The sequence below is a fragment of the Bradyrhizobium sp. LVM 105 genome (genome assembly GCF_003957705.1).
In the GTDB taxonomy this organism is placed as follows: domain Bacteria; phylum Pseudomonadota; class Alphaproteobacteria; order Rhizobiales; family Xanthobacteraceae; genus Bradyrhizobium; species Bradyrhizobium frederickii.
The window spans coordinates 170,811-226,128 of record NZ_QZMV01000011.1; the positions used below are offsets into that span (position 1 = coordinate 170,811).

54 protein-coding genes and 1 pseudogene (2 of these 55 only partly in view) are annotated in these 55,318 nt (G+C 64.8%); 23 read left to right on the forward strand and 32 right to left on the reverse strand.

Annotation, left to right across the window (positions count from 1 at the left end; translation table 11 throughout):
- From D6B98_RS27055 to D6B98_RS27085, 6 genes are all read right to left on the reverse strand, one after another.
- On the reverse strand, positions 1-407 hold the 5' end (the start) of the coding sequence (locus D6B98_RS27055; protein ID WP_126260043.1) for a dicarboxylate/amino acid:cation symporter. It extends 964 nt beyond the left edge of the window; 407 of the gene's 1,371 nt are visible here — the first part of the coding sequence; the start codon lies at positions 405-407; its stop codon lies off the left edge, out of view.
- A gap of 28 nt (positions 408-435) precedes the next feature.
- Complete coding sequence (locus D6B98_RS27060) at positions 436-1,410, reverse strand: TAXI family TRAP transporter solute-binding subunit (protein WP_126260045.1); 975 nt, start codon at positions 1,408-1,410, stop codon at positions 436-438.
- Between the two features lie 24 nt (positions 1,411-1,434).
- Positions 1,435-3,180 carry a dihydrolipoyl dehydrogenase gene (gene lpdA, locus D6B98_RS27065; protein WP_126260047.1) on the reverse strand — a complete coding sequence of 582 codons (1,746 nt, stop codon included), beginning with the start codon at positions 3,178-3,180 and terminating at the stop codon, positions 1,435-1,437.
- Between the two features lie 16 nt (positions 3,181-3,196).
- On the reverse strand, positions 3,197-4,762 hold the full coding sequence (locus tag D6B98_RS27070) for a dihydrolipoyllysine-residue acetyltransferase (RefSeq protein ID WP_126260049.1): 1,566 nt from the start codon (positions 4,760-4,762) through the stop codon (positions 3,197-3,199).
- Positions 4,763-4,786: 24 nt separating this feature from the next.
- A complete protein-coding gene (aceE, locus tag D6B98_RS27075) occupies positions 4,787-7,474 on the reverse strand; it encodes a pyruvate dehydrogenase (acetyl-transferring), homodimeric type (protein WP_126260053.1) in 2,688 nt (895 codons plus the stop codon).
- Between the two features lie 867 nt (positions 7,475-8,341).
- Positions 8,342-9,025 (reverse strand): TetR/AcrR family transcriptional regulator, encoded by a 684-nt coding sequence (locus D6B98_RS27085; protein WP_126260054.1) that lies wholly within the window; start codon positions 9,023-9,025, stop codon positions 8,342-8,344.
- Positions 9,026-9,140: 115 nt separating this feature from the next.
- Here D6B98_RS27085 and D6B98_RS27090 point away from each other — a divergent pair, with 115 nt between their 5' ends.
- From D6B98_RS27090 to D6B98_RS27110, 5 genes are all read left to right on the forward strand, one after another.
- The gene (locus D6B98_RS27090; RefSeq protein WP_126260153.1) at positions 9,141-10,037 is read left to right on the forward strand and encodes an NAD(P)/FAD-dependent oxidoreductase; all 897 of its coding nucleotides are present in this window, start codon (positions 9,141-9,143) and stop codon (positions 10,035-10,037) included.
- A 21-nt stretch (positions 10,038-10,058) separates the two neighbouring features.
- Complete coding sequence (locus D6B98_RS27095) at positions 10,059-10,532, forward strand: methyltransferase family protein (protein WP_126260056.1); 474 nt, start codon at positions 10,059-10,061, stop codon at positions 10,530-10,532.
- A gap of 144 nt (positions 10,533-10,676) precedes the next feature.
- On the forward strand, positions 10,677-11,135 hold the full coding sequence (locus D6B98_RS27100) for a nuclear transport factor 2 family protein (RefSeq protein WP_126260058.1): 459 nt from the start codon (positions 10,677-10,679) through the stop codon (positions 11,133-11,135).
- A gap of 311 nt (positions 11,136-11,446) precedes the next feature.
- Positions 11,447-11,815, forward strand: coding sequence for a rhodanese-like domain-containing protein (locus D6B98_RS27105; RefSeq protein WP_126260060.1), 369 nt, complete (start codon positions 11,447-11,449; stop codon positions 11,813-11,815).
- 134 nt (positions 11,816-11,949) lie between these two features.
- Complete coding sequence (locus tag D6B98_RS27110; RefSeq protein ID WP_126260154.1) at positions 11,950-12,132, forward strand: hypothetical protein; 183 nt, start codon at positions 11,950-11,952, stop codon at positions 12,130-12,132.
- 18 nt (positions 12,133-12,150) lie between these two features.
- Here the strand turns inward: D6B98_RS27110 and D6B98_RS27115 are convergent, their stop codons facing one another.
- A complete protein-coding gene (locus D6B98_RS27115) occupies positions 12,151-12,363 on the reverse strand; it encodes a hypothetical protein (protein WP_126260062.1) in 213 nt (70 codons plus the stop codon).
- A gap of 452 nt (positions 12,364-12,815) precedes the next feature.
- On the opposite strand from D6B98_RS27115, the gene D6B98_RS27120 reads away from it, so the two are divergent.
- Positions 12,816-13,088, forward strand: coding sequence for a hypothetical protein (locus tag D6B98_RS27120; protein WP_245481474.1), 273 nt, complete (start codon positions 12,816-12,818; stop codon positions 13,086-13,088).
- Positions 13,089-13,112: 24 nt separating this feature from the next.
- Here D6B98_RS27120 and D6B98_RS40980 read toward each other — a convergent pair whose 3' ends face one another.
- From D6B98_RS40980 to D6B98_RS27130, 3 genes are all read right to left on the reverse strand, one after another.
- Positions 13,113-14,684, reverse strand: a complete 1,572-nt coding sequence (locus D6B98_RS40980) for a putative bifunctional diguanylate cyclase/phosphodiesterase (protein WP_245481475.1) — start codon at positions 14,682-14,684, stop codon at positions 13,113-13,115.
- A complete protein-coding gene (locus tag D6B98_RS40985) occupies positions 14,642-16,165 on the reverse strand; it encodes a PAS domain-containing protein (RefSeq protein ID WP_245481476.1) in 1,524 nt (507 codons plus the stop codon). Before D6B98_RS40985 ends, D6B98_RS40980 begins: the two co-directional genes overlap by 43 nt.
- 279 nt (positions 16,166-16,444) lie before the next feature.
- On the reverse strand, positions 16,445-16,996 hold the full coding sequence (locus D6B98_RS27130; RefSeq protein ID WP_126260066.1) for a TetR/AcrR family transcriptional regulator: 552 nt from the start codon (positions 16,994-16,996) through the stop codon (positions 16,445-16,447).
- A gap of 119 nt (positions 16,997-17,115) precedes the next feature.
- Between D6B98_RS27130 and D6B98_RS27135 the strand changes: the two genes are divergently transcribed.
- Entirely contained in the window at positions 17,116-17,967 is an 852-nt protein-coding gene (locus tag D6B98_RS27135) for an oxidoreductase (protein WP_126260068.1), read from the forward strand.
- 69 nt (positions 17,968-18,036) lie between these two features.
- Positions 18,037-19,038, forward strand: a complete 1,002-nt coding sequence (locus tag D6B98_RS27140) for an NADP-dependent oxidoreductase (RefSeq protein ID WP_126260070.1) — start codon at positions 18,037-18,039, stop codon at positions 19,036-19,038.
- A 12-nt stretch (positions 19,039-19,050) separates the two neighbouring features.
- Here D6B98_RS27140 and D6B98_RS27145 read toward each other — a convergent pair whose 3' ends face one another.
- The 6 genes from D6B98_RS27145 to D6B98_RS27170 all read right to left on the reverse strand — a co-directional run bounded on the left by D6B98_RS27145 (position 19,051) and on the right by D6B98_RS27170 (position 25,704).
- A complete protein-coding gene (locus tag D6B98_RS27145; RefSeq protein WP_126260072.1) occupies positions 19,051-19,848 on the reverse strand; it encodes an adenylate/guanylate cyclase domain-containing protein in 798 nt (265 codons plus the stop codon).
- Positions 19,849-19,980: 132 nt separating this feature from the next.
- Positions 19,981-21,171 (reverse strand): adenylate/guanylate cyclase domain-containing protein, encoded by a 1,191-nt coding sequence (locus D6B98_RS27150; protein ID WP_126260074.1) that lies wholly within the window; start codon positions 21,169-21,171, stop codon positions 19,981-19,983.
- 115 nt (positions 21,172-21,286) lie between these two features.
- Complete coding sequence (locus tag D6B98_RS27155; RefSeq protein ID WP_126260076.1) at positions 21,287-21,871, reverse strand: HutD/Ves family protein; 585 nt, start codon at positions 21,869-21,871, stop codon at positions 21,287-21,289.
- Positions 21,868-22,800: an alpha/beta fold hydrolase gene (locus D6B98_RS27160; protein ID WP_126260078.1), complete on the reverse strand. Its 933-nt coding sequence runs from the start codon at positions 22,798-22,800 to the stop codon at positions 21,868-21,870. The genes D6B98_RS27155 and D6B98_RS27160 overlap by 4 nt, the downstream gene beginning before the upstream one ends.
- Positions 22,797-23,366: a DUF2087 domain-containing protein gene (locus D6B98_RS27165; protein ID WP_126260081.1), complete on the reverse strand. Its 570-nt coding sequence runs from the start codon at positions 23,364-23,366 to the stop codon at positions 22,797-22,799. Before D6B98_RS27165 ends, D6B98_RS27160 begins: the two co-directional genes overlap by 4 nt.
- A 241-nt stretch (positions 23,367-23,607) precedes the next feature.
- Positions 23,608-25,704: an adenylate/guanylate cyclase domain-containing protein gene (locus tag D6B98_RS27170; protein ID WP_126260083.1), complete on the reverse strand. Its 2,097-nt coding sequence runs from the start codon at positions 25,702-25,704 to the stop codon at positions 23,608-23,610.
- Positions 25,705-26,014: 310 nt separating this feature from the next.
- On the opposite strand from D6B98_RS27170, the gene D6B98_RS27175 reads away from it, so the two are divergent.
- The 4 genes from D6B98_RS27175 to D6B98_RS27190 are packed head-to-tail and all read left to right on the forward strand — an operon-like array spanning position 26,015 to position 28,559.
- Positions 26,015-26,320 (forward strand): BufA1 family periplasmic bufferin-type metallophore, encoded by a 306-nt coding sequence (locus D6B98_RS27175; protein WP_126260085.1) that lies wholly within the window; start codon positions 26,015-26,017, stop codon positions 26,318-26,320.
- 43 nt (positions 26,321-26,363) lie between these two features.
- Positions 26,364-27,281, forward strand: a complete 918-nt coding sequence (gene bufB, locus D6B98_RS27180; RefSeq protein ID WP_126260087.1) for an MNIO family bufferin maturase — start codon at positions 26,364-26,366, stop codon at positions 27,279-27,281.
- Positions 27,271-28,050 (forward strand): HvfC/BufC N-terminal domain-containing protein, encoded by a 780-nt coding sequence (locus tag D6B98_RS27185; protein WP_126260089.1) that lies wholly within the window; start codon positions 27,271-27,273, stop codon positions 28,048-28,050. The genes bufB and D6B98_RS27185 overlap by 11 nt, the downstream gene beginning before the upstream one ends.
- Positions 28,050-28,559, forward strand: coding sequence for a DoxX family protein (locus D6B98_RS27190; protein WP_126260091.1), 510 nt, complete (start codon positions 28,050-28,052; stop codon positions 28,557-28,559). The genes D6B98_RS27185 and D6B98_RS27190 overlap by 1 nt, the downstream gene beginning before the upstream one ends.
- Before the next feature lie 189 nt (positions 28,560-28,748).
- On the opposite strand, the gene D6B98_RS27195 is transcribed toward D6B98_RS27190, so the two are convergent.
- Genes D6B98_RS27195 through D6B98_RS27205 form a run of 3 tightly spaced genes read right to left on the reverse strand, consistent with a single transcriptional unit; the run spans position 28,749 to position 30,827 of the window.
- Complete coding sequence (locus D6B98_RS27195) at positions 28,749-29,594, reverse strand: SDR family NAD(P)-dependent oxidoreductase (RefSeq protein WP_126260093.1); 846 nt, start codon at positions 29,592-29,594, stop codon at positions 28,749-28,751.
- Positions 29,595-29,605: 11 nt separating this feature from the next.
- The gene (locus D6B98_RS27200) at positions 29,606-30,157 is read right to left on the reverse strand and encodes a carboxymuconolactone decarboxylase family protein (RefSeq protein ID WP_126260095.1); all 552 of its coding nucleotides are present in this window, start codon (positions 30,155-30,157) and stop codon (positions 29,606-29,608) included.
- The gene (locus D6B98_RS27205; protein WP_126260097.1) at positions 30,135-30,827 is read right to left on the reverse strand and encodes a TetR/AcrR family transcriptional regulator; all 693 of its coding nucleotides are present in this window, start codon (positions 30,825-30,827) and stop codon (positions 30,135-30,137) included. The genes D6B98_RS27200 and D6B98_RS27205 overlap by 23 nt, the downstream gene beginning before the upstream one ends.
- 203 nt (positions 30,828-31,030) lie before the next feature.
- Here D6B98_RS27205 and D6B98_RS27210 point away from each other — a divergent pair, with 203 nt between their 5' ends.
- From D6B98_RS27210 to D6B98_RS27220, 3 genes are all read left to right on the forward strand, one after another.
- Positions 31,031-31,996 carry a Bug family tripartite tricarboxylate transporter substrate binding protein gene (locus D6B98_RS27210; RefSeq protein WP_126260155.1) on the forward strand — a complete coding sequence of 322 codons (966 nt, stop codon included), beginning with the start codon at positions 31,031-31,033 and terminating at the stop codon, positions 31,994-31,996.
- A 109-nt stretch (positions 31,997-32,105) separates the two neighbouring features.
- On the forward strand, positions 32,106-32,645 hold the full coding sequence (locus D6B98_RS27215; protein WP_126260099.1) for a VOC family protein: 540 nt from the start codon (positions 32,106-32,108) through the stop codon (positions 32,643-32,645).
- Positions 32,646-32,738: 93 nt separating this feature from the next.
- Positions 32,739-33,551 carry a class I SAM-dependent methyltransferase gene (locus D6B98_RS27220; protein ID WP_126260100.1) on the forward strand — a complete coding sequence of 271 codons (813 nt, stop codon included), beginning with the start codon at positions 32,739-32,741 and terminating at the stop codon, positions 33,549-33,551.
- Between the two features lie 28 nt (positions 33,552-33,579).
- Here D6B98_RS27220 and D6B98_RS27225 read toward each other — a convergent pair whose 3' ends face one another.
- On the reverse strand, positions 33,580-35,124 hold the full coding sequence (locus tag D6B98_RS27225) for a L,D-transpeptidase (RefSeq protein ID WP_126260101.1): 1,545 nt from the start codon (positions 35,122-35,124) through the stop codon (positions 33,580-33,582).
- A gap of 382 nt (positions 35,125-35,506) precedes the next feature.
- Entirely contained in the window at positions 35,507-36,541 is a 1,035-nt protein-coding gene (locus D6B98_RS27230) for a fatty acid desaturase (RefSeq protein ID WP_126260102.1), read from the reverse strand.
- An 806-nt stretch (positions 36,542-37,347) separates the two neighbouring features.
- Between D6B98_RS27230 and D6B98_RS27235 the strand changes: the two are divergent.
- A pseudogene (locus tag D6B98_RS27235) lies at positions 37,348-37,650 on the forward strand (helix-turn-helix domain-containing protein); the annotation flags it as partial.
- Between the two features lie 57 nt (positions 37,651-37,707).
- Positions 37,708-37,935 (forward strand): hypothetical protein, encoded by a 228-nt coding sequence (locus tag D6B98_RS27240; RefSeq protein ID WP_126260103.1) that lies wholly within the window; start codon positions 37,708-37,710, stop codon positions 37,933-37,935.
- Positions 37,936-38,014: 79 nt separating this feature from the next.
- Here D6B98_RS27240 and D6B98_RS40565 read toward each other — a convergent pair whose 3' ends face one another.
- Complete coding sequence (locus tag D6B98_RS40565) at positions 38,015-38,356, reverse strand: hypothetical protein (protein ID WP_126260104.1); 342 nt, start codon at positions 38,354-38,356, stop codon at positions 38,015-38,017.
- 212 nt (positions 38,357-38,568) lie between these two features.
- Positions 38,569-40,005 carry an oligosaccharide flippase family protein gene (locus D6B98_RS27250; protein ID WP_126260105.1) on the reverse strand — a complete coding sequence of 479 codons (1,437 nt, stop codon included), beginning with the start codon at positions 40,003-40,005 and terminating at the stop codon, positions 38,569-38,571.
- A 314-nt stretch (positions 40,006-40,319) separates the two neighbouring features.
- On the opposite strand from D6B98_RS27250, the gene D6B98_RS27255 reads away from it, so the two are divergent.
- Positions 40,320-41,387 (forward strand): endo-1,4-beta-xylanase, encoded by a 1,068-nt coding sequence (locus D6B98_RS27255; RefSeq protein WP_126260106.1) that lies wholly within the window; start codon positions 40,320-40,322, stop codon positions 41,385-41,387.
- A gap of 51 nt (positions 41,388-41,438) precedes the next feature.
- Here D6B98_RS27255 and D6B98_RS27260 read toward each other — a convergent pair whose 3' ends face one another.
- Positions 41,439-42,389, reverse strand: coding sequence for a DUF6492 family protein (locus D6B98_RS27260; protein WP_126260107.1), 951 nt, complete (start codon positions 42,387-42,389; stop codon positions 41,439-41,441).
- A 588-nt stretch (positions 42,390-42,977) separates the two neighbouring features.
- Here D6B98_RS27260 and D6B98_RS27265 point away from each other — a divergent pair.
- The gene (locus D6B98_RS27265) at positions 42,978-43,709 is read left to right on the forward strand and encodes a 4'-phosphopantetheinyl transferase family protein (RefSeq protein WP_126260108.1); all 732 of its coding nucleotides are present in this window, start codon (positions 42,978-42,980) and stop codon (positions 43,707-43,709) included.
- Positions 43,710-43,874: 165 nt separating this feature from the next.
- On the opposite strand, the gene D6B98_RS27270 is transcribed toward D6B98_RS27265, so the two are convergent.
- The 3 genes from D6B98_RS27270 to D6B98_RS27280 form a co-directional block, all read right to left on the reverse strand.
- The gene (locus tag D6B98_RS27270) at positions 43,875-44,900 is read right to left on the reverse strand and encodes a histone deacetylase family protein (protein ID WP_126260109.1); all 1,026 of its coding nucleotides are present in this window, start codon (positions 44,898-44,900) and stop codon (positions 43,875-43,877) included.
- A gap of 295 nt (positions 44,901-45,195) precedes the next feature.
- Entirely contained in the window at positions 45,196-46,137 is a 942-nt protein-coding gene (locus D6B98_RS27275; RefSeq protein ID WP_126260110.1) for an SMP-30/gluconolactonase/LRE family protein, read from the reverse strand.
- On the reverse strand, positions 46,094-48,130 hold the full coding sequence (locus D6B98_RS27280; RefSeq protein ID WP_502699934.1) for a PQQ-dependent sugar dehydrogenase: 2,037 nt from the start codon (positions 48,128-48,130) through the stop codon (positions 46,094-46,096). Before D6B98_RS27280 ends, D6B98_RS27275 begins: the two co-directional genes overlap by 44 nt.
- Before the next feature lie 267 nt (positions 48,131-48,397).
- On the opposite strand from D6B98_RS27280, the gene D6B98_RS27285 reads away from it, so the two are divergent.
- Together D6B98_RS27285 and D6B98_RS40140 are read left to right on the forward strand one after the other, a co-directional pair.
- Complete coding sequence (locus D6B98_RS27285) at positions 48,398-48,631, forward strand: DUF6894 family protein (RefSeq protein ID WP_094973683.1); 234 nt, start codon at positions 48,398-48,400, stop codon at positions 48,629-48,631.
- Positions 48,632-48,640: 9 nt separating this feature from the next.
- Complete coding sequence (locus D6B98_RS40140) at positions 48,641-48,817, forward strand: hypothetical protein (protein WP_164718883.1); 177 nt, start codon at positions 48,641-48,643, stop codon at positions 48,815-48,817.
- A gap of 143 nt (positions 48,818-48,960) precedes the next feature.
- Here D6B98_RS40140 and D6B98_RS27295 read toward each other — a convergent pair whose 3' ends face one another.
- Positions 48,961-49,734, reverse strand: coding sequence for an enoyl-CoA hydratase-related protein (locus tag D6B98_RS27295; RefSeq protein ID WP_126260113.1), 774 nt, complete (start codon positions 49,732-49,734; stop codon positions 48,961-48,963).
- 107 nt (positions 49,735-49,841) lie between these two features.
- Between D6B98_RS27295 and D6B98_RS27300 the strand changes: the two genes are divergently transcribed.
- On the forward strand, positions 49,842-51,431 hold the full coding sequence (locus D6B98_RS27300; protein WP_164718884.1) for a gamma-glutamyltransferase family protein: 1,590 nt from the start codon (positions 49,842-49,844) through the stop codon (positions 51,429-51,431).
- 159 nt (positions 51,432-51,590) lie between these two features.
- Positions 51,591-51,815 (forward strand): hypothetical protein, encoded by a 225-nt coding sequence (locus D6B98_RS40145; RefSeq protein ID WP_245481478.1) that lies wholly within the window; start codon positions 51,591-51,593, stop codon positions 51,813-51,815.
- A gap of 54 nt (positions 51,816-51,869) precedes the next feature.
- Here D6B98_RS40145 and D6B98_RS27310 read toward each other — a convergent pair whose 3' ends face one another.
- The 4 genes in view from D6B98_RS27310 to D6B98_RS27325 are tightly spaced (at most 31 nt apart) and all read right to left on the reverse strand, a layout consistent with a single transcriptional unit that may run on beyond the window.
- Positions 51,870-53,153: an NAD(P)/FAD-dependent oxidoreductase gene (locus D6B98_RS27310; RefSeq protein ID WP_126260116.1), complete on the reverse strand. Its 1,284-nt coding sequence runs from the start codon at positions 53,151-53,153 to the stop codon at positions 51,870-51,872.
- Positions 53,154-53,165: 12 nt separating this feature from the next.
- Complete coding sequence (locus D6B98_RS27315) at positions 53,166-53,897, reverse strand: amino acid ABC transporter ATP-binding protein (protein ID WP_126260117.1); 732 nt, start codon at positions 53,895-53,897, stop codon at positions 53,166-53,168.
- Entirely contained in the window at positions 53,894-54,547 is a 654-nt protein-coding gene (locus tag D6B98_RS27320; RefSeq protein WP_126260118.1) for an amino acid ABC transporter permease, read from the reverse strand. Before D6B98_RS27320 ends, D6B98_RS27315 begins: the two co-directional genes overlap by 4 nt.
- Before the next feature lie 31 nt (positions 54,548-54,578).
- A protein-coding gene (locus tag D6B98_RS27325; protein WP_126260119.1) for an ABC transporter substrate-binding protein crosses the window boundary here: on the reverse strand, positions 54,579-55,318 show its 3' portion. 19 nt of this gene lie beyond the right edge of the window; 740 of the gene's 759 nt are visible here — the last part of the coding sequence; its start codon lies beyond the right edge, outside the window; its stop codon occupies positions 54,579-54,581.

Sequence of the window (55,318 nt, forward strand, 5' to 3'; positions counted from 1 at the left end):
TTCGCCTTTGCGGTAAAGGCCGCGATGGATTTCGTGTCAACGGTCGACGGATCGACGTTCATGCCGACGCCAGGCTTCCACAAATTGATTACTAAGAGTCCGATGATCAGGGCAGCCGTCGTTAGTACTTCGAAATAGATCAATGCCTTCAAACCAACGCGTCCGACCTTCTTCATGTCGCGCATGCTGGCAATGCCGTGCACAACCGTGAAGAAGATGATCGGGGCAATGATCATCTTGATGCACTTGATGAACGCGTCGCCGAGCGGCTTCATCTGCTCGCCGAGCTGAGGATGAAAATGGCCCAGCAGTATGCCGGCTGTGATTGCAGCCAAGACCTGCACATAGAGGTGCTGATACCACTTTACGGATCGGTGACCGTCTGTCGTTGCCGTTACTGTTGCCATGTCTTGTGTTCCTTCTAGAAGCTGTTTCTCAGTCCGAATGCGCAACACCGGGCGTAACCCTGCTGCGATACCAACTGACGGCGCCGCCATGTAAGGGAATGAAGTTGTTGCGCGTGATGTTCGAGGGGATTGTTTCCGCCGCCGCCGGGTGAAATTCGATCAGACGCTCGTTGTTGGCGAACACCGTGTCGACGATTGCTGTGACCAGATCGTCCGGCAGATCCTTGCGCGCAACGGCAAAATTGAACAGGCCGACGGTGTCGTAGCGGCGCCGCAGGGTGGGATACGTACCAGCGGCGACGACGGATGCGGAGAGTTCCGGCATGGCGAGGCGCAGTGTTGCGATCTCCTGCCGCGTGAGCGGGATGTAACGCACCTTCGCCTTTCGCTCGATATCGATGAGGAATGGAGCCGGTACGCCGGCGCCGACGGCGAGAGCATCGATGCTTCGCGCTACCGACTTCTCCGCCAGCACCGTCCAATCGCCGGAAACCAGGGTCGCCTCGATCTTCAGCGCCTTGAGGAATTCGGGAAAGTAGGCGGCGGTGGTACCGCCCTCGGGCCCGACGCCGATACGTTTGCCGGCGAAATCGGCAAGAGATTGAACTGGCGAGTCACCGAGCACCTGAAACTGAAACGGGGTATCATACATCGCAAACATGACGCGCATGTTCCGGTGTGGCCGCCCGCCCGTCCAGGCAGCGCTGGCGTTCCACGCTTGCAACGCCACGCCTTGTGTGACGAAGGCCAGCTGAATTTCACCGCTCTCGAGCAGCTTGATATTGTCCATCGGGCCGCCAGTCGGCCGCGCCACCACCGGAATGCCGAGTTCTCGCGTAAGCAGGCGAGCCAGCCCTTCGCCATAGACGTAGTAAGTGCCGCCTTCCGACGCGGTGCCGAGACTGAGCACCTGGGGCCAATGCGCCTCCGCCGCAGCCGCCAACCTAGACGGCAGCAGAACAAATGCGAGAAGCATCAGAATTCGCCACGCTCCTGAAACCATGACGGTCTCCCTTGTTCTTCAGCGTCACTTCTTCTGCGGCGGAAGATCCGTGCAGTGGCCCTCGAATACCTCGGCCGCCATCCCGATCGACTCGCCAAGCGTCGGATGCGGGTGAATCGTCTTGCCGATATCGGCAGGCTCGCAGCCCATTTCGATCGCAAGGCAGATCTCGCTGATGAGATCGCCGGCATGCGTGCCGACGATGCCGCCGCCGATGACGCGGTGCGTCGTCGTGTCGAACAGGAGCTTGGTGAAACCCTCGTCGCGGCCGTTGGCGATGGCGCGGCCGGAGGCCGCCCAGGGAAATACCGACTTGCCGAACTTGGTCCCCTCGGCCTTGCACTGATCCTCGGTCTTGCCGGCCCAGGCAACTTCGGGGTCGGTGTAGGCAACGGATGGAATCTGCCGAGCGTCGAAGTATGACTTTTCGCCATGCGCGGCTTCCGCCGCTACATGGCCTTCATGCACGGCCTTGTGCGCCAGCATCGGCTGGCCGACGATGTCTCCGATCGCGAAGATGTGCGGCACGTTGGTGCGCATCTGCTTGTCGACGTCGATGAAACCTCGCTCGCTCACCGCGATTCCGGCCTTTTCGGCGCCGATCTTCTTGCCATTCGGGCTGCGGCCGACCGACACCAGAACGAGGTCGTAGACCTGCGGCCCGGCAGGCGCCTGCTCGCCCTCGAAGCTCACCTCGATCCCGGCCTCGGTTGCTTTCGCGCCCGCCGTCCTGGTCTTCAGCATGACTTTCTCGAAGCGGCCCGCGTTCGCCTTCGCCCAGACCTTGACCAAATCGCGGTCGGCTCCCTGCATCAGACCGTCGAGCATCTCGACGACATCGATTCGCGCCCCCAGCGTCGAATAGACCGTCGCCATTTCGAGCCCGATGATGCCCCCCCCGATCACCAGCATGCGCTTGGGGATCGACTTCAGCTGCAGCGCGCCGGTTGAATCGACGATGCGCGAGTCCTCGGGCAGAAATGGCAGCTTCACGGCCTGGCTGCCGGCGGCGATAACGGCGTTGGCGAACTTGACTGTTTTCTTGCCGCCCGCCGCGACGACTTCGAGATGGTGCTGATCGAGAAAGGCGCCGACGCCGGTCAGAACTTCGACCTTGCGAGCCTTCGCCATGCCGGCAAGGCCGCCCGTCAGTTTCCTGATCACACCGTCCTTGAACGCGCGCAGCTTGCCAAGCTCGATCTGCGGCGGTCCGAAGGAAATGCCATGATCGGGAAGATGCCCGACCTCGTCGATCACTGACGCCGTATGCAGCAGCGCCTTGCTCGGAATACAGCCGACATTGAGACACACGCCGCCGAGCGTATCGTAACGCTCGACCAGCACCGTCTTCATGCCGAGATCGGCCGCGCGGAAGGCCGCCGAGTAACCGCCGGGACCGGCGCCCAGCACCACCATATCGCATTCGATATCAGCCTTGCCGGCATAGGATGCCGCGGCAGGCGCCACTGCCGGCGGCGCGGCCGCAGCCGGCTGCGATGCGGACGCGGACGCGAGCGCAGCAGCCCCCGCGGTGGCTTCCAGCATGAGAATGGTCGATCCTTCGCTTACCTTGTCGTCGACCTTGACCCGGATCTCCTTGACGACTCCGGCATGCGAGGACGGAATCTCCATCGACGCCTTGTCGGACTCGACCATGATAAGACTGGTGTCGACCGCGACGGTCTCGCCAGGCTTCACCATGACCTCGATCACGGCAACGTCCTTGAAATCACCGATGTCAGGAACTTTCACTTCGATCTGCTGAGTCATGCTGCTTCCCCCGATCTCAGAACAGCACGCGCCGCAAATCGGCGAGCACGTTAGCGAAATGGACATTGAAGCGGGCAGCCGCCGCGCCGTCGATGACACGGTGATCCCAAGAGAGCGACAGTGGCAGCGTCAGCCGCCAGTTGCCCGACTTGCCGTCTGACGAGTGCTGCTTCCAGTACCCCTTGCAGACGCCCATGATCGCAACTTCGGGCGCATTGATGATCGGCGTGAAGTAGATGCCGCCGATGCCGCCGAGCGAGGAGATCGAGAAGGTGCCGCCCTGCATCTGGTCGGGCTTGATCTTGCCCTCGCGGGCGAGCTTGGCGAGTGCATTCATCTCCTTGGCGATCTCCGGCACCGATTTCTTGTCGGCATCGCGGATCACCGGCACCATCAAGCCGTTCGGCGTGTCCGCGGCAAAGCCGATGTGCCAGTAGTTCTTGTAGACGAGCGTATCGCCATCGAGGCTGGCATTGAACTCCGGGAACTTCTGCAGCGTCGCGACGGCAGCCTTCACCATGAACGGCAGCAGCGAGAGCTTGACGCCGCTCTTCTCCAGCTCCTTGTTCATCTTGCCCCGGAACTGCTCGAGATCGGTGATGTCAGCCTCGTCGTGGGTCGTTACGTGCGGGATGACGACCCAGTTGCGATGAAGATTGGCGGCGGAAATCTTCTTGATGCGGCCGATCTCCTTGCGCTCGACCGGGCCATACTTGGCGAAATCGACCTTGGGCCAGGGCAGAAGGTCAATGCCGCCGACGCCGCCTCCACTTGCGGCCGCGGCCTGCGGCTTGGCTGGCGCCGCCCCGCCCTTGATGAAAGCCGCGACGTCCTCGCGCAGGATGCGGCCATGCTTGCCGGTGCCCTTGATCTTGCCGAGATCGGCACCCATTTCGCGCGCCAGCTTGCGCACGGCAGGACCGGCATAAGCGAGCGCAAAGGCTGCTTCGTCAGAGGCACCGGCCACCGCCGGTCCAGCGGCGGTGGCCGGCGAGGACACAGGCATCGGCGTGGGAGGCCCGCCGGCCTGCGCAGACGAATCCCCGGTGACAAGCGACAGGATGATCGAACCTTCGCTGACCTTGTCGCCGGTTTTCAGCTTGATTTCGCGCACCGTGCCCGAGAGCGGCGCTGGCACTTCCATCGTCGCCTTGTCCGATTCCAGCGCGATCAGGGGATCCTCCGCCTTCACACTGTCCCCGGGTTTCACAAAGATCTCGATGACCGGGACGTCCTTGAAGTCGCCGATGTCCGGGACGCGAACCTCGGCAACGCCCGCAGGCGCACTGACGGGTGACGGTGGCGCGCTGACAACAGGGCGCGCTTCGGCCTGTTCGGCGCCGGCAGCATCGAACTGCACGATCACAACGCCTTCGCTCACCTTGTCCCCGAGCTTGACGACCACCGACTCCACCACGCCGTCCCGCGGCGACGGCACCTCCATGGTCGCCTTGTCGGACTCCAGCGCGACCAGCGGATCCTCGGCCTTCACCTTGTCGCCCGGCTTGACGAATACCTCGATGACCGGGACGTCCTTGAAGTCACCGATGTCGGGAACCCTGATGTCGATCAGACCACTCATCGCTCTGTCCTCGGCTCCGCTGGCTCACACGGTCCAGGGCGCAGCACGCCCGGCGTCGATCTTGTATTTGGCGATGGCTTCGGCCACGACTGCCGGCTTGATCGCTCCGTCGTCGGCGAGCGCCTTGAGCGCAGCGAGGGCGACGTAGTGCCGGTCGACCTCGAAGAATTTTCGCAGCTTCACGCGATAATCGCTGCGGCCAAAGCCGTCCGTGCCGAGCACGACGTATCGACGCCCGGCCGCCTGCACATATTCCCGGATCTGATCGGAGTAGTTGCGCATGTAGTCGGTGGAGGCCACGACCGGCCCGGAGTGTCCCTCGAGCTGCGTTTCCACCCAGCTCTTGCGGCGCGGCTCGGTTGGATGCAGTAGGTTCCAGCGCTCCGACGCCATGCCGTCACGGCGCAGTTCGTTGAAGCTGGTCGCGCTCCAGACGTCGGCGGTGACGCCGAAATCCGCCTTGAGCAAATCGGCGGCCGCGACCACCTCGCGCAGGATCGTTCCCGAGCCGACAAGCTGGACGCGAAGGCCCTTCTTCAGCGTCTCGCCTCCGCTCTTCAGGAGATAGAGCCCCTTGAGGATTCCCTCCTCCGCCCCCTTGCCGGCATCGGCGAGCGAGGGATGCGGATAGTTCTCGTTCATCAGCGTGATGTAATAGTAGACATCCTCCTGCGCCTCGTACATGCGGCGCATGCCCTCGCGGACGATCGTCACGACCTCATAGGCAAAGGTCGGATCGTAGGAGATGCAGTTCGGGATCGTGCCGGCGAGGACGTGGCTGTGGCCGTCCTCGTGCTGCAGCCCTTCGCCGTTGAGCGTGGTACGCCCGGCGGTACCGCCGAGCAGGAACCCGCGGGCCCGCATGTCGCCGGCGAGCCAGGCGAGATCGCCGACGCGCTGTAGACCGAACATCGAATAGTAGATATAGAACGGAATCATCGGCACGTTGTTCGTGCTGTAGGACGTCGCGGCGACGATCCAGCTCGACATGGCGCCGCCTTCGTTGATGCCTTCCTGCAGAACCTGCCCGCTCTTGTCCTCGCGGTAGTACATCAGCTGATCGGCGTCCTGCGGCCGGTAGAGCTGGCCGACCGACGAATAGATGCCGAGCTGGCGGAACATGCCTTCCATTCCGAAGGTGCGTGATTCATCGGGAACGATCGGCACGATGTGCTTGCCAATCGCCTTGTCGCGAACGAGGGTGCCGAGCATCTGCACGAACGCCATCGTGGTCGAAATTTCGCGGTCGCCGGTAGCATCGAGCAACCGCTGGAATGTCGACAAGGGTGGAATTTGCAAGGACGCGGACTTGCGTCGGCGCTGCGGCAGGCTGCCGCCGAGCTTCTCGCGCTGTGCGCGGAAATATTTCATCTCGGGGCTGTCCTCCGGCAGACGGAGGAAAGGAACCTTCGCCAATTCCTCGTCGGCGACCGGCACCTGGAAGCGGTCGCGAAATCCGCGTAGCGCGTCCTGCGTCATCTTCTTGGCCTGATGCGCGATCATCTGGCCTTCGCCGGATTCGCCCATGCCGTACCCCTTGACGGTCTTGGGCAGGATCACGGTCGGCTGGCCTTTGTGGTTCACCGCCGCTGCATAGGCCGCAAAGACCTTTTCCGGATCGTGGCCGCCGCGCGCGAGCTTCCAGATCTCATCGTCGCTCATGTCGGCGACGAGTTGCTTCAATTCGTCGTACTTGCCGAAGAAGTGCTCGCGAATATAGGCGCCGCTCTTGCTCTTGAAATCCTGGTACTCGCCGTCAACGCACTCCTCCATGCGCTTTAGCAGCAAGCCGCTCTTGTCCTTCTCGAGCAGGCGATCCCAGCCCGAGCCCCACAGCACTTTGATGACGTTCCAGCCGGCACCGCGGAAAACGCTTTCCAGCTCCTGAACGATCTTGCCGTTGCCGCGGACGGGCCCATCGAGCCGCTGCAGGTTGCAGTTGATGACAAAGATCAGATTGTCGAGGTTTTCCCGACCGGCGAGCGAAATCGCGCCGAGCGACTCTGGTTCGTCCGTCTCGCCATCGCCCATGAAAGCCCAGACCTTGCGGTTGGACGTTTCAGCGAGCTTGTGGTTCTCAAGATATTTCAGAAACCGCGCCTGATAGATCGCCAACAGAGGCCCAAGTCCCATCGACACGGTCGGGAATTGCCAGAAGTCTGGCATCAGCCACGGGTGCGGATAGCTCGACAAGCCCTTGCCGCCGGTCTCCTGCCTGAAGCCGAGAAGCTGCTCCTCGCTGAGGCGCCCCTCGAGAAAGGCACGCGCGTAGATGCCGGGCGAACAGTGCCCCTGCACGAAGATCAGATCGCCGCCATGGGTGTCCGTCGGTGCGTGCCAGAAATGACCGAAGCCGATGTCGTAGAGCGTGGCGGCGGACTGGAAGCTCGCGATGTGGCCCCCGAGTTCCGAACTCTCCTTGTTGGCGCGCAGCACGATTGCCAGCGCATTCCAGCGGATGATTGAGCGCAGTCTGTGTTCGATGGCGCGGTCGCCCGGCAGGGCCGGCTGCTGTTCCACCGGGATCGTGTTGCAATAAGGCGTCGTCAATGTCTGCTGAATGCCAAGGCCGCCGCTGCGCGCGGCGCCGATCACCGCATTGACGACGTACTCGGCCCGCTCGTTGCCGCGGTGGCTGCGGACTGCCCACAAGGCATCGAGCCACTCCCGGGTTTCCTGCGGATCCAGATCATGCGCTTCCGCCACTGTCATTATTCTCTCCCTTGCATGCCAAGCCGAACTCAGGCGTCATTGGTCATCGCGCTCCGCCGTCGGGCGGAGCACGCCATGCCACGCAGGCGATATCGCCTGTCGCTCTAGGTGAAAGATTGAGTGCTGGCTGGCATCTGGACGTCCCCTCGTGTTGCTTGTTTAATCTTTTGCGGATTACTTAAGCAGCATTCGTGCCAGACCTCGGAAGGTCGGTCGCTCGAGCACATATCGTTCATTTTACTCAGGTTTGTCGGGCACCTCATCGCGGCCGCCGGCATGTTGCGTCCGACTTTGTCCGGAGCTTCAGAAAACTGTCCGGAGGTTCCGCCCGAAAGATCGGATCGGCCAACATGCGGCGCCCCAACCCGAGTCGCGCGTTGTTGACATTCCGCTTCGAAGAGAAAGGTCCAAAGCGCCATGCCGCCGGCGCAAGGATGTAGAGTCGAAGTGACATCCGAGCTGACTAACTTCGCCCGGATAGCGAATGTCCGCGACCGACGCGCTCTTGCATTTTCATCGCGTGCGTCAGCGCGAGCGCGCTTCTGCAGTTTCACGACGATGAATTCTCTGCGCCGTCATGTTCGTCTCTCGCACATCACGAGGTTGACCAAATGACCGTCATGCTCAATCCCTCGACAACGATCCGCGCGCGAAGATGCTGACCGGCGCGCCGCGTCACCCCGAGAAGGTAAACCGCCCCCGACACGCCGACGCGGCTGGGCGCGCGGGAATCATCGTGCGGACTGGTATCGCAACCGATAGTTCAACAAGCGTATTTTTCCGCGATCTTGTCGCCAATCGAAGCTCTTCAGCCTCCATGATTCTCAAACCGGTCTCGGTCGTTTTGACAACATCGGTCACGCACGTTCAAATTTTGTCTTTTGACCTTTGGGCAGGCAAACATCCGCCCGCGTGGTCGCCTCCACCGTGCCCGGCGATGAACATGGCGACGGCCGATCGGCAATAGGATTCGATTTCCTTGTCGTCCTCTGCTCTCGCCTGATCGAAGCGCGCGATCATCACGAGATCGGATCCTTTGAAAAGCGCGGCAAACAAGCGGGCGGACCGGTGAGGATCCGGCACGTTCAGAAGCGACTTCGCGTGCAACTGACGCAACAGGGCCTCGATCTGGCCGATGACATGGGCGGGACCGGCCTCGAAATGGAGCTTGCTTAGCGTCGTTTGATTGGTCTTGTCGGCCATGACCATGGCTTCGACACCGCGGACGTCCGGTCTGAGCAGCGTGCGAAGCAGCAATGATCCCACCGCCATGAGCTGATCTTCGACCGAACCGTCGTCGCCTTCAAGAAGGACCTGTGGTGCAAACAAAAGCTGGCAGCCGGCCGCGATGGCCGCGCCGAACAGCGCCTCCTTGTTCTCGAAGTGCCTGTAGATGCTGAGCTTGGATATCTTCGCGCGCCGGGCGACCTGGTCCAATGTCGTCGCTTGAAAACCCAATTCCACAAAGAGTTCACGCGCGGCGTCGACGATCGTTTGGCCAAGCGCCTCGTTGGCGGGCCGGCCGCGCCGGCCCTGGCTGTTTTTGGTCACGACAATTCCAGTACTTGACAGTATCCTAATTGTTGAATTACGATACCACGAAGTATCTGAAATGTGCAAGCCAATGGGTAGGTTTCAACCTGTCCTCCAAGCGGAGCCCATCACCATGGATGACGTCATCATCATCGGCGGCAGCTTTGCCGGTCTCGCCGGCGCCCTGCAACTCGGCCGTGCCCGCCGCAAGGTCACCGTTCTCGATACCGGCCTGCCGCGCAACCGCTTCGCCGGCCACTCGCATGGCCTGCTCGGCCACGATCACAAGCCGCCGCTGGACATCCTGGCCGAGGCGCGGCAGCAGCTGGCGCGTTATCCCACGATCAAGCTGGTCAGTGCCCGGGCCGAAAGTGTCTCCGGCGCCATCGACGATTTCTCCGTCCTCACTTCCGATGGCGACAGCTTTGGGGCGCGCCGTCTGATCCTGAGCTATGGCATCACCGATCAGATGCCTGATGTTCCGGGCTTTGCCGAAGGCTGGGGCACGTCCATCGTGCCTTGCCCCTATTGCGATGGCTTTGAAGTCGCCGGCCAGCATTGGGGCCTCGTCTGGTCCGGCCCGCAATCGCACAATCAGGTCAGGCTGTTCCGCGATTGGACCGACACGTTGACGCTCTTCGCCGATGGTCACGACATTCCGCCCGATATCCGGGCCGATCTGGCGCGACGCAACATACCTGTCGTCGATGGCCGGATCACTGGGATCGCCCAACGCGGGGCCCATAACGCCACCGTCAGGCTCGATACCGGCCCCGATGTCGCGGTCGACATCCTGTTCGCGCATCCGCGCAACAAGCCGTCCGCAAGCCTGCATGAATCACTGGGCCTCGCCACGGTCAAAACACCCCTCGGCATCATCCTCAAGGTCGACGAGCGCCGCGAAACCAGCATGCCCGGCATCTACGCCGCCGGCGACCTCGCCAATCCCATCACGCCGCCATCGGTCACCCTGGCATCGTCGCACGGCGCGATGGCGGGTATCTTCGCCCAGCAGTCGATGGTGGCTTGAAAGCACAGATTGGAGATGAGCATGGCCGTCGAACCGGACAGCGCGGGTGTGCGCTTCCCTCCGCCCTTCGTCTATCTGGGAGCGCTGCTGTTGGGGCTGGCGGCGGAGCGGTTCGTCCCCCTGCGCTCTTTCGGCATCGACTGGCGGTTGCTGGTCGCGACGGGCGCGCTGCTGTTCGTCGCCGGCGCGGCGATGATGCTTGCGGCGGCGGGGCTGTTCCGGCGGCTGGGCACCAACGTTCCGCCGTCGCAGCCAACGACCCTCATCGCAACGACCGGCCCTTATCGGTGGACCCGCAATCCCATGTATCTCGGCATGGCGCTTATCTATGCCGGCCTTGCGATCGGCTTCGACGGGCCGATCGCCTTCGCCTTGCTCCCGTTGGTGCTGATCGTAATCCAGACGCAGGTGATCGCCCGCGAGGAGCGCTATCTCGAAGCGAAGTTCGGCGACGACTACCGCCGCTACAAGGCCGAGGTTCGCCGATGGCTCTGACTATTGCGCCGCTGCCGTCTGCGTGGCCGCCCGTCAGCCAGCTTTCCCAACAGATCGCGTCGTTACCCGGAGCAGCTTTTCAGTATCTGGAAAGTATCCATCCGTCTTGCAGAGCCGTCGGCTATCCAACAACGGGGTGCATCAATGGTCTACAGTCTAATTGTCAAAAAAGAGATCCGCAGGAGCTTCGATCATGTCAACAACCAGCGTTGGGATGATGCTGCAAAGGGCCTAACGCCAAACGCGTATCACTGGGTTGCCGGAGATCATGCGTTGGGGGGTGAGCGACATGGAAAGCAATCGGTGAAGCAGTGGTTCGAGCGCATGGGCCGTGTTTTCCCGAAGTTGCACATAGACATTGAGCAGGTCGAGGTGACGGGTTGGCCATGGAGTACCACAGTGTTCGTCAAGTGGCGGGCCAACGCGAGGCTACTTGACGGCCAAAGCTCGTATGTGAACAGGGGCGTCCACGTCTTCAAGTTGCGATGGGGCAAGGTTTATTCGATTGAGGAATACTTCGACTCGCAGGCTGCAGAACGAAGCCTCGCTATCCAAGCTCGTGCCGGTTTGGATGAAGCTGCGGCTGGACCAATCGTGAGCTAACGCGGATCATTCGTGTGATGCCGCCATCAGCTTATCAGGTCGCCGACTGGAATGGCCAAAGCGGGGAGCGCTGGGTTTGCGTCGCTGGCGCGCACCCGTTTCGCACCAGAACGACTTCGCCGAAACACAGCAAACACGATCGAAATCGAACGAAAATGCAGCAAAATCAATAAATCCGAACCGCTGATTTTTGTGCACTATCGCCGTGATCCCTGCCGATCATTTCGCTCGCCACGCTCTCCTCCAACAGGACGAGGCGAGGCGCGCCCAATGTGCTATCCTCCGCCCGGAACCAGCACCGGAGACAACCCATGCCGACCAGCGTCAAGCAAATGCTCGAAGCCGCCAACGCGGCAGTGCCCAAGATCTCGTCGGACGAGGCCGCCGAGATGATCCGAAGCGGTAACACGCTGGTCGTTGATGTTCGCGACGCGCCGGAGGTCGCCGCCAGCGGCAAGATCGCAGGCGCCGTGAATGTCTCGCGCGGGATGCTGGAGTTTCGCGCGGATCCGGAGCTGCCCTCCCACGACAAGGCGTTCGACAAGGGCAAGACCGTCATTCTTTACTGCGCGTCCGGCGGCCGGTCGGCGCTGGCCGGCAAGTTGCTGAAGGATCTGGGCTACGACAAGGTCTACAACCTCGGCGGCTTCAAGGACTGGACGGGCGCCGTCGAGAAATAGCGAAGCAAGAGACACAGTTCCGGATCGTTGGGGCGGCCCGCTTCGGCCTGCCGATCGGCGCTTCATCCCGGTTGCAACAATCAGCCCTCGTTCGTGTTGTCTCAGATGACACAGCGAGGCGCGCCATGACCAAGATGACCGGCAAGGAAACCGAACTGACACCTGACGACTTCCCGCTCGAAGCCGACAAGGACAAGCTCAGGACTCACAAGGGCGAGCCGGTGGCCTCGGCCGAGTCGGACAAGATCGCCGATGAACTGGCCGAACGGCTCAACGAGCAGGCGCACCGGGAGGAGCAGGACCGCTGGTCGGCGTGAAGCGCCGGCGCGGTTGGATCAGGCGGAACGCGGCGTGGAGCCGGGCTGCGCGCCTGGCTCATTCAGCAGCCTGCCGGTGGTGCTGTTGACGAAATGCAACGACATGCAGGCCGGACACCTCACGGGCACATAGCTGTCCGCCGGCCCGGCCCCTTCGGGCCGTTCGTCGTCGAACCGATGCTGGACGTTCGTGCCGGTGCGCGGGCACCTGAAGAGGATCTGGCGCTGCATGCTTCTGTCATGCTCCGAAATCCCCGCCGGCGAAATTGCGGACGATCCCTTACGGGCCTTTCCCAGGTTTGCGATGGGTCAAGGCGAACCGCCTGCCCGCCGCTATGCTGTGTCTGGCATCGGGCGCGCTATCCGGTGCCGAACGAAGCGGAGCCCGGACTCCTAGGCACTCCGGGCGCCGCTTCGAAGACAGGGTGCAAGCGACCGCGCTCAGGGAGCCGGCTCCGCAAGGAGAGGCTTCGCCGGCAGGTTCGATGGAACGAAGGCCGGTACCGCGGGTTGGATGGCCCAGCCGTTGGAGGCCCAGCCCTGGACAGACCATGCAATCGGCCTCGGTGCCCCCTTGGAAACTCTCCTCGGAAGCCGGGGCTGATTGATTTCGCCCGGCCGGCCAAACCCGCCGCCGGCGACAGGCCACCATCGGGACCGCCTCGACCAGGAGAGCAGCCATGATGTCCGCCAACCTCGACGATCTCTCTGCGGCCGTGCGCTATGCGCTCGAGACGACGCGCGCGACCACGGTCTGCCCTTTCCACGGCGAGGTGATCATCCGCGTCGGCGACGACGCCGCCGAGAGCCATGCTTACGAACGCGCCAAGCGAATCCTGAAGAGCGACGGGATGCCGTTCGAGGCAGACGCCCTCAGGGACGAAATCGGCCAACAACTCGCGGGCGCCGCGGACGGTCGATGCCCGAAATGCGATCGGGCCGAGCCAGCCGGCTAAAGCGCGCCGCGCTGCCTCCGCCGTTCAGGAAGCCGCTCGCCTGGAGGCGCTCTTGCTTGGCCGGGAGGACACGAGGCTCCGCGGCCGCCCGATCAGATATCCCTGCATCTCGTCGCAGCCTTCCTGCATCAGCAGCGACATCTGTTTCTCCGTCTCGATGCCTTCGGCAAGGACCGGCACCCCGAGCCCGTGGGCGAGGCCGATCACGGCCCGGACGATGGCGAGCGAGCGATCGCTCTGGCCGAGCGAGGCGACAAAGGAGCGGTCGATCTTGATGCGGTCCAGTGGAAACGCTTCGAGATATGACAGCGACGAGTACCCCGTTCCGAAATCGTCGAGGGCGATCAGGATGCCGAGCGCCTTGAGCGACTGCATTGTCCGCTTGGCGCGCGGCATGTCCTCGATCAGGACGCCTTCGGTGATCTCGAGCTCGAGGCGCGCGGCCGGAAGCCCGCTGTCGCGCAGCGACCGGCGGACCTGCCGGTCGAGGTTTTCCCGGCGGAACTGGGCCGCCGAGACGTTGACGGCCACCCGCAGCGGCTGATCCCATGACGCCGCTTCCCTGCACGCCTCCTTCAGGACCCAATCATCGATCTGCGCGATGGAGCCGCTTCGCTCCGCGATCGGAATGAACTCGCCCGGCGGGATGATCCCGCGCACCGGATGCCGCCAGCGCACCAGTGCCTCGTAGGCCATCACCGTGCCATCGCGATACTGCTGCGGCTGGTACTCCAGATAGAGTTCGCCCCGCTCCACCGCGGCCAGCAAATCGTGCTCCAGCTCACGGCGATCGCGCAATTGCTGGTCCATCGCGCTGGTGAACAGACGAATGGCTCCCCTGCCCTCATGCTTGGCGCGATAGAGGGCAGCATCCGCGTTCGCCAGCAGTGCAACGGAATCGCCGGCATCTCTCGGATACAGCGCGACGCCGACGCAGAGATCGATCTTCAGGGCATGGCCGTCGACCTCGATCGGCTGCTCGAACTGGGCCCGCATCCTGGTGGCGAGCAGCTCCGCGGTTGCCGGCAGCGGCGCTTGATCGATGATGCCGATGAATTCGTCGCCGCCGACGCGCGCCACGTAGGATCCTTGCGAAACCTCCTGCAGGCGTCTTGCGGCCTCGCGCAGCACGGCGTCGCCGACGGCGTGACCGAAGCGGTCGTTGATCGCCTTGAAATGGTCGAGATCGATGCAGAGCACGGCGAAGGCGCTACCGGTGATCTCGGCGCGATCGATCGCGGCGGAGAGATGCTGGCCCAAGGCGGCCCTGTTGGGCAGCTCCGTGAGCGCGTCGTGACCGGCGAGATAGCTCACCCTCTGCTGTGCCCTGTTCCGTTCCGTCACGTCGAAGCCGACGCAGACATGGGCGGACCGCCCGTCATAGACCAGCGGCCGGGATTCGATCACGACCTCGATCACCTCGCCGTCGGCCGTCCTGTGCAACTCGCAGTCGCATTCGGCTGCCGCCTGTTGCTCCGCATAGGCGAGCTGATGCTCGGACATGGCGAGGAGATCCTGGCGGGAATAGCCGTAATGCCTGCACATCGCACCATTTACGGCGATGAGCCGACGCGTCTTCGCATCGACCACCCACATCGGAAGCGGGTTCTCTTCAAAGAGGAGGCGGAAGGAGGCTTCGCGGCGCTTGAGGTCGGTGATGTCGATCCGGACCCCGATGCTTCCTCCGTCGCTGGTGTGTCTTTCCTCGACGCGAACCCAGCGGTCACCCGCCAGATGCTGCTCGTGCGAGTGTTGGGGCAGCGCAGCGCATGGTGGGCGAGGCGCTCGGTGAGCCACTCCTCCTCCCGCCCCGCGGCGTCCGGATATTGTCCCCCGGCCAATCCGGTTCGAAGAATGGTTTCGAACGGCGTGCCGGCGGCAAGTGCGTCCCGGCTGGCCGCGTAGAACTCGGCGTATTGACGATTCCAGAGAACGAGATGGTCGTGCTTGTCGAAGACGGCAAGTCCTTCGGGAACCACGTCGAGCGCTTCGGTCAGATGGGTGTGCGCGGCGCGCGCGGCAGCTTCGGCCTGCTCGGCCGCGCTCTTGGCTTCCGCCAGCGCCCTCTCGGTGCGATGGCGCTCCGTGATGTCCTCGTGGGTTGCGACCCAGCCCTTATCCCCCATCGGGCGATGCCGGATCCGCACGATCCGCCCGTTGGTGAGCTCCACGGTCGTATCCGAGTTCTCGGCGCTCACCGGAGCGCTGTTGCGCCAGGCCAGATAATCCTGCTTCGACATCTTTGGGGCGCTGCCGGCCGAATAGCGGAGATCGACGATCTCGTTCAGCTTCATGCCCGGCCGGACCAGTTTCGGGTCGAGATCGTAGACCTCGAGATACTGCCGGTTGCAGACGATCAGGCGCTGATCGGCATCGAAGAAGCAGAGCCCCTGGGACATGTTGTTGAGCGCCCTGTCGAAGCGCTCCGCGAACGCGGTCGCGGTCTGCTCTGCGGCCCGGGCGCGATCGCCTTCCTCGGACAGCCGTCCGTGGGTCTCGACCAGCTTCACGAAGGAGCGGAAATTGGTGTTGATCATCCGGGCGAGCAGGACGAGCAGCGCCAGCAAATTGATCCCGACCGAGACCAGCATCCCATCGCCGGACAGCAGCAGGAGCGTCGCGATCGGTGCGCCGGCAATCAGCATCGTCAGCCGCGACGACGGCGGGAAGCTGCCGAGGCAGTAGGCAGTCCCGACGCAGCCCATGAAGAGCAGCAGGGAGACCGACACACGCAGACCGGGATCGACCACCATGAACAGCGCCAGGATCCAGATCACGAAGCTGGAGCTGAGCAACGCAGTGGCGAGACGCACCCTTACGAGCTCTCGGTAGGCCTCCTCGGCGGTGAAATCGACCTTCTTCAGCCGGAGCCACTGGGCCAGCCGAAACAGACAGGCCGCCAGGAGAGCGGCCGGCAAGGCAAATCGCAGCCATGCCGAGACCGTGCTCGGAAGAAGCAGCCCAACGCTGATACTGTTGACCAGAAGCGCGGCATAGAGAACCGGCACCTGCTTGCGGAGCACGCGGAACTGCTCGACGAGCAACGAGCGGCCGAGCGGATCGGTCGTATCGCCCACGGAGAAAGAAGCACGAAGTCGCGCGAAGAAGCCCATCAATGTCGCCCCAACCATGCGAAGGCTAGGGCAGAGACGCGAAGGACCCGTAAAGGCGCTTGGTGTCTTCGACCTTAACGCCGCTGCTGCAATTATCGGAGGAATGGGAATCGCCGCAGTTCCCAACCGGGAACAGGCCGAGCTTGGTCCTGATCATTGCTCTGGCACTCGCCATCGGCCGGTGTGGGCGGCGATGCAGCGCGGCCGCTGTTCGAAGTTACGTCTCTCTGGGTCGAGCGCTATTCACTTCAATATTGCGTTCCGCGTCGCGCGAAGAATGTCGTCCGACAGCTTGGGATCGTTCACCGCGCGGGCGAGCACGAGAGCGCCGACCAGGGCGGCGGTCGCTACGATCGCCTGGTCGTCGCGCTGCCGCGGCTTCAAACCGGACGGCAGGCGGCTGCTCAGCAGCGCGATCACGCCCCGCAAGCCGGCGGTGAAACGCTCCTTCACGCCGCTGCTTTGGCGTGACACCTCACACGCCAGCGCCGCAAAGGGGCAACCGCTGGCCGGAGCGTCGCGATGCGCCGGCGAGAGGTATTCCGACACGTAGTCGTCAAGGGCGAAGCCCTCGGACAATTCCTTCCCCTTGGCGCTGATCGCATGGGCGACCGCTTCCTCGACCAGCCGCTCCTTGGAGCCGAACTGACTGTACAGGCTGCCGTGAGTCATCCCGGCCGCCTCGGCGAGAGCGTCGACACCGACGCCGGCGATGCCGCGCTCCCGCATCAAGCGGGAGGCGGCATTGAGAATGCGCTCGCGGTTCTGGGCGGCCTGTTCCTTCGAAACGCGCATCAGACTGGTCCTCGGGCACCGGGCCCTTGACAATTATCATTACGGTCGTCATGTATATCATTAGTTACGATCGTAATCAAAACATTTCACAGCCCGTGGCCGCGTCGGAGACCCAGCCCATGAACAAGATGAAACCCCAGGTCGCGCTCGTGACCGGCGCCTCGTCCGGGATCGGCGAAGCCACGGCGGCGCGGCTCGCGCAGGCCGGCTACAAGGTCTACGGCACCAGCAGACGGGGGGCACAGATCCGCAACCAAGCGTTCGAGATGCTGGCCCTCGACGTCACCCGCGACGAGTCGGTGGAAGCCGCCGTCAGCGAGCTGATGCGGCGCGAGGGCGGCATCCACCTGCTGGTGAACAATGCCGGTTTCGGCGTCGCTCCTGCCGGCGCGGAAGAGAGCTCGATCGAGCAGGCCCGTGCGATCTTCGAGACGAACTTCTTCGGACTGGTCCGGATGACGCGCGCCGTCGTGCCGCACATGCGCCAGCAGGGCCATGGCCGAATCGTCAACATCGGCTCGGTGCTTGGTTTTCTGCCGATGCCTTATGGCGCGCTCTATGCCGCGACCAAGCACGCGGTGGCCGGCTATTCGGAATCGCTCGACCATGAGCTGCGCACGAGGGGTATCCGGGTCTCGGTCGTCGAGCCCGCCTACACCAAGACGCCGTTCGATGCGAACTTCATGGAGCCCGACGCCAAGCTCGACGCCTATCACGAGGCGCGCTCCGGCGTGACCAGGCGGGTGAACGAGGTGATGGCGACGGCCGAACAGCCCGGCGTCGTGGCCGAGACCGTGCTGGAGGCGGCGAGCGCCGCGCGGCCAAAACTCCGATATTCCGCCGGCAAGCTGGCGAAGCGCCTGCGATTGCTTCGCCGATTTGCGCCTGCGAGCCTGGTGGATGCCGGGCTTCGAAAAGACCTGCGGCTCGATATGCCGGCAGCAGCGCCCCGCACCGCCCGCGCCTTCTGACGGCGACAACCGGCATGGGCAGCCTGCTGCTCCTGCGACCGCGAAGAACCTTTGGGCCGAGAGGAAAACATGAAAGCTCTGATCTTCAAGCGTTACGGCAGGCCCGATCAGGTGGAGCTGGCCGACATCGCCCGGCCGAAGCCCGCACCAAACGAAATTCTGGTCGAGGTTCACGCCGCGGGCCTGAACCCGATCGACAACATGATCCCGAAGGGAACGTTCAAGCCCATCCTCAAGTTCGATCTGCCGGCCACGCTCGGCAGTGACCTGGCAGGCGTGGTCGTCGAGGTGGGAAACCGCGTGACCCGCTTCAAGCCGGGTGACGCCGTCTTCGCCAGCATCTTCGACCTCGGCACCGGCGCACTCGCCGAGTTCGCGCGCGTGCCGGAGAATGCCGCAGCGCTCAAGCCGGCAAACCTCGACTTCGTGCAGGCGGCCTCGATCCCGATGGTCGGCCTGACGTCCTGGCAGGCGCTCAAGGAGAGGATCGGCCTCACGCCGGGGCAGAAGGTGTTCATCCCCGCGGGCGCCGGCGGCATTGGTACTTTTGCGATCCAGCTCGCGAAACATCTCGGAGCGAAAGTCGGGACGACGACCAGCACCGGAAATGTCGACCTGGTGCGCAGCCTCGGAGCTGACGAGGTGATCGACTACAAGACACAGCAATTCGAGGACGTGCTGCGCGGTTACGACGCCGTGCTTGGGACGGTCAGGGGCGATGCGATCGAGAGGTCGCTTCGAATTCTGAAGCCGGGCAGCAGGATTGCCTCGCTCGTTGGTCCGCCGGACGCCGCGTTCGCGCGCGGACGGGGCATGAACATCTTCATGGTGCTGCTGTTCGGCTTGCTGAGCTGGAAGATCATTCGCAGGGCCCGCTTGGCTGGCGCGACATATTCGTTCCTGTTCGTGCATCCCGACGGCGGGCAGCTCGCCGAGATCGGCGCGCTTCTCGCAGCCGAGCGCATCCGGCCGGTGATCGACAAGGTGTTTCCGTTCGACCAGGCAAAACAGGCGCTTGCCTATCTCGAACAGGGACGAGCCAAGGGAAAGGTCGTGGTGCAGATGAGGTGACGGCGGCGGCCCTCACCCCTCGACCCGCCACAGCCTCCACCGTTCCGGCACGCCCTTGAGCCGGTGCACGCCGTGATCCTTCAGGCTGATCGCAGACTGCGTCTTCATCAGCTCCCTGATCGCGCTCGACACCAGCACCTCGCCGGGGCGCGCCTTCGCCGCGACGCGGGTGCAGATGTGAAAGGCAAGGCCGACCATCTCGCCGCCGCTGATGGTGTATTCGCCGGCGTGCAAGCCGATCCGGATCTCGAGGCCCAGCGTGCGCATGGCCTTCTGAATAGCGGTCGCGCACGCGATGCCGGCGTCCGGTTTCCTGAACGTGGCCAGCACGCCGTCGCCCGTCGTCACGACTTCCTTGCCGCCGCACGTCTTCAGCTCCTTGCGGACAGCGGCGTAATAGTGGCCCATGATCTTGGTCCAGCGCGCATCGCCGAGCTTGGCGGCTTTTGCGGTGGAGCCGACGATGTCGACGATCAGGATCGTGGCCAGCGCTTGCTTGAGCTCGGCGCTGCGTTCGGCTGATCGGCGCCGGGGCGCGATCGGCCCAGTCAGCGGTTCGTAGCGATGATTGCGGCGCCGGGCGATCGCGGCCTTTGTGTAATCCTGGGCGCGCTGCGCCGTGCCGCAGCGTATGGTCTTCTCCTGCGGCACCCGCGCCCAGTAGACCCTTCGCCCATCGCCGGCGCCATGAACCTCCACGGCGCCCCACTTCAGGAAGACCGCCGAACCAACCCGCCGGACACACCACGCCTTCGACGTGTACCCGGATACGTTCGACTGATGGACTCCGATGCGAAGAAATTTGGGCATGTGTGCAGCTGATCACAGGACCATGGGCTGGCCGCGGCGAAGCGTAGTTGCACATTCCCGCGTTTGCAACAGACGGGCCTCGGTTCGGAAGCTCGCCTTCGGCCGCGGCTTCCATCGCCCGGCAATGCCGCCTCAGCCGTGATACGCAAACAGCTCGATCGGATCGCTGAAGCCGCGCACCTCGTGCTTGCCGACGTGCTCCAGCTCGAACTTCGGCTGCACCAGCTCGGCAAAGTCGCGCGACAGCAGCACCTTCCGTCCCAATTGCTTGGTCAGCGCTTCGAGGCGCGAGGCCATGTTGACGGCGGGGCCGATCACCGTGAAGTCGAGCCGGCTGGCCGATCCGATATTGCCGTACATGACGTCGCCGACATGGACGCCGATGCCGTAGTTCAGCGGCGCGCGGCCGGTCGCGTTGTTCCGCTCGTTCAGGGCGGCCATGGCCAGACGGGCTTCGGTGACGGCATGGAGCAGGTTTGCGCAGGCGTTGGGATCTTGAAGCGGAAAAATGGCGAGCAGGCCGTCGCCGATGAATTTCAGGATCTCGCCGCAGTGCCGCGCGATCGGCTCCGACATTGCGTCGAAATAATCGTTGAGCAGATCAATAACGTCGTCGCGCGGCCAGTTGTCGGAAATCTTGGTGAAATCCCTGAGATCGCAGATCATGATCGCGGCGCGCACCGTCGTGCCGGTGCCGCGCCGGGTGGCGCCGGCCAGGATGAGCTCGCCGGCATGGGAGCCGACATAGGTCTCCAGCAGGGTGCGCGCCAGGCGGTTCTTGATACGGATCTCGCTGACCAGCGCCAGCACCGGCAGGAGCTTCTTGAGGGCGGCGATATGCGCATCGTCGAACCCGCCGGTACGGTCGGTCGCGAAGGTGACGATGTGGCGCTTGCCGAGCGTGTGGTAGAGCGGCCAGGCGATGTAGTCGGTGAGTCCCTTGGCGCGCATCTCGTCATAGAGGGCGTGCTTGCGGCCGAGCGAGGGATCCTGCTCGAGCCTCTCGCGCAGCTCGGTGGCGCCGTCATGGATCTCGTGGGCGGCGCTGCCGATATATTCGGACCGCTCGCGAACTTCATAGTCGACCAGCGCAATCTCAGCCTCGCGGCTCCCGTCGGACCACATCATGCGGGCCCCGAGCCACTGCGGATGATTGATCAACACGTGGAGCGTCGCCCGCTTGACGGGAATGCCGGCCTGCTGGAGGCGGATGCACATCTGCGCGAAAATGTCGTCGATGAAGCGCTCGTCGCGCGTGCCGTTGGTCAGCCAGTCGACGACACCGTCGGCTTGCGTGGGGGCATTGTCGGTCGGTGCGTTCATATCCTGCCCCTTACAGCTGTGGCCTGCATCAGGGCAGATATCGTGCCCCGGCTTCGCCGCGTCAACCTGGCCAGTTGCATGGATTGTGCGCACCGGGCTGTCGGGCCGATGCCGCCTAGCCAAGAAGCCGGACCGAGCCCAGCACCGCCAGCCCCGACACCAGCGCGAGCTGCGAGACCGCGGCGAGCTCCACCTTCAGCGTGTCTTCGTGCGAAAGTGAAAATTCCTCACCATCGAGGCGAATGCGGCAATCGCCGCGCGCGGCATAGACCAGATGCGTGCCGGCGGCGAGCCGCCTCTCGCCGGGCTCCATGAGAGCCACGAGCTCGATCTCCGCTGCACCGCGCCGGGCCATCAGGTTCACGACCTCGACCGGGCCTTCTTCGAGCGCGGTCACGATCTCCATCTCGCCGGTGAAGCGCACCGTCGTAAAAGGTTCACGCTCGTCGAACTCCTGCGTCGGCGACTTCAGCACCAGCCCGCGCCCATTGACGACCATCTGCAGCCGGTCGATGCCGGGCATATGCGAGAACGGGCCGGGTGCCACGATCGGCGTGCTGGCAAAGCGCCACAGCAGGCTGCTCCAATCCCTCGCCGCCGCGTCGGCGCGCCAGGCGCCCGCAATGTCGGTGAAGGTGCCGCCGCCGTTCTTCCAGGGCGAGCGGGTGTAGTCTTCGGGTCTAAGCAATATCGTCTTCATGGGAGAGTCTCGGTGCGATGAAGGGACGGAGCGTGTTCGCGCGCGTCGAGCAGCGATTCAGCCTCCTTGCGCACCAAGTCCAGATGCGTGAACAGCGAGACGTGGCCGCCGTCGGGCAGCGCCAGCAGCTTCGCCTGCGGAATGGCCCGGCAGACGTTCTCGGCATGCGCGAACGGTACGACATTGTCCGCGCGGCCGTGCACGACCAGAGTGGGCGCCGAGATCGATCCCGCGGGCAACTGCTCCAGCGCGGCAAACTGCGCGATGTCGTTGACGGTCCCCGGCAGCCGGGCGGACAGATGCTCGAACACACTCGACTGCAAGGCGCGCAACAGCGGACCGGCCTCGGGATGGCGAAGGGTGCGTTCGCGCATGGCCTCATCGGGAATGGCGCGGCGGGCACCGGCCTGCGGATTCCGTTCGGCCCGCCACTTCAGCAAGTGAGGCAGTCCGGGAAGGCGCGCAAGGTGGCGCATCAGGCGCAGGCGCGCTTCTACCTCCGGCGGCGTTTGCAATTGTCCCGTGCAGGCCGAGACCAGCACGAGCGAGCGGCAGCGCGAGGGGTGCCGTGCGGCGAATTGCAGCGCCGAGGGACCGCCGGCGGAAACCGCGACCACCGCCGCGTTCGCAATCCCGAGCGCGTCGAGCAGCGCTTCATAGACATCAGCCTGTTCGTCGGGCGAGGCGCCGAGCGCGAGGCGCGAGCCGAGATAGCCCGGGCGGGACACGGCCACCACCCGCTTGTCTCTGAGCGTCATGGCGAGGGCGCGCGCCAGCAGCCACGACTGGTCGTGGCCGCCCATGCCGCCATGGATGGCCAGGACGGCCGTGCCCTCGCCCGCGATTGCGCATTGGACTGTCCCGCGGGAGGTCTGCACCCAAACCGGAGCAGGCCCGGCGAGAGGCAATACGTCAGGACTTGCGGTCATGGCGCAGCCTCCGGCCGGCCGGATGCGTTGGCTTTGAGATGTCGCAGGAGCGCGGCCGCCTCCATCGGAGGCCGACGCTCGATCCTGCGATAGGCTCGCCCATCGGCGGTGCGGGAAACCAGGCCGTGATCGCATAGCGCGCGACGGAGCAAGGCATCGTCGGCAAAAGCGTGCTGACGATTCAACAGCGTCTTCACGTCCGCCTCAGCCAGACTGCACCGCGGCGGGAAGCCGGCCCACAACACCCAGAGGCTCAGCTGCTGCAAATTGTGACGGGCCGGCCAACGCAGCAGCCTGCCGTGATCGTCGAAATGGCGCGCCGCGCGCTGCACGCGTTTCAGATCGACCGCATCGGCTCGGGGCGCGGGACTGCCGCGGTCGTCCACGGGTTTGCCGACCGCACCTGCCCGGAAGTGCTGGTAGTTCTTATGTCCCGTCGCACGCGCAAGAATGTTGAGCAGCTCGACGTGCCCGGGTGGCGACGTCCGCTCCAGAAGCTGGGCGCGCACGGATTTCGCGAGCGCGGAGATGTCGCCCGCAACAAAGGCAATGGGAGTTCTGGCCATGACCAATCCTCAAAGTGCCGATCCGGATAGGATTGTCGGAGGTCACCGGCTTACGACGCGGCACGAGGTTTGGTGTCGGTTCGATTGAGCCTTGCAGGTTTAGCTTCCCTCGCGGGACGGTGACGCCTGGGTGAACTGCAGACCCACGCAATCCTTACTATAGACGCCCGGCGGGCTCAAGAGCCTGATGTGAGGTACGGATGGTGTGATTGAAGCGCCAGCGTCATGGATTCCGACGCCGCTATTTCGTCGCCAATGTCGCCACGGCCCGCCAGGCGGCACCGGGCGCGGCCGATGCGAGCTGCCGGCAGCGGTCGCGCATCAGCTCGGCGGGACGATCGTGGCGGCGCCGTTTCAACACGGCCTCGAAATCGGCCAGCGCATCGGTGAACCGCCGCGCGCGATAGGCGGCAAGGCCGCGCTCGTAATCCGCGATCCAGCCGATCGCCCCGCCGTCGACGGCCTCTTCGTCCACCATCCCGATCAATTCGTGGACCAACAGTCCCTCCTCCCGGCCGTAGACCGCGATGCTGTCGACCTCGCGCGTGATGACGGCGCCGCGCGCCAGACGTGCGGTCGTCTCGCCGATCAGGATCTGCGTGCCATAGGATTTGTTGGCGCCTTCGAGCCGGCTGGCGACGTTCACGGCATCGCCGATCACGGTGTAGTTCAGCCGCAGCTCCGAGCCGATATTGCCGACCAGCATGCGACCCGAATTGATGCCGATCCGGATCTCGAGCGGCTGGCCGAGATCATCGACCAGACCGGACTCTTCCACCGCCTTGCGGCAGGCGAGCGCCGCACCGCAGCATCGCGCGGCGTGATCGCCTTGCGGCTGCGGCGCACCCCAGAACGCCATCACCGCGTCGCCGATGAACTTGTCGATCGTCCCGCCATTGGCGACGATGATCTCCGAGGTGACGTCGAGATAGCGCGACAGCAGCGGCACCACGCGGTCGCCCAGCCGCTCCGACAGCCCGGTGAAGCCGGCAATGTCGATGAACATCACGCTGAGCTCCTGGACATTGCCGCCTGGCCTCGCCTCGACGCCCTGACGCAGCAGGCCGCGGACCAGATCGGCCGGGATGAACTTGCGGAAGGCAGACAAACCGGCCGCCATCTCCGCGATCGCGCTGGACAGGCTCGCGATCTCCTTGAGCCGCGACGGATGGCGGCGGACCTGCTCCAGCGCAAAAGCTTCGACATGGCGGAGCTCGCCGGCGACGCGTGACAGCGGCGCAGCGATGACTGAGCGCGCCAGCATCGCGGAGGCCAGCGCCGCGAGCACGGCGCCGATGGCAAGGCCGAGGATCAGGCGGTGCAACGTCGTCTCCACCGGGCCGAGGAATTCCGCCTCCGGAATCACGGTGGCGAGCGACCAGCCGGGAAACGGCAGCGGCGTCAGCGCAACCTCATAGGCCGCGCCGGCCGAAATGAGCCGGCTCCGCCACGCCTCCTTGCGGCCGGCCTCCCCCGCCTTGTCGAGCGCTGCGCGCGCCAGCGGCAGCAGCGAGGTGTCGCCGCGCGCCGGATGGAGCTCGTCGGCGTCCTTGTCCGGTGCCGCGACCAGTTCGCCGCTGCCATCGACGATGAAGCCAGTCCCCGTGCGCCCGACCTCGAGCTGCGACAGGAAGCGCGCGAGCCTCGTGTATTCGATGATGACGGACAGAACGCCTTGCCGCTCCTGATAGACGTCGATCGGCCCCGCGAATGCGATCGACGGCCGCTCGCCGGTCGCGTGGTCCGTCACCCTGAACCATTGCGGTTCGTCCGCGTCGAGCCCGGCCCTGAACCAGGCCTGATCGGCGACGCGAAACGACGTCGGCTCGAAACGGCGATTGGCGAATTCGATGTCGCCGGGAACCACGTCATATTCATCGACGCGGCGCTGGCCCGGATGATCGGTCAGCGAGATCTCCATCATCTCCAGGCGACGATCGCCGAGCTTGTGCGCGGCGAAGAAGGAGCCGTCGGGCCAGCCGAAAGCGACCCAGGAGATCGTTGCCTGCGACTGCAATTGCGAGAGAAACACGAACTCGCGCTTGTCGGCCTCGCGGGTGTCGAGCACGTTCTGCAGGAACAGGGTGCGGATCGCGGTGTGCGCGGCGCGCGCCTCGTCGACGATGGCCGAGACCTCCTTGCGCACCGCCGCCACAATCTGCTCGTTGATGGTCGAGGCGAGCTGCCGGCTGGTCGCCTCCGCCGTGCGCCACCAGAGCAGGCTGGAGAGCGCGGCCGTCAGCAGGATCGCCGTCAGGACCAGCGCGGACACCGCGAGGCGAATGCTGACCGTCAGCCCTGCGATCGCACGAAGCCGTCGTTCGTGATCAACCTTCATCGCGTCTTCCTGCCGGTCCATTCGAGCCACTGACATTGCTCTACGCCGCCAGCGCGCGTCCGTTACGTCTGGCAGGAACGAGCCCCCGCCGCCAATGCGCGGCGGCTACCGTGTCGATAGACCCTAGGCATTGGCTTTGAGCCGAGGCTTGCCCGCAAATACCGGCCCAAGCGCACCGCGCGGTGCGCCCGATCCAATCGGTCTCACGGGTTTGTGAGCAGCCGGCAAGTAACCCCGGCTGCGCGCGCAGCGAAGGAGACCATGCGCGCATTGCCTGCTAGGCGATGCCATCTCGAACAGGAGAATCTCGATGTCTGCCAAGCATGCCGTCACCTCGCTCGTCCTCGCCGGCGCCATATCCACCGCGCTCGCGACCCTCGCCGCCGCCGGCCCGCTGACCAAGGCCGAGGGCGATGCGGCCGTCGCCGCCAAGAAGGAGAAGTGCTTCGGCGTCGCGCTGAAGGGCCAGAACGACTGTGCGGCGGGACCGGGCACGACCTGCCAGGGCACCTCGACCGTCGACTACCAGGGCAACGCCTGGAAATTCGTGCAGGGCGGCACCTGCACCAGCATCGAGCTGCCGGGCGGCAAGAAGGGCTCGCTGAAGCCGGTGTAACGGCCGGCGCGATATCGCCAGCAGGCTCGAACGGAGCAGCACGATGAGCACGGTGACCAAGTCGACCGGACCTGCGGCCGTGCCGCTCCGTTTCGCGACGCCCATCGGCGGCGTTGCCGGGACGAGCTTCAAGCCGGAGCATCTTTCGGCCATCTTCGCGGCCGGGCCTCGGCGTGGCTTCTTCGAGGTCCACGCCGAGAACTACATGGGCGACGGCGGTCCGCCGCATCGCGCGCTGGAGGCAATCCGCCGCGACCATTCCCTATCCCTGCATGGGGTCTGCATGTCGATCGGCGGGCCGCGGCCGCTCGACAAGGCGCATCTGGCGCGCTTCCGCGGCCTGGTCGCGCGCTATCAGCCGGCACTGGTGTCCGAGCATCTGGCATGGTCGACCCATGAGACCAGCTTCTTCAACGATCTCTTGCCGCTGCCCTATACCGAAGCGGCGCTTGCTTGCGTCTGCGACCACATCGACCAGGTGCAGGAGGCAATCCGCCGTCCGCTGCTGCTGGAAAACCCCTCGACCTACGTCGCCTTCCGCGAATCCTCGATGCGCGAGACCGAGTTCATTCGCGCAATTGCAGAGCGCACCGGCTGCGGGCTGCTGCTCGACGTCAACAATGTGTTCGTCTCCGCCGCCAATCACGGCTTTTCGGCGCTCGACTATCTCGCGGACTTCCCGCTGTCACGCGTTCAGGAAATTCATCTTGCCGGCCATGCCGAGCAGGCCGACGACGAAGGCGATCTGCTGTTGATCGACAGCCACGACGGCCCGGTGGCGGATGCCGTCTGGAAGCTCTACGAGATCGTCATCCAGCGCCGCGGCGCGGTGCCGACGCTGATCGAATGGGACAGCAGGATTCCGGACTGGCCGGTGCTGCAGGCGGAAGCCGCTGCCGCACAGGTGATCCTCGACCGTCATCAGTCCGCAGAGATGGCAGGAGAGCGTCATGCGGCCTGAGCCCGGCTTGTCCTTTGCCACTTCGTTCGCGCAGGCGCTGCTGGATCCCGCGCGCGAAACGCCTGAGATCGTGACCGGCCCGAACGGAAAGGCCGCCAGCCGGCGCTACGATGTCTACCGCAACAATGTCACCGTCAGCCTGATCGAGGCGCTGGCCGCGGTCTATCCGGCGGTGCAGCGCATCACCGGCGCCGAGTTCTTCCGCGCCATGGCGCGCTTCCATGTGCGCAGCCATCCGCCGACCTCGCCGCTGCTGTTCGAGTATGGCCGCGAGCTTCCCGGGTTCATCGAAACCTATGAGCATGCGCAGGCGATGCCCTGGCTTGCCGATGTCGCCCGCATCGAACGGGCCTGGCTCGATGCCTATCATGCGGGCGACGCCGCGCCGCTGTCCCCGGCCCGGCTGTCCGCGATTGCCCCGGAGCGTCTGGCGGACGCTGTCTTCATCCCACATCCGGCGATGCGGATCGTTCGTTCGCGGTACGCTGCGGTGACGATTTTCGCCGCCAATCGCGATGACGCACCGGTCGAGCGCATTGATGCGTCCACGCCGGAGGACGCACTGATCACACGGCCCGAATTCGACGTCGCGGTGCGGCATCTTCCCGCCGGCGGCGCCGTCTTTGCTGCCTGCCTCGCATCCGGCCAGCCGCTCGGCGAAGCTGCCGCGACAGCCCTGGATGCTTCGCCCGACTTCGAGATCGCCTCGAACATAGCCGGCCTGATCGAGGCCGGTGCATTCACCTCGCTTGCTGCTGGAGACGCATGATGATCACGGACCAACGCATGGCGACCGGCGGCGGTCTGCCGTCGCCCTGGCTGCTCGTCGACAAGGCCAATCAGCTGGTGCAGGCGATCGCCGTCCCCTCGCTGGTCCTGCTCGTGATGCGCCTCGCACTCGCGGTGCCGTTCTGGCGCTCAGGTCTGCTCAAATGGGACGGCTTCCTCAGGCTCAACGACACCGCCGTGACGCTGTTCAGCGACGAGTTCATGCTGCACCTGCCGGGCGGGCCTTACCACTTTCCTGCGCCGACTGTGATGGCATTCCTGTCGGGCTCCGGCGAGATCATGTTTCCGATCCTCCTCGTGCTCGGACTGGGCACGCGATTCGCAGGGCTTGGGCTGCTGTTCATGACTGTCATCGTCGAGCTCACGGTGCCCGACGGCTGGCCGATCCACCTCACCTGGGCGGCCATGGCGCTCGCCCTCATGGCCTACGGACCCGGACACATCTCGCTCGATCACCTCATCTGCCGCGCGCGATCGCCCGCACGGTAGGCACAGGTTTGCGTATCCACATGCACCGCCGTCATCCTGAGGTGCGCGCCCTTGCTCGCCTCGAAGGATGGGCCGCGGGCGCCTGTAGCCCATCCTTCGAGGCTCACCTCGCGATGCTCTCGCATCGCAAGGTAAGCACCTCAGGATGACGGTTGTGGGTGTGGTCAGCAGTAGTCCGGATGGAGCGCTTCACATCCCGCTCAGGCCGCTATCCACCGCGAGCGTCTGTGCGGTGACGTAGACGCTTTCGTCGGACAGGAAGAACAGCACGGCATAGGCGACCTCCCACGCCGTGGCCTGGCGGCCGAACGGGATGTGGCCCTTGCCGCGATTGGGGCGGCCGGCGCCGGCTTCGCGGCCGTTCGGGGTGTCGACGAGGCCGGGATAGACCAGATTGGCGCGGATGCCGCGGCGCGCGCCGAGATGGGCGATGTTGCGCATCAGGCCGCCGAGGGCGGCTTTCGAGGAATCGTACACCGCCATTTGCGATCCGGCCTTCAGCGCGGCGATCGAGGAGATGAAGACGATGGCGCCGCCGTCGTCGAGTTTCGGCAACGCGGCGCGGCAGCACAGCATGGGGCCGCGAACATTGACGTCGTAGATCCTGTTCCACTCTTCCGGGCTGACGTTATCGAGGCCGGTCTTGCCGAAGGTGCCGATGTTCAGCACCATGCCGTCGAGGCCGCCCATGGCGCGATGCGCCTCCTCGATCATGCTGACAACATCGGCCTCGCGCGTGACGTCGGCGGCAATGGCAAAGGCCTCGCCGCCTTCGTCGGTGATGCGCTTGACGGTCTGCTGCGCGGAGGCGTGGTTGAGATCGGCGACCGCAACCTTCGCGCCCTCGCGCGCACACAGAATGCTCATGGCGCGGCCGTTGCCGATCGGATCGGTCACGGCATCGAACACGCGCTGGCCGCCGCCGACGATGAGGATATGGCGGCCTTTCAGTCGCGCCCTGCCCGGTGCATCACCCAGCGATTCCGCGCTCGGCGGACGGACGTAGCGCTCCGGTTTGCTCTCGGTCTCCGCCATCGCCAGCCGCCTTATGTCTTGCCGCCGTCATAGACCTTCATGCCGGCGGCGGGATCGAGATCGGTTTCGGTCGCTTCGGTGAGGCGCGCCATCATCATGTAGAAGCCGAGCGCGACGATGGACTCCACGATCTCCTGATCGCTGAAATGGCGACGCATGGCAGCGAAAGTCGCCGCGGCAACGCGAACGTTTTCGACCACCTCGCGGCCGAAGTTCAGCAGCGCGCGCTCGGCCTCGCTCAAGGCCTTCGCATCGTAGTCGCCGCGCTCGACCGCATCGACCTGGGCCTGCGTGCAGCCGACGCCGAGCGCGATCGGCACGTGCTGGCGCCACTCATAGGCGCCGCCCTCTAGCTGCGCGGCCTGGAGGATCAGAAGCTCGCGGTTGACGGAAGATAGCTTCTGCCTGTGCAGGATCGAGTTGCCGAGCCGCATCGCCGGAATCATGTTGGCCTCGGCGTGGGCCATCATGCGGAAGATGTTGAGCTTGACCGGCATGCGGTCGAACGAGGCGCGGATGTCGCCGCTGGTCGTCTCCGGATCAATCAGAGGCAGCCTTGCCACGGTTCTCTCCCTTTGGCTTTCTTTTCTTGTTGTCGGTCTCGCCGCCCGCCGCGATCAGCGACAGGAAGAAGGCGAGATAGCGGTCGATCGCTTCAAGCACCTTCGCCCGCGGCGAAGGTGCTGCGCCCATCACATAATGCTCGAGACGGATGTAGATCAGGCCCGCCGCGAACAGCCGGGCGGTCTCGCGCGGATCCGGCGTCGACACCAGGCCGGCCAGCGCGAAGCCGCGGAAATAATCCGTCATCAGGCTCTGCTCGCGCGCGTAGAAATGGTCGGCGAATTTGGCGCGGATGCCGGGGACGCGGTTGCGCTCGGCGGTGATGACCTTCTGGAACTGGTGCTCGCGCGGATCGGACCATTGCTCGACGAGGTCGAGCGCAAACTGGCGGCAGAACGCGGCAGGCTGGCGCGCGAGCTGCTTGTAGCGCGGCTCTTCCAGCCGGCTCGCCGAACTCGCCGGACCGTGCTCGGCCACGATCGCCTCCAGGATCGCGGCCTTGCCGGGAAAATGGTTGTAGAGGCTGCTCTCGCGGATGCCGACGCGGCGCGCCAGCTCGCGCATCGAGGCGCCGCCATAGCCGCTCTGCGCGAACAGGTTGAGCGCTTCGGTGAGGATGCGCTCGCGCGTCGTGGGCGCGGCCGCAGCGGTGGAGGTATGGACAACCATGGCGGCTTGACTAACGAACGATCGTTCGCTAGTCAACCGTACGAACGATCGTTCGTATTCATGTCATAGGCGACGATCGTCGACCGCGATGCAGCAACAATCGGCACGCGGGTGGCATTCAACTCCGTTCGATAAGCGGAGAGCAATCGGGAGACAACGCCATGGCACGCCTCGCCCGCCTCTTGCCCGCGCGGCAAGCCATCATGACGCTTCGCCTCGTCACATCGTCATTGCTGATCCTGTCTGCGGCGGCGCCCGCATCCGCCGAGGATCCGGCCGCCTATCCCACCCACAAGATCAGGATGCTGTTGCCCTACGCGGCTGGCGGCGGCGGTGACGTGGTCGGCCGGCTGCTTGCGGACAGGATGGGCAAGACGCTCGGACAGAGCATCTATATCGAGAACCACACCGGTGCGGCCGGCACGCTCGGCACGCAGATGGTCGCGACATCTCCGAACGACGGCTACACCATCACCGTCGGCGGCATGACCACGCATGTGCTGGCCCCCGCGATCTATCCAAAGCTGCCCTACGATCCGATCAAGGATTTCACCACCATCGGCCGCGTCGGCACCTCCTCGATCATGCTGGTCGCGACCAGGAATTTCGCCGCCAATGACATCAAGGGCCTGGTCGCGCTGGCCAAGAAGGGCGAGCCGGTCCAGTACGGCAGTTGGGGTGTCGGCTCGACCGGGCAGTTCTGTGCCGAAATTCTGATGCAGCAGACCGGCATCAAGATGGATCACGTGCCGTTCAACGGCATCGCGAAACTGGCCGGCGACCTGCTCGGCGGCCACATCTCGCTGGCGACGCTCGATGTCGCGACCGCGACGCCGCTGGTGAAGGACGGCTCTATCAAGGCGCTGGCCGCGTGCGGCGAGCGTTCGCCGAGCCTGCCTGACGTCGCCAGCTACAAGGAGCAGGGTGTGCCGTTCGACCGCAACCTGTCCTGGGCGATGTATGCGCCGGCCGGCCTTGCCGAACCGATCGCGAAGAAGCTGTCGGCGGCGCTGAAGGAGGCGCTTGGCGATGATCTGGTGAAGGGGAAGCTGCTCGCACTGGGCATCACGCCGCAATTCGTGCCCGGCGAGGAGCAGCGCGACATCAACGCCCGCGACATCGCAGCCTGGAAGCAGGTTGCCAAGGACGCCGGCATCGAGGTCAAGTGAACAGGAACGTCGCAGGCAGCTCGCATGCGGCCATCCTTCGAGACGCCCGCCTGCGGCGGGCCCTCAGGATGAGGTCCCCTCGTGACAAGCAGAGAACAGGAGCGCGGGCATGAGCCGCATCTTCGGCGCGGTGCGCCAGAACGGATATGTGGTGCGGGACATCCACGCCGCGATGAGGCACTGGATCGAGGTGATGGGTGTCGGCCCCTGGTACTACATGGACCGCGTCAGGACCGACTGGTTTCGCCATCGCGGCCGGGACTCTGCCGTCGAGATGAGCATTGCGCTGGCCAATTCGGGCGACCTCCAGATCGAATTGATCCAGCAGCGCAACGAGGCGCCGTCGCTGTACAAGGAGTTCCTCGACGCCGGCCACGAGGGCCTGCAGCACATGTCCTACTGGAGCCACGACTATCAGGCGCTCTACGACAAGGCACTCGGGCTCGGTTACAGGGTCGGCCATGAAGGCCAGATCGGCGGCGAACGGGGACGCTTTGCTTATTTCGACACCCAGGCCCATCCGGGCACGGTGATCGAGATTTCGGACATCAGCGGCACCAAGGGGCCGTTCTTCGAGCGGGTCCGTCAGGCGGCGTCGACCTGGGACGGCACCCGGCCGATCCGCGAAGTCGGCGGCGGGAGATCGTAGGGACCGGTCGCCGGTGGATGTCGCGCCGCTGCTGGCTCGCGCGGGGAGCCATGCTAACATGCGCTTCGCGTTCGAACCTTCAGCGAGGCTGACATGTCCGACACTGACAAGGTTTTCACCGGCTCGATTCCGAAAATCTACGACGAATATCTCGTCCCGATGATCTTCTCCGTCTATGCGGAGGACATCGCAAGACGCGTCGCCGCGCGCTCGCCTTCCGTGCTGCTCGAGATCGCCGCGGGCACCGGCGCGGTGACGCGCGCCGTGGCAGCAGCGCTGCCGCCCGGCGTCCGTTATGTCGCGACCGATCTCAACGAGCCCATGCTCGCGGTCGCCGCACAGCGTCAGGCGGATGACGATCGCATCACCTGGCGCCAGGCGGACGGAATGGCGCTGCCCTTTGGCGAGGCCGAGTTCGACGTGGTCTGCTGCCAGTTCGGCGCGATGTTCTTTCCGGACCGTGTCAAGGCTTACTCAGAGGCAAAGCGCGTCCTGAAGCCCGGCGGCACATTTCTCTTCAATGTCTGGGACCGCATCGAGGAGAACGTGTTCGCCGATGACGCAACGACCGCCCTGGGCAAGCTGTTTCCCGACGATCCGCCCCGCTTCATGGCGCGGACGCCGCACGGCTATTTCGACCAGGCGATCATACGGGCCGATCTCGCACGCGCAGGTTTTGGCAACGTCTCGATCGAAACACTGGCAGCCACCAGCCGAGCACCGTCGCCCGACCTCGTGGCGTTCGCCTATTGCCAGGGTACGCCGCTGCGCGGCGAAATCGAGGCGAGAAGCGGCGGTGATCTTCAGGCCGCGACGGACGCTGTCGCCGCTGCGATCCACGCGCGCCATGGGTCCGGACCGGTCGAAGCCAAGATCCAGGCCCTGGTGATCACGGCGCGGCCATAAGCCTGCGCCGCACGCAAGCCCGGCTTCCCTACCAAAAGCCGCGCTGCATCGGCTGCGCCGGCTGATAGTACTGATATTGGCTGCGCCGGCGCGGATTGGCCTGCTGGACGTACGGATCGCGCTGCTGGAAGAAGAAGCCGAAGCCGTTGTCCCAGCCGTCGTCGCTCGCGATCATGGCAGGCGCGGTCGGCTTGCGGGTGATGAAGCCGCCCTGCGGCTCATTGCTGAGCACCGCGACGAACTCGGTGCGGTAATTGGTCTCGCTGCTCAGCGGCTCGTCCGAGACGACGATCGAGGAGCGCGGCAATGCCGTCGGCCCGATGCGATCCCACACGTCCTGCGGGATGGTGATGCGATCGAGAGCATTGCGGGCCTCGTCGCCGTTCTCGATCGTGACCACGCTCCAGCGCAGGCCCGCATCGGTTTTCGCCATCGCCGTGAAGATATGCGTGCCGAGCGGCTGCTCGGGATTGCGGATCGTGACGGGGGCCTCGATGCTGGTGTCGAACACCTCACCGCCGCCGTCTGGCGCCGGCTTGTGGGTGTTTCGCCGCACGTAGAGCTTCTGCGTGGCGCGGCTGATATAGACCGAGACCGGTTCGCCCGCGAGCTTCGCGTCGGTCGCGGCCTTGACGGCCTCGGCCTTTCTGGCCGCCGCGACCTTCGCGGCTTCCTTCGTCACCGCCACGGCATCGCGCTTCGGCTGCGCGGCGGCCTTGGCGGTATCGAGCTGCGTCGCCGCGTCGGCAGCCTTCGCTACCGCCTTCTGCTTCAGCTCCTCGGCCTTGGCGCGGGCCTGATCGGTCTTAGCGTTCGCGAGCGTCTTGTCGGCGAAGGCGAGTTCGGCATCCGCGCGGGCCTTCTGCTGTTCCAGCTTGCGCAGCGCGGCGGGGAGCGAGGCAGCTTCCTTCGCGGCGACGGAAGCAGCCTTCTTGGCCTCGTCGGCAGCCCTTGTCGCCTCCTCCGCCTCGACGGAGAGCTTGTCGGCCCGGCGGGGCGCTGCCGCGATGGCCTCCGGCTTCGGCACGAACAGCGAGGGATGAGAGATCTCAGTCGGGACCGTGTCGTGCGGCGAGATGATCACCCGCATCCCGATATAGGTCTTGTCGAACAGGTTCTCGGCGAAGCCGAACGGCATGCGAACGCAGCCGTGCGAGGCGGCATAGCCGGGCAGCGGTCCGCCATGCAGCGCGATGCCGTTCCAGGTGATGCGCTGCATGTTGGGCATCCAGGCATCGTCGTACATGGTCGAGCGGTGGTCCTTGTCCTTCTCGAGGATGGCGAAGACGCCGGCGGGCGTCTCGCGTCCCGTGGTGCCTGTCGAGACCGGCGCGCGCAGGATCCAGCCGTCCGCGTCGTAGAAGGTGACCTGCTGGCTCTTGATCGAGACGATCGCCATGATCGGGTCGCCGGCCTGCCGCGGCGCCACCGCCTCGGCCGCCTGGCGCGCCTGCTTAGCGGCTCCGGCCGGGCTCAGAGCAGCAAATGCCATCATCGCCGCCAGGGTCGCAATGCCGGGGCCCCAACGCCGCATTGCCGAGGTGGATTGCGCCGTCGTCAGTCGGTCTCTCATGCCACTCCCCGGTCGAAATGCCAGTCCGCGCTCATGTCGATTACGTGTCAGATTGCGATCTTTGGATTAAGAAATCACAGCCGCCATACGTTCCGTCTGTGGCGATATTCGGCCCGCTTCGGCAACCAATCTCTCATATACGACGGCTTGCGCAGGCGGAAGGGTGGCTCGCGCCCGAGGCTGGCGGTCTGTCACTGCGGCGAAATGTCCGCCCTGGAGGGTCGGATCCGCGGGTTCTTGTCCTCGCTGCGGAAATGGACGCGATGCGGCAAGAACGGCCCATATCCTTTGAACCGACAGGCTTTTGATCGGGAAAGGTGGCTAAACGCCCTGCACCTTTCGGCCGAACCCCGGCCTAAACGCAACCGCGGTGCGCGGACATTCACGCCTTCAACGGCGTCGGCGAGGCGGTTGAGGTCAAGGCAGCTTCGCCAAAGGAAACGAGTTGCAGCCGCTCCTCGTCCCACAAGTTCAGCCGCACGGTCCGCAAGCTCTGGAGCAGCGTAATCCGTCCGACGCCGGCGAGCTGTGGATGGTCCCGCAACACCTCCGGCAGGCGATAGCAGGGAATTCGACTGCACAAATGATGGATGTGGTGGACGCCGATATTTGCCGTAAACCATCGCAAGACAGCCGGCAATTGGTAGTGCGAGCTGCCGTGCAGCGCGGCGTCGTGAAAATTCCAATTCTCGTCATGGGACCAGTAGGCGTGCTCGAACTGGTGCTGGACGTAGAACAGCCAGACACCGATCGACGCCGCCAGAACGACGATCGGCAGGTGTACCAGCAGAAATGGCCCATAGCCGACCAGCTGAATCATCGCGGCGACGAGAATCGCGATCGCAGCGTTCGTGCCCATCGTACTCAGCCAGGGGGTCCAGCCGCCGCGCATCAGTCCGATCGGCAATCGATGCTTCAGGATGAACAAATAGGCGGGACCGACGCCAAACATCACGATGGGATGCCGATACAAACGGTAGAGCACCCGACGCCATCGCGGCTGGTCGCGAAACTCGCGCACGGTCAACGTATCGATGTCGCCCAAGCCTCGGTGATCGAGATTGCCGGAGTGCGCATGATGGCCGGCATGGTTACGCCGCCAATAATCGTATGGTGTCAGTGTCACCACCCCGATGGCTCGGCCGACCCAATCGTTCGCAGCCCGGCCGCGGAAGAACGAGCCATGTCCGCAATCATGCTGGATCATGAACAGACGGACCAGCAAGCCCGCCGCGGGCACCTCGAGCAGCACAGCGAACCAATAGCCTTGGTCAAGAGCGGCCCAGATCAGAGCCCAGATGACGCAGAGCGGAATTGCCGTGATCGCCAGTTCGAGAACACCGCGCGCACTGTCCGGCTCGCGATAGCGGGCGAGCAACTGCGCCGTTGCGCGAATCTCCGGCATTCCCTGGGTCATTTCCGGTCTGCTCCCGACGTCCGCCGAAGAAATGCTGCGATCGCCCCGGACGCCTTCGGCAGCAATTCTGAGGTCGTGCCCCCGACGCGCGCATACTGATCCGTGCCTTAATCTTCTGCTGAGCAATATTGCTCACACCGGCACTGCTTCCCGCCGAATTTGCGCGCCGGCAAGGCGCACCCGACCGAGATCGGAAACGTGAGATCGGACCCATTCGCCGTCCGGTAATTCCGACAATGTGAGCAATATTGAACAGAGGCTGACAGACGAGCGCAGCATGCTCACCGCTCGCGGCCGGCGAATCGGCTGTCATCGGCGGCGGCTTCAGGCCCAGCGTACCCCGCGATATGAGGAGTAACTTCATATGTCCGAGGTCTATGGTCGCCCAGAACCGACGTTGATTCCGATACCAAGACCACTCTGCCCGACCTGCCGGAGCCGCATGATGCTGACTCACGTCGGGGCAAGTCGCGACGGCCCCAATCTGCGCATCTTCGAGTGCTCCAAGTGCGGGAATGTCCAAAGATCCATGGACGATCCGATGAGATCAGCCGAATAGCAGCTGAAGGAGCGCACGCAAGGAAGCGGCCCCAGCACGGGGGTGCGAACCAGGGCCGCCATTCATCAGATATGATGAGTGGGCATCACATCCGGTCGCCATCACCAAGTCACCCCGACGACGTTCGTTCCAGGCATATTCGCACGGCAGGCGCCTGCCAGCGCTTGCGCCAAACGCCGCCCCCGCAAGATTGGCCTAACGTGTCCGGCGAGGGCCTGCTAGACTGAAGCTCTCTCCATCAGGTTATCGAAACAGCCGCATCGAAGAAGACCTGATCGACCAGTTGTTCAATTCGAGCGAGAAGCGGCTTGCGCGTCTTCTGCTGGTGCTGGCGAATTTCGGCACGGATGGCGCCACTCAGCCCATGTCCGTGCAGATGAGCCAGGAGACACTCGCAGAGATGATCGGGACGACCCGATCCCGCGTCAGCTTTTTCATGAACAAATTTCGCAAGCTCGGCTTTATCACTTACAACGGCAAGATCGAGGTCCACAGTTCCCTCCTGAACGCGGTCTTGTACGACAAGCCTGAGATCGCGAGGGACAACTGAGACAGTTGGAGGCAAGCGCGCCTCGAGCCCGTCTCCTGCAACGATCGAAGGTACCCCATGAAAAAGCCGACCATGCAAGTCGAAGAGATCGAGCCGAGAACGATTCAAAGGGCTGACGTAGCACCGACCGATGGCTTCTCACTTATCGTCGATGGCCACTTCAAGACCCGTTATGAAAGCGAAACGGCAGCCCGAGCAGCCGGCGCCGAGCTGCTCGACAGGTTCCCGATGCTGCAGATCCTGATCTACGATGCTGCGACCAGGGTGCGGTCGCCGCTGCAATAGATTTTTGGGTTGACTGGCTCCGCATCGGGCATCGCCTGCCGCTGCGCGAAGTATTCGTGAAAACCGCGGGACTGCACGATCACCCTTTCTTGGGACGATCGGACGGGGTGTCGGAGATGATCCGGCGCAGGCGTATTGCTTCCACAAAAGTTGCGGATGGCTGCCTTTGCGGTGCAGGACGATTATCGGGCTCCTCGGGTTCCGGCGATTCCTGGACGGAGAGCAGCGCTTCGCTGTCGCGGTCCAGGCGCTTGTCAGAGCCCGACGCGTCGAGCGTATGGCCGACCAGCTCGCCCGAGAGGCGGTAGATATTGTTGCCCCGAAGGTCGTAAACTTTCTTGCCGGTGAGGTCGAAAATCGATGCGCCGTCCAGAACGCCGGCGCGGATTCCCCTGTTATTGAATATGTATCCGCTCGCCACACATCTCTCCTATTGACGCGCCTTTGGAGGACCGCGACCGACGATGCGGCGCAGCCCGGCGAGCGTTACAGCACTCCCAGTCACCGATCGCCGATAAGGGGCGATGATAGAGCCAGCATGGACCGCCGGGTTCAGAGTTGCTGGTCAATATTGCTCGCTCGCGCAAGGTTCCCATCCACCTGGAACTCGGCCGCCTGGGGCACGAATCCGGGCTAGACTCCCAAGGCGCTCCGGTTGAACGTCCGCAGGAAACGCAGCGAGAGCGTCCGGACATTGGCGACGTTGAGGAGCCAGCCAGTCGCGACATAAGCAAGGCCGCCGGCGAGGCTGACAATGACGAGCGCCACGAGACCCGTGCCACCCGCTTGCGATCGCGCCAGCAGGATCGCCGCCGCCATCAAGGCTGCGGAGACCGCAATGCCGGCGAGACGGCCGAGGTCGAACGGGACCGGGTGGGCGCGGTGCATCAGGACGATTGCAACGAGCAAACCGATCGCCTCGGTCGCGAGCGTCGCCAGCGCAGCGCCGTAGATGCCGTAGCCGGCGACCAGCACGACCATCAACACCACGCTGACGACCAAGGTGAGGAAGGACTGCGCCGCCAGCATGAAGGGACGCTCGGCGAGCTGGAAGCTGATCTGCACGTAGAACTGATTGGCGATCCCGAAGAAGCGGGCGAGCACCAGGGTCGGCAGCAGTGCCGACACGCCGGCACGGAAGTCGACGCCGACGAGGGTGCCGGCAACCTGGTCCGCCGCAAGCGCGAGCCAGACCGCAACGGGCGTGACCACGACGAGCAGGAGCTCGAGGCTTTCGGTCAAGCGCTCCCGCGTCGTCTCCTTGTTGTTCTCGGACAAAGACCGGAACACCAGCGGCACGGTGGCAGCGGCAACGCTGGATGCGATCATGACCATGAACTGGCGCGGCAGGTCGGCCGCGACGCCGAAGATGCCGGCGGCATCCTTGCCGAGCAGGTAAGCGACGATGAGCCGGTCGCAGGCCGAATAGACCGCAACGGACAATCCGGCCAGCGTCAGCGGCAGGCCGTAGCGGGCCAGCTGCATGAACTGGCTGCGCTGGAAGCTTGCGATCCTGGTGCGGTCGCCGACCAGGTTCAATATGATCCCGGTCAGCGAGCCCAGGCCGAACGCGGCCAGCAGCCCCAATCCGCCCCAGCCGAGCCAGATGGCAAGCAGACCGAATCCGACGCTCGCCACGCTGCGCACGATCGAGATCGCGGCGAAGCGGTAGGGACGCAATTTGGCGCGCTCGAACTCCTGACCAACATCGACGGCATTGGCCATGATCGCGACGAACATGCTGGCGAGCAGCAGCTCGACACCGACGTCGTTGCGGACCAGGAAGACCAAGGGGGTCGTGGCGCAGAGTACGGCAGCGGTGAGGGCGAAGGCGACCATCGCCGTGCCGCGAAAATCCACCTCTGCCGACATCGCCTGATAGCGCGACACCGACAGCTTGATCCAGGCGAAGAAGATCGCGCCCAGAATGCCGGCGAGGCTGATGCCGACGACATAGACGCCGTACTGCGCCGGGCTGAGGAGCCGCGTATAGGCCGTGACGGCGAAGAAGCCCACCGCCGCGGGCAGGATGTAGGCGATCAGATAAATCGAGAAATGGCGGTTCAGCATGTGAGCACGGGACCGGCAGCTTTCTTGCGAATGTGACGGCCGTTAATCAATGGGACCTTGGCGAGGCGAACGAACTGCGCCGCAGCATCGCTGAAGATTGTCACATAAGTCTGCAGATCGGGCGGCAAATGAAGCCTTGAAGCCGCTTTCGCGCGTTAGCGTTAAATTTGGCCTTCCTTGAACGGCAAGGCGCGATCATGCGAGGAAACCATGACCGGCAGACGGCAGGAGTTAACCCAACAAGGCAAAACCCCGGCGTCGCAAGTCCCCGCTTGATACGATGGCTGTGTTGGCTCGAAAAGGACTGCCGTGACGTGACCCGGCTCGACAGACGCGAATTTCTCCTCGGCAGCGCCGCAACCCTTGCGGCGGGCGCAACGGCATCCGCGGCCCCGGCGTCGAAGCTTGCGCAGCGCCGCCCCGGCTTTGGCGCGGCCGCTACGCTCTGGGATTTGCAGGCCGATCCCAGGCTCGGCGAAGCCATCAGCACCTATTGCACACAGGTGGTGCCGGTGCTCGAGCTGAAATGGCCGATGTTGCGGCCGAACGCCCACACCTTCAATTTCGAGCGCGCCGACGCGATCCTGGATTTCGCTAGGGATAACGACCTGACGATGCGCGGCCACGCGCTCGCCTGGTATCACGACATTCCGGACTGGACCAAGCAGATCAAGGATACCCGCGGCGTCGAGCGCGCCTATGTCGACCACATCGGCACCGTCGTCTCCTACTACAAGGACAAGCTGACGTCGTGGGACGTCGTCAACGAGCCGATCCCGGACAACCCCCGCAGTCCGAAGGACCGGCGCGACACGTTCTGGACGCAGCATCTGGGTCAAGGCTGGATTCCGCTGGCCTTCCGCACCGCCGCCGCGGCCGATCCCTTGGTCAAGCTCGCGATCAACGAATATGACATCGAGTCGGCCAAGGATTCGTTCATTGCCAAGCGCGCCGCCTATCGCAACCTGATCATGGACCTGCTTGACCGGGGCGTGCCGCTGCACGCCGTGGGCTTGCAATCGCATCTGCATGCCGAGCTCGAGATCGACACCCATGGCCTCGCCGAATTCGTCACCGAGCTGCGCTCGTGGGGGCTGGACGTGCTCGTCACCGAGCTCGACGTCGACGACCAGAAGCTGGCGGGAAGTCCTGCGCAGCGCGACGCCATTGTCGCCAAGCGCGTCGACGATCTCCTCACCGCGATCTCGACCAGCGGCCCGGTGCGCTCGATCCTGACCTGGGGACTTTCGGATCGCTACAGCTGGATCAACGGCACCTTCGCCCGCGCCGACAAGCAGCCGAACCGCCCGCTGCCGCTCGACGGGGAGTTCAAGCCGAAGCCGTTCCTGGACGTGATCAGCAAGTTTACCAAGGACGCCTGAGGATCACCTTCCCGTCGGGGAGAGGTAAACCGAGACTTGGCGGCCGTGATCTCAGCGCGTCTTCGGCACGACGAAAGCGGCCGCATCGTCGATGTGGTCCGGCGCAAGGCTCGGAGCCCGGCGATCGCGCGACGAGAGGCGGAACACGTCGCGGATGTCGTCGACCGAGGTCGAGGAATAGGACTGGATGCAGAGCGCGACCTGCTCGGGCGAAGCGGCGCGCATCATCGCTTCGATGGCGGGACGGTCGAGCGGCGTGTCGTCCCAATGCGAGACCGCGATGCTGGCTTCGGTGACCCGGTGGTTGGCCAGATGCGCGGGCGAGTTCGCGACGAAATGGCCGTACATGAGATACTCCGAGAACTTCTTCTTCCGGCACAGCGCCAGCACCCAGTCCAGCCCCGTCGCCGACTTGATGGCGGCGGTCATGGCGCGCGCGGTGTCCTTGTCCCAGACCAGCGCGTTGCCGACATAATCGTCGGCGGGGAAGGAGCGGCCCTTGATGCCGAGAAGCTGATCGACGGTACGCAGCCACAGCCCATGCAGCGGGTGGTCGGCGCCGATGTCCTTCGGCGTGACGAACAGCGGCGTCTTCTCGGCGCCGGCATATTGGCCAACGTCGAATTCGCGGAAGAACAGATTGTCCGAGTCCAGGATGCAGACGCGCTGCTCGGGCGCGTTGAGAACCCCGGCGATCTTCAGGATCTGCTGGATGTGCCAGCCGTGCACCGGCGACGACAGCAGCGACAGCCAGACGCGCCGCTTGCTGATGAACTGAAGCGCCGGCGGCAGTGCGAACAGCCATTTCGGCAAGTAGCGCGAGGCCGGAACGATGACGCGCTTGTCGGACGCGAAACGCGCGAACAGCGGCACGTCCTCATCGTTAACGAGAACATAATGCCGCGTGTATCCCGTCAGCCAGGTGTCGATGCTCTCGCTGAGCAGCGAAAAGCGTTCGATATCCTTGGCGTAGCTGGCAGTCAGCAGGGCAACGGAATGCATGGAGCGCGCTCAAATGGCCATCAGGCCGCACTCATAGCCGCACCGGGAGACGGGGGAAACTCACAAACGGAATCAAGGTAAAATGAAACGACTCGTTAGCCATCGACGGCAGCCCTCGCTGGCAGGGCGGCCCGAGCCGCACAAGACGGATGACCACGGGTTCACCCGCCAAAGCTGTGAATGATCAAGTTGCGGCTTGATTATTTGACGTCGCCGCGCAAGATGTCCCTGCGTTTTGATTTGGACGATTTATTTCGACGGGGGATTGTTATGGGCTTCAGCAGATTTGCCGGGGGTACCTCTTGAGCGACAGGTACCGCAAAGGTCGCCCGAAGTTGCCGGGCACCGAGAAGAAGTAGAATTCGTCGGCCGGGACGCCCTGAGATCTTCAGGCTTCACTTTTCGGAGGGGCTGCTCGCGTGTCGAGTTGGGGTCTCGCACAAGCTTGCGCCTGTAAACCGGCCTGCAAATCGACAAGAATTCGCCCGGGTGGACCGCTACAGGCGGCTGCGTGGTTGATTCTTGCTCAGTTGTTTCTTCCGTCGGGACGGGGAATTTGCCCGCTGCCTGACGCAAAAGGCCCAATTGATGGCGGACGACAGAATTGAACTCTTTGTCGGACTGATCGAGTCCATTGACGCGCCGGGCGCGGTCGAGACGTGCCGACGGCTGCTCTCGGTCGACGAGCGGATCCGGGCCGATCGCTTCATGTTCGAGCGGCATCGACGGCAGTATATTTTCGCGCACGCCATGCTGCGCCTGGCGCTGTCGCAGGTCGCCACAAACGTCGCGCCGTCCGACTGGTCGTTCGGGGCCGGCCGTTACGGGCGGCCGTTTGTCGCAGCACCCGCGACCTCGACCGCGCTGCATTTCAGCCTGTCTCATGCCGACGGCTGCGTCGCCTGCGTTGTGTCGCGGCATGAGACCGTCGGCGTCGACGTCGAAACCGTGTCGCGACGCGTGGCGCCGCTGTCCACCGCGCTTCGCTTCTTTGCGCCGGAGGAGGTCGAAACGCTGCGCGGATTGCCCGAGCCCGCAGCGATCGAGCGCTTCTTCGACTATTGGACGCTCAAGGAGGCCTATCTGAAGGCCAGGGGCTTTGGGCTCAATCTGCCGCTCGACGCCTTCGCGATGCAGGTTTCGCGCGAGGCCATCGAGATCAGCTTCAAGCCCGATATCGCCGACGATCCCGACGGCTGGCACTTCTCGCTGAGCTCGCCGTCGCCTTCACATCGCCTCGCGATCGCCGACGGCTCCGGCGCGAACGGCGGCCTCCCCATCAGCCGCAATGCCTGGCCGCTGAAGCAAGCGGCTGAATGACGCCTTCCGCGGTTGTGCGTCTTCCCCCAACGACGGCGAGCGGTGCTCTCTCCGCCGTCATGGCCGGGCTTGTCCCGGCCATCCACGCATCGCCGCACGCTCGAAGAACGTGGATGCCCGGGACGAGCCCGGGCATGACGACCGACCCGACGAGGCAAGCAGACCTCACCTTGCCTCCTCGAAACCGGCCAGCACCGAGGTCAGGTTCGCGCCCAGAATATCCGAGAGATAACCGCCTTCCTGGACGAACACGGTCGGCAGGCCCATCCTGGCGATGGCCTGGCCGATGCGGCGGAAGCCAGGCGTGGTGACGGACAGTCCCTTCAGCGGATCGTGTTCGGAGGCATCGAGACCGAGCGCGATGACGAGCGCGCCGGGAGCAAAGGATTCGATCGCTTTGCGTGCGAGCTCCATCGCCTGCGTGTAGCCGTCATCGCCGGTGCCGATCGGAAGCGGGATGTTGAGATTGGTGCCGCGGCCCGGACCTTCGCCCCGCTCGTGCGCATAGCCCCACACATAGGGATAATACGCGATGGGGTCGGCGTGGATCGACACCGTGTAGACGTCCGGCCGTGCGTAAAAAATGCCTTGCGTGCCGTTGCCGTGATGGACGTCGACGTCGAGGATGACGACGCGCTCGTGCTTCTGCCGCAGATGCGCCGCTGCGATCGCGCTGTTGTTGAGGAAGCAGAAGCCGCCGGCCATGTCGCGATAGGCGTGGTGTCCGGGCGGACGGCACAGCGCATAGACCGCATCCTCGCCGTCCATCACCATCTGCGCGGCGGTGACCGCAACGTCGGTTGCGGCACAGGCCGCGGCCCAGGTGCCCGGACCGATCGGCGCCGCGGTGTCGGCGGTGTGCCAGCCGAGCTTGCCGACGATGTGGGTCGGATAGGTCGCGGCATGCCGCACCGGGTGGATGTTACCGATCATCTCCGGGCCGGAATCGCCAAGCGCGGTCCAGGCGTCCCAGGCCTCGCTCAGGAACGACAGATATTCCGGGCTGTGAATGCGCGCGCGAGGCCCCTGCCCGAACTTGGTCGGCTCGACCAGCTGATGCTTGCCGTCCTTCAACCCTTTGAGCAGGCGGTCGGCGCGCTCCGGCTGCTCGGTGGTGCGCTTGACGACGCCGCGAACCAGGAAGAATTGCGGATCATGGCTGCGGTGCAGTTCGGTATGGACGGCTTTCACTCAAGCACTCCGTGGTCGTTTTGAAGATGCCACAGCTGTCTTGATCGCTGCGGCCGCAGGATGCAAGCAAGAAGAATGCCGCAACCTGTCGCGTGAACGAGCGAGGTGCGCTCCCTCTCCCGCTTGCGGGAGAGGGTTGGGGAGAGGGTGCATCCGCAATGGGGCAATCCCTAACAGGAGAAAGCCCTCACCCGGCGCGCGGGACGATGCTTCGCATCGCCCGGACGCGCCGACCTCTCCCGCAAGCGGGAGAGGTGAACCACCCACGGCAACCGTTTCAACCCAAGACCATGGCTTAGCAGCGCCCGCGCTGGAGGCAGTGCTCGCGGCCCTGCTGGTCGGTGCGGAAGGACTCGATGAAGCCGCCCTGACGCTGGGTGACGAAGACGGTCTTGCCGTCGCTGCCGCCGAAGGCGAGGTTGGTCGGCTCCTTGGCCTTGAGTGCGATCTCGCGCTCGACCGCGCCATTGGGCTTCATCAGCGCGACGGTGCCCTTGAGGATGCGCGCGACATAGAGACGGCCGGAAACGTCGGTGCGCAAGCCATCGACGGTGTCGGGCTGGAATGTCTTGACCAGCTTTGCCGCCGTCAGCTCGGTGCCGTTGATGGCATAGGACCAGATCTGACCGTTGCTGGATTCGCCGACATAGAGCGTCTTGCCGTCAGGGCTGAGATCGATGCCGTTGGTAGTGCCCATCGCGCGCGGTGACGCCATCACCTGTCCCTGCACCGTGCCGTCGGCGGCCTTCGCAATCCGCCAGATGTGGCCTTCCCTGCCCTTCCAGTTCGGATCGCTCGCATAGATCGTGCCGTCGTGGGCGATGGTGATGTCGTTGGGCTGGTTCATCTCGTCGGAATGAAACCAGATGGCCGGCGCGGTCGTCCCCTTCGGGATCGCAAAGATGTTGTGCTTCTTGTAGTCGGCGATGAACATGGTGCCGCTGCGATCGAAGCGGATGGCGTTGCCGACACTGCCCTCGGGCAGTGCCGTGAACGGCTGCGACGCCGCACCGCCCGCAGGCAGCCTGCCGATGGTGCCGGGCTTGCCGAGATTGACCACGAACAGATTGCCGTCGAGGTCCGCTGCAGGGCCCTCGATGCCGAAGGTGTATTCGCCGGCGGGCGTCACCTGCGCGCTTTCGAACAGCTTCGTCTCCGCTTGCGCGGAAGCCGTCGCAACGACGACGAAGACGCTACTGCACAGGCACCAGAAATTCCTGCCGGATGTGATAGCCATCGCCGTCGGTGCACTCGCCGTTCAGGTAGGGATCGGCCGGCCGGAAGAATCGGCTGAAGCCGGGTTTGTCTACAGCGCTGCTTTGTGTCACTACAACGACCTTCCCGGCCGGTATTTCGCCGCATTCCTTGCCGGTTTTGCCAAAGAACTTGCGCTGCGGTGGGCCGGGCTTGATCCGCATCCGTGTGCCCGGAACCATTTTCGCAACAAGCAGGTCCATGGTGTCGAGCAGGCGCCCATAACCGGGTTCGGTCTTCGGCAGGCTCTCGCCTCCCGGCGACATCAGCTTCTCCGCGCCGATGCCGCGCAGGCGCGTGCGCAGCCTGCCGGAAGAGGGGTCGCCCGGATAGATCCAGCCGTCCTGCGCGAGCATGAAGCGGAGCACTGCGCCATCCTTCTCTGCCTCCGATTGACCCGGCTTCAGACCGAAATCCGAATGACAGCCGACGCAGTGCCGCTCGACGAGGCCTTTGCGCAGCGTGGTCAGCCGGACGTTGTTCTGCGCGTCCCGGGCGACGAAGGCCGCAAGCTGGTCGATCATCGCCTCGCTGCGGGTGTCGCACGGCAGCGGTGGCGGCGGATCGCCCGCGGCACGGTCGATGCGGATCACGCTCCGGTTCTTGTCCTCGACCAGCCAGACCGCGCCATCCTCCGCGACCGTCATGCCGACCGGCGCGCCTTGCGGCCGCGCGCCGTTGACGCGGTGCCAGCCCGCGATCAGCTCGTCGAACGGCGCGGCGGCCACCTCGCCGGCCTCGGTCTGAAAGCTGCGCGTCGGCTCGGCCGCGCAACTGACGTGATAGCGCACCGGGGCCGGGCTTGGCTTGGGGAAACCGTGGTCGTCGACGTCGTAGACGAGCAGGCGGCTGCCGGTCGGGCGATAGCCGTGCAAGCCGACCAGCAGCTTGCCCTCCAGCTCCGGAAACTTGGCGCCGTGATAATACAGCATCGCGAGCGGCGCACCGTGCGGCGGCAGCAGCGTGAACGGCGGCTTGTAGACCGCGCCTGCCGTGCAAAACGATTTGTAGGCCCCGGATTGCAGCACGCTTCTGAATTCGGGACTCGGCGTCGAAAGGTCGTAGCAATAGGGCCAGCCATAGTGCCCGCCCTGCAGAATCGCGTTGATCTCCTCGTTCGGCTTGAAGATATCGGGCAGGTCGCGGCTGTTCTCGCCCTGCAGGAAGGCGTAGCCGGCATCAGGAAAATTCGGATGCAACGCCAGCGCCATCGAGTTGCGCAGGCCGCGCGCATAGACGGTGTGCGGCGGATCGGGATCGCCGGGCTTCAGCGCCGGGAAGACGCCGCCCGCGGGCGGCGCGAACAGCCAGATCGAGGCCATGGCGGCAGTGCCCTCGGCCGCCGCGCAAGGCTTTGTGATCGGAGCCGGCGTGATGCAGTCGTCGCTGTGCGAGCCGACATTGACGAACAGCCGCCCGTTCCTGTCGAAGACGAACTGCTTGAGCGGATGCGCACTTTCCTCGAGCCTGGTGCCGTCGGGCAATTTGATCCGGCGGCCGGGCATGTGACGGATGATGGTTTCGACCGTGCCGCGCGGATTGTCGGCGAGCGGATCGAACCGGAAGATCGTCTCGGCGGTCGAGGCGTAGAGCTTCTTGTCCGGACCGATCGCGAGGCCGAAGGGATATTCGATTCCCGCGAGAAGCTCCTTGAGCCGCCCGCCCTGCGGCGCGCGCGGATCGAGCAGCAGCAACCGTCCGTCGCTGTGGCCCCAGCCGCCCATGTCTGCCACCACGAACAGGTCGCGGTCCGGAACCTGGACGATCGACCGCGGAAACTTGAGGCGGTCTTCTTCGCTGGCGACGAGCCCGGCGCAAAATCCGGCCTTCATGTCGATCTGGATCCTGGGGAAAGCGAGATCACCGTTGCCGCAGGTGTCCGCGCCGATCGCATAGCCGCTCCGGCGGAGCGGCTCTGATGAAGCCACCGAGCCGAGCCCAAGCAAGGCCGCCAAGACTCCCGCCAAGACGCCCACCAAGACCGCCGCACATGCGCGCAGCCTTCGGCGTTCGCGCCTAGATGTGAAATAGCTCACGGCGGCCTCCCCAGACTTCCCGCGAAAAGCTGTTCCATGCCGTGGAAATGCCGTCCAGTTCAACATCACCCGCCTGTGATTAAACCTGTAACGGCCTTGGGACCGACCAATATCCGTAAATTCCCTTACCGGGTTCGACCCGAATGTTTCGCGAAGGCTTCGGGTGGTATTGCTTTGCCATCCAAGTTGCTCCGCCAGGAGGCGCATATGGTCCAGGTCTATTTTCACTGCTCCAATACCGAGGGCACGCTGATCGACCGCTACGGCGCCGCCGTCTCCAATCTCACCGAGGCGCGCGACCGCGCTTCCCAGATCATGCGGTCGATGATCCTGACGCCGAGCAACGAAGACTGGCGCGACTGGGTGATCCATGTCAGCGACGACGACGGCGAGGAGATTTTCGACCTCCCCTTCACCGCCATGCTCGGCAAGCCGCATTGAGGTGATGCCATGTTGATCGCCTCCCTGAGCCTGCTCCGCCAGCCCCTGAGCTTCGTTGCCGCCAAATGGCAGACGCTGGTCAGGGTCGCCGGTGACCCCTACCGCCCCGAGCTTCACTATATGCGCGGGCCTGGCCCGAAATGGCGCGCCAAGTATCAGGCCAGCCGGCTGAACCGCGGGCTCTGAGCGGCCCTCCTTGCCGATCAACAGTCTCTCCACTCGTCATGCCCGGGCTCGTCCCGGGCATCCACGTTTTGGGCCACTCCGAAGAACGTGGATGGCCGGGACGAGCCCGGCCATGACGGCGTAGTGAGAAGCGTGCCCCTGCCCTACCTCCCCGTAAACCTCGCCTTGCGCTTCTCGACGAAGGCATTGCGACCTTCGACGGCGTCGGCGCTCTTGCGGATCACCGCCTGGAGCTCGATCTCGCGGCGGAATTGCGCCTCGTAGGTCGCGTGCTCGCTCTCCTCGACGAGCAGGCGGGTCGCGACCAAAGCGCGCGTCGGGCCCTCGGCGAGCCGGTGCGCCAAAGCAAGCGCCTCGTCCATCAGCTTCGCGTCGTCGACGACCTGCCGCACCAGGCCGATCTCCTGGGCACGCTCTGCCGTCAGCGGCTCGTTCAGCAACATCAGCTCGAGCGCGCGCTGCCGGCCGATCAGCCGCGGCAGCAGCCAGGTCGAGCCGAGATCCGGCACCAGCGCGATGCGGCTGAACACCTGGATGAAGCTCGCCGACCGCGCCGCGACGATGATGTCGCCGGCCATGGCGAGGCTGAAGCCGCCGCCGGCGGCTACTCCGTTCACGGCGACGATGACGGGCACGCGGCACTCGCGTAGCGCCTTGAAGGCCGGCCAGTAGAAACGCATGACGCCGGCCGCGATGTCTTCGCCGAGCGCCTCCGACGCCTTCAGATTCTGTCCCGAGCAGAAGCCACGTCCCGCACCGGTCAGGATCAGGGCTCGAATACCCTCGTCCTGCGACATCTCGCCGATGGCGGCGGCGAGCGCGCCGAGCAGATCCGGCGTCATCGCATTCAGGCTCGCCGGCTCGTCGAGCGTCAGGATTCCGACGGCGCCATCCCGCGCCCGTTTCACACCAGCCATGTCGCGCCTCCCTTTGGATGTTCTCGTTGGTCGCAATGTGCCATTGTCCGCCGGCTTCGCCAATCGCGAAGCAAGTCAACGCAACGAAGCCAGCACAGAACGACATCATGCCTCATCAGTTCAGCCTCAACCAAACCGTCCGCAAACCGGTAGTCACGTCCAAGGGCGGCATCGTCGCCTCCCAATCGCGGCGAGCGGCCGAAGTCGGGGCGCAGGTGCTGGCGGCGGGCGGCGACTGCGTTGACGCGGTCGTGGCAACGACCATGGCGTTGAACGTGCTGGAGCCCTGGAACAGCGGTATCGGCGGCGGCGGTGCGATGGTGCTCTACCGCGCCAAGGAAAATCGCTATGAGGTGATCGACTACGGCATGTGCGCGCCGCAGAGCCTGCGCGTCACCGACTATCCGCTCAGCGGCGTAGGCGCTGCGTCCGATCTCTTCCCCTGGCCGCGGGTGAAGGACGATCGCAACATCCACGGCCCCGGCTCGATCGCCGTGCCCGGCGTCGTCGCCGGGATGGAAGAGGCCCATCGCCGCTACGCCAGGATGCCGTGGAAGGATCTGGTCGCGCCGGCAGCCAGGCTCGCCGGCGAAGGCCTGCTGGTCGATTGGTGGACCACGGTGACGATCTCGGGCTCGGCCGCCGATCTCAGGCGCTATCCCGCCAGCGCGGCGGCGTTCCTGAAGGACGGCCTGCCACCAAGCGCGCCATGGGGCATCAAGGCCGAGACGCGGCTGCCGCAGGACACGCTGAAAGCGACGCTGTCGCATCTCGCCGAGGCTGGGCCGCGCGACTTCTATCGGGGCGATCTCGCCAGGAGCATCGCCTCCGACATCAAGGCCGACGGCGGTTCGCTATCGGTCGAGGACCTCGCCGCCTTCCGCGCGCATTTGCGCGAACCGCTGGCGATCCCGTATCGCGGCGGCAAGGTGTATGCGACGCCCGAGCTCACGGCCGGGCCCACCATGGCGCACGCGCTGCGCCTGTTGCAGCAGAGCCTGACGCCCGCAGGCGCGCCGGACGCGGCCGCCTATGTCGAATATGCACTCGCGCTGCAGGCGGCCTTCCGCGAGCGGCTCAAGGACATGGGCGATGCCGATGGCAAACGCTCGCTCGGTGCCGAATATCTGGCGCCGGCCTGCACCACGCATTTCTCCGTGGTCGACCGCCACGGCAACATCGCCGCGGTGACGCAGACGCTGCTCTCTTCCTTTGGCTCGCGGTATGTGACGCCGCACACCGGCATCGCCATGAACAACGGCATCATGTGGTTCGACCCGACGCCGGGCACCACCAACTCGCTCGCGCCCGGCAAACGCTGCCTCTGCAACTACACGCCCGTCATCGCCGAGACCAAGGACGGCAATCGCCTCGCCGTCGGCGCCTCCGGCGGCCGCCGCATCCTGCCGTCGGTGCTGCAGCTCGTGTCGTTCGCGATGGATTACGGCATGGATCTCGACGCCGCGATCCATCAGCCGCGCATCGACGCCAGCGAAGGCGCGGTGGTGATCGGCGATGCTCGTTTGCCCGCGGACGTGCGCAAGACGTTGGCCGCGCGCTTCGACTATGAAGAGACCCGCGTGCAGACGCTACCGCAGAAATTCGCCTGCCCGAGCGTGGTGATGCGCGAGGGCGACACGAATTTCGGCGCGGTCGAGATCTTTCAGCCCTGGGCCGACGCGGTTGCGGAAGCCTGAGCGCTGGGGATCGCTGCGCGATTCTGCCAGCGCGCGTTGAGTTCTCGCGCGATTACGCATCCAGGCGAGCATCACGACTCCTCCACATTCGTAGGGAACTTGGCTGCGTACGGTTCGTTCGCTCAACGGACAAAGGCGCTCACCCCAGTGGAGGACATGATGAAGAAACTTGCGCTCGCCGCGTCGCTGATCATCGCGGCCGGCTTTACATTGACAGGCCCTGCACTGGCCAAGGGCGGCCATGGAGGCGGTCATGGCCATGGCCATGGCCACAAGATGGGCCATCATCACCATGGCAAGTCGTTCGGATGGTACCATGGTCGCAAGGTCGGCTGGCGCGGTTATGGCTGCCCGCCCGGCCTGTGGAAGCAAGGCCGCTGCTGAGGCCCGATCTGCCAATCATGCAAGGCGTCGCTCCTCACAGGGCGGCGCCTTTTTTCAGATGCCGAGCCGGTCCCGCACCCGGCCCGCGATGACGGCGGTCGTCACGCCCACCGGCCAGAACGCATGCAGCGGGATCGGCTTGATCCCCGTGATGGGCATGTCGATCTCGGCCGTGGCGCCGCCGATCAGCCGACGCGCGAGCTGAGCGCCCATCGCGGTCGCAAGCGCAACGCCGCGGCCATTGCAGCCGAGCGAGATCAGGATGCCCTCCGCGGGCTCGTGCACATGCGGATAATGATCCGCGGTAATCGCCAGCCGGCTGTTCCAGCCGTGGGTCCAGGCGACGCCCTTGAGCTGCGGCCAAAGCCGCTCCGCGTATCGCATGAGATAAGCGACATCATTGGGCGACTTGATCCAGCGCATCGGCCCGCGGCCGCCCATCAGCAGGCGGTTCTGCTGGTCGATACGGTAATAGACCGTGATGTGGCCGCTCTCGTAGAGCACCGGACGCGTCGGCATGATGGAGCGTGCGACCTCGTCGGACAGCGGCGCGGTGGCGGCGATCGACGAGAACACCGGCACGATGGTGCGGCGGAGCGCCGGCCAGAGATCGTCGGTGAAACCGTTGGTGGCGAGCAGCACCTTGTCGGCATGAACCACTGCCCGCGGCGTCTCGATGCGCCAGCGCGAGCCGTCCCGGCGCAGCGACAGCGCCGGCGTCTCGCCATGCACCTTTGCGCCGGCCGAGATCGCGGCGCGCGCAAGGCCGCGGGCATAGCTGAGTGGATGCAGATCGCCGCCGCGCGTGTCCAGCATGGCGCCGACGTAGCGGTCGGTGCCGGTCATCGCGCGGAGCTGCTCGCGATTCAGATATTTGACCGGCATGCCACGGCGGATGCATTGCTGTGCCGTCTTCTCGATCGCGGCAGTACTGGCCTCATGATAGGCCGCGCGCAGCGTGCCGTTCTGCCGTGCCTCACACGGGATCTGGTAGCGGCGGATCAGATCATGCGTGAAGTTGGTGGTGCCGTAAGCGAACTCGATCATGCGGCGGCCGAGCTCAGGGCCGAAATCGGCCTCGATCTGATCGGGGTCGTGCTTCAATCCGGGATTGGTGTGACCGCCGTTGTTGCCGGATGCGCCCCAGCCCGGCTCCTGCGCCTCCAGCACCAGCGCCTCGACGCCCTGCTCGGCCAGATGCAACGCGGTGGATAGGCCGGTGTAGCCGCCGCCGATGATTGCGACCGAGACGCTCTTGTCGACGTCGAGCGGCGGCGTGACCACCGGCGCGACGGCGGTGTCGGCATAAAGCGAGGGCGGCAAAGGCAGGCGCGTCATGGCGAAGACCGGTCAGAGCGGATGCAGCACGCGGCGCAGGAAATCCTGCGTCCGCGGATGCTGGGGTTGATTGAGGACCGTCTTGGCTGCCCCTTGCTCGACGATGACGCCGCCGTCGATGAACAGCACACGGTCGGCGACGTCGCGGGCAAAGCCCATCTCGTGGGTGACGACGACCATGGTCATGCCGTCGTCGGCGAGCTTGCGCATCACGCCGAGCACGTCGCCGACCAGTTCGGGATCGAGCGCCGAGGTCGGCTCGTCGAACAGGATGGCCTTGGGCTGCATCGCCAGCGCCCGCGCGATCGCGACGCGCTGCTGCTGGCCGCCGGAGAGCTGCGGCGGATGCGCATCGGCCTTCTCGGCGAGGCCGACCTGCGCGAGCAGCGCGCGGCCGCGCTCCAGCGCCTGCGCCCGCGGCTCCTTCTTCACGAAGAGCGGCCCTTCGATCACGTTCTCCAGCGCCGTGCGATGCGGGAACAGGTTGAAGCGCTGGAACACCATCGAGACCTGGGTGCGGATGTTCACGATCGACGGCGCGTCGCGGTCGACCTTCAGGCCCTCGACGCTGATGTCGCCGCGGTCGTAGCTTTCCAGCCCGTTGATGCAGCGCAGGATGGTGGACTTGCCGGAGCCGGAGGGACCGACGATGCAGACCACCTCGCCCTTCGCGACCGAGGTCGTGATGCCCTTGAGCACCTCGACCTTGCCGAAGCTCTTGTGGACGTCGTGCAGCTCGATCATCGCTTGCCGGCCCGCTTCTCGAAGTGTCGGACCAGCAGGATCAGCGGAATGCTCATGGTGAGATACATCAGCGCCACCAGCGTGAACACGCTGGTGTTCTTGAAGGTCGAGGACGCGATCAGCTTGCCCTGCAGCGCAAGCTCGGCGACCGTGATGGTGGACGCTTGCGAAGAGTCCTTCAGCATCATGATCATGACGTTGCCGTAGGGCGGCAGCACGATACGCACGGCCTGCGGCAGCACCACGCGGCGCATGGTGAGCCACCAGCCCATGCCGATGGATTGCGCCGCCTCGATCTGGCCCTTGTCGATCGCCTCGATGCCGGCGCGGAAATTTTCCGCCTGGTAGGCCGAATAGGCAATGCCGAGCCCGAGGATCGCGGCCTGCAGGGCCGACAGCGTGACGCCGAGATCAGGCATCACGAAGTAGAGGTAGAACAGCAGCACGATGATCGGGATGCCCCGGATCACGTTGATCAGACTGGCGCTGAGCATCGACAGCGCCTTGATGCCTGAGACCCGCATCATCGCCCAGAGCAGGCCGAGCACCGTCGAGAGCAGCAGCGAGCCGATCGTGACGACGATCGTCAGCGCGACGCCGTTCATCAGGATCGGGAAGAACTCGGCGGCGTCGTGCCAGAAGCCTTTCATCGCGCAGCCTTCATCGATCCGTCGCGGGCGATCAGCCCTGTGCCTTCAGGCCCCATTTATCCAGGATCTTCGCAATGGTGCCGTTGGCCTTCAGCTTGGCCAGCGAGGCGTTGATCTTGCCGAGCAGCGCGGCTTCGCCTTTACGTACGCCGATGCCGACCGAGCCGACCGTGACAGGCTTGTAGCCGTCGACCAGGCGCACCTCGGGGAAGCCGCCCTGCTTCAGATTGTAGGCAAGGATCGGATAGTCGGCGTAGCCGGCCTTGAGGCGCCCAGTGTTCACGTCGCGCAGGATGTCCGGAATGGTGTCGTAGGCTTTCACCTCGGCGAACAGGCCCGTCTTCTTCAGTGCGTCGACGAAGGCGGTGCCGACCTGGGCGCCGACCGTTTCGCCCTTGAGGTCCTCCTGCGTGGCATAGGCCTTGGTGTCGGTCTTCGGCACCACGAGGCCCTCGCCGTAGCTGTAGATCGGGTCGGAGAAGTCGACGACCTCCTTGCGCGGCGGCGTGATGAACATCGCGGCCGCAATGATGTCGATCTTGCTCGAGGTCAGCGACGGGATCAGGGCCGAGAACTGCATCGGCTCGATCTGCACGTTGAAGCCGGCATCCTTGCCGACCTCGGTGATGAGATCGACCATGATGCCCTGGATGGTGTTGGTCTTGGTGTCGAGGAAAGTGAAGGGAATGCCCGTCGGGGTCGAGCCGACCTTCAGCACCTGCTGCGCCGAGGCCGGCAACGCGGTTGCAATTGCGAGTGCCGCGACCGCGG

Excerpts from the sequence above, each read along its gene's own strand:
- D6B98_RS27060 (WP_126260045.1), bottom strand. The coding sequence starts at position 1,410 with ATGGTTTCAGGAGCGTGGCGAATTCTGATGCTTCTCGCATTTGTTCTG.
- lpdA (WP_126260047.1), bottom strand. The coding sequence starts at position 3,180 with ATGACTCAGCAGATCGAAGTGAAAGTTCCTGACATCGGTGATTTCAAG.
- D6B98_RS27070 (WP_126260049.1), bottom strand. The coding sequence starts at position 4,762 with ATGAGTGGTCTGATCGACATCAGGGTTCCCGACATCGGTGACTTCAAG.
- aceE (WP_126260053.1), bottom strand. The coding sequence starts at position 7,474 with ATGACAGTGGCGGAAGCGCATGATCTGGATCCGCAGGAAACCCGGGAG.
- D6B98_RS27090 (WP_126260153.1), top strand. The coding sequence starts at position 9,141 with ATGGATGACGTCATCATCATCGGCGGCAGCTTTGCCGGTCTCGCCGGC.
- D6B98_RS27095 (WP_126260056.1), top strand. The coding sequence starts at position 10,059 with ATGGCCGTCGAACCGGACAGCGCGGGTGTGCGCTTCCCTCCGCCCTTC.
- D6B98_RS27100 (WP_126260058.1), top strand. The coding sequence starts at position 10,677 with ATGGTCTACAGTCTAATTGTCAAAAAAGAGATCCGCAGGAGCTTCGAT.
- D6B98_RS27105 (WP_126260060.1), top strand. The coding sequence starts at position 11,447 with ATGCCGACCAGCGTCAAGCAAATGCTCGAAGCCGCCAACGCGGCAGTG.
- D6B98_RS27110 (WP_126260154.1), top strand. The coding sequence starts at position 11,950 with ATGACCGGCAAGGAAACCGAACTGACACCTGACGACTTCCCGCTCGAA.
- D6B98_RS27115 (WP_126260062.1), bottom strand. The coding sequence starts at position 12,363 with ATGCAGCGCCAGATCCTCTTCAGGTGCCCGCGCACCGGCACGAACGTC.
- D6B98_RS27120 (WP_245481474.1), top strand. The coding sequence starts at position 12,816 with ATGTCCGCCAACCTCGACGATCTCTCTGCGGCCGTGCGCTATGCGCTC.
- D6B98_RS40980 (WP_245481475.1), bottom strand. The coding sequence starts at position 14,684 with ATGTGGGTGGTCGATGCGAAGACGCGTCGGCTCATCGCCGTAAATGGT.
- D6B98_RS27130 (WP_126260066.1), bottom strand. The coding sequence starts at position 16,996 with ATGCGCGTTTCGAAGGAACAGGCCGCCCAGAACCGCGAGCGCATTCTC.
- D6B98_RS27135 (WP_126260068.1), top strand. The coding sequence starts at position 17,116 with ATGAACAAGATGAAACCCCAGGTCGCGCTCGTGACCGGCGCCTCGTCC.
- D6B98_RS27140 (WP_126260070.1), top strand. The coding sequence starts at position 18,037 with ATGAAAGCTCTGATCTTCAAGCGTTACGGCAGGCCCGATCAGGTGGAG.
- D6B98_RS27145 (WP_126260072.1), bottom strand. The coding sequence starts at position 19,848 with ATGCCCAAATTTCTTCGCATCGGAGTCCATCAGTCGAACGTATCCGGG.
- D6B98_RS27150 (WP_126260074.1), bottom strand. The coding sequence starts at position 21,171 with ATGAACGCACCGACCGACAATGCCCCCACGCAAGCCGACGGTGTCGTC.
- D6B98_RS27155 (WP_126260076.1), bottom strand. The coding sequence starts at position 21,871 with ATGAAGACGATATTGCTTAGACCCGAAGACTACACCCGCTCGCCCTGG.
- D6B98_RS27160 (WP_126260078.1), bottom strand. The coding sequence starts at position 22,800 with ATGACCGCAAGTCCTGACGTATTGCCTCTCGCCGGGCCTGCTCCGGTT.
- D6B98_RS27165 (WP_126260081.1), bottom strand. The coding sequence starts at position 23,366 with ATGGCCAGAACTCCCATTGCCTTTGTTGCGGGCGACATCTCCGCGCTC.
- D6B98_RS27170 (WP_126260083.1), bottom strand. The coding sequence starts at position 25,704 with ATGAAGGTTGATCACGAACGACGGCTTCGTGCGATCGCAGGGCTGACG.
- D6B98_RS27175 (WP_126260085.1), top strand. The coding sequence starts at position 26,015 with ATGTCTGCCAAGCATGCCGTCACCTCGCTCGTCCTCGCCGGCGCCATA.
- bufB (WP_126260087.1), top strand. The coding sequence starts at position 26,364 with ATGAGCACGGTGACCAAGTCGACCGGACCTGCGGCCGTGCCGCTCCGT.
- D6B98_RS27185 (WP_126260089.1), top strand. The coding sequence starts at position 27,271 with ATGCGGCCTGAGCCCGGCTTGTCCTTTGCCACTTCGTTCGCGCAGGCG.
- D6B98_RS27190 (WP_126260091.1), top strand. The coding sequence starts at position 28,050 with ATGATCACGGACCAACGCATGGCGACCGGCGGCGGTCTGCCGTCGCCC.
- D6B98_RS27195 (WP_126260093.1), bottom strand. The coding sequence starts at position 29,594 with ATGGCGGAGACCGAGAGCAAACCGGAGCGCTACGTCCGTCCGCCGAGC.
- D6B98_RS27205 (WP_126260097.1), bottom strand. The coding sequence starts at position 30,827 with ATGGTTGTCCATACCTCCACCGCTGCGGCCGCGCCCACGACGCGCGAG.
- D6B98_RS27210 (WP_126260155.1), top strand. The coding sequence starts at position 31,031 with ATGACGCTTCGCCTCGTCACATCGTCATTGCTGATCCTGTCTGCGGCG.
- D6B98_RS27215 (WP_126260099.1), top strand. The coding sequence starts at position 32,106 with ATGAGCCGCATCTTCGGCGCGGTGCGCCAGAACGGATATGTGGTGCGG.
- D6B98_RS27220 (WP_126260100.1), top strand. The coding sequence starts at position 32,739 with ATGTCCGACACTGACAAGGTTTTCACCGGCTCGATTCCGAAAATCTAC.
- D6B98_RS27225 (WP_126260101.1), bottom strand. The coding sequence starts at position 35,124 with ATGAGAGACCGACTGACGACGGCGCAATCCACCTCGGCAATGCGGCGT.
- D6B98_RS27230 (WP_126260102.1), bottom strand. The coding sequence starts at position 36,541 with ATGACCCAGGGAATGCCGGAGATTCGCGCAACGGCGCAGTTGCTCGCC.
- D6B98_RS27240 (WP_126260103.1), top strand. The coding sequence starts at position 37,708 with ATGAAAAAGCCGACCATGCAAGTCGAAGAGATCGAGCCGAGAACGATT.
- D6B98_RS27250 (WP_126260105.1), bottom strand. The coding sequence starts at position 40,005 with ATGCTGAACCGCCATTTCTCGATTTATCTGATCGCCTACATCCTGCCC.
- D6B98_RS27260 (WP_126260107.1), bottom strand. The coding sequence starts at position 42,389 with ATGCATTCCGTTGCCCTGCTGACTGCCAGCTACGCCAAGGATATCGAA.
- D6B98_RS27265 (WP_126260108.1), top strand. The coding sequence starts at position 42,978 with ATGGCGGACGACAGAATTGAACTCTTTGTCGGACTGATCGAGTCCATT.
- D6B98_RS27275 (WP_126260110.1), bottom strand. The coding sequence starts at position 46,137 with ATGGCTATCACATCCGGCAGGAATTTCTGGTGCCTGTGCAGTAGCGTC.
- D6B98_RS27285 (WP_094973683.1), top strand. The coding sequence starts at position 48,398 with ATGGTCCAGGTCTATTTTCACTGCTCCAATACCGAGGGCACGCTGATC.
- D6B98_RS40140 (WP_164718883.1), top strand. The coding sequence starts at position 48,641 with ATGTTGATCGCCTCCCTGAGCCTGCTCCGCCAGCCCCTGAGCTTCGTT.
- D6B98_RS27295 (WP_126260113.1), bottom strand. The coding sequence starts at position 49,734 with ATGGCTGGTGTGAAACGGGCGCGGGATGGCGCCGTCGGAATCCTGACG.
- D6B98_RS27300 (WP_164718884.1), top strand. The coding sequence starts at position 49,842 with ATGCCTCATCAGTTCAGCCTCAACCAAACCGTCCGCAAACCGGTAGTC.
- D6B98_RS40145 (WP_245481478.1), top strand. The coding sequence starts at position 51,591 with ATGAAGAAACTTGCGCTCGCCGCGTCGCTGATCATCGCGGCCGGCTTT.
- D6B98_RS27310 (WP_126260116.1), bottom strand. The coding sequence starts at position 53,153 with ATGACGCGCCTGCCTTTGCCGCCCTCGCTTTATGCCGACACCGCCGTC.
- D6B98_RS27315 (WP_126260117.1), bottom strand. The coding sequence starts at position 53,897 with ATGATCGAGCTGCACGACGTCCACAAGAGCTTCGGCAAGGTCGAGGTG.
- D6B98_RS27320 (WP_126260118.1), bottom strand. The coding sequence starts at position 54,547 with ATGAAAGGCTTCTGGCACGACGCCGCCGAGTTCTTCCCGATCCTGATG.